The organism is Capnocytophaga catalasegens (genome assembly GCF_026005215.1).
Taxonomy (GTDB): Bacteria; Bacteroidota; Bacteroidia; order Flavobacteriales; family Flavobacteriaceae; genus Capnocytophaga; species Capnocytophaga catalasegens.
Map to the genome: position 1 here is coordinate 1 of NZ_BPMA01000041.1, position 57,671 is coordinate 57,671.

The 57,671-nt window shown below is 34.0% G+C and carries 52 protein-coding genes, 1 tRNA gene and 1 pseudogene (1 of these 54 running past the window's edge); 35 read left to right on the forward strand and 19 right to left on the reverse strand.

The features are described from left to right. The 7 genes and pseudogenes from OO775_RS10635 to OO775_RS10665 form a co-directional block, all read right to left on the reverse strand. Positions 1 to 1,747, reverse strand: a pseudogene (locus tag OO775_RS10635) (hypothetical protein); the annotation flags it as partial. Next, positions 1,744 to 2,400, reverse strand: coding sequence for a DUF4280 domain-containing protein (locus OO775_RS10640; RefSeq protein WP_264847100.1), 657 nt, complete (start codon positions 2,398 to 2,400; stop codon positions 1,744 to 1,746). The pseudogene OO775_RS10635 and the gene OO775_RS10640, both read right to left, overlap by 4 nt. A gap of 19 nt (positions 2,401 to 2,419) precedes the next feature. Further along, positions 2,420 to 3,706, reverse strand: a complete 1,287-nt coding sequence (locus OO775_RS10645; protein ID WP_264847101.1) for a glycosyltransferase family 4 protein — start codon at positions 3,704 to 3,706, stop codon at positions 2,420 to 2,422. A 4-nt stretch (positions 3,707 to 3,710) separates the two neighbouring features. Beyond that, the gene (locus OO775_RS10650; protein WP_264847102.1) at positions 3,711 to 5,663 is read right to left on the reverse strand and encodes an amylo-alpha-1,6-glucosidase; all 1,953 of its coding nucleotides are present in this window, start codon (positions 5,661 to 5,663) and stop codon (positions 3,711 to 3,713) included. Positions 5,664 to 5,814: 151 nt separating this feature from the next. Further along, a complete protein-coding gene (locus OO775_RS10655) occupies positions 5,815 to 6,354 on the reverse strand; it encodes an HXXEE domain-containing protein (RefSeq protein WP_264847103.1) in 540 nt (179 codons plus the stop codon). A gap of 22 nt (positions 6,355 to 6,376) precedes the next feature. Then, the gene (locus tag OO775_RS10660) at positions 6,377 to 8,365 is read right to left on the reverse strand and encodes an alpha-amylase family glycosyl hydrolase (RefSeq protein ID WP_373874570.1); all 1,989 of its coding nucleotides are present in this window, start codon (positions 8,363 to 8,365) and stop codon (positions 6,377 to 6,379) included. A 44-nt stretch (positions 8,366 to 8,409) separates the two neighbouring features. Then, positions 8,410 to 9,384, reverse strand: coding sequence for a hypothetical protein (locus OO775_RS10665; RefSeq protein WP_264847105.1), 975 nt, complete (start codon positions 9,382 to 9,384; stop codon positions 8,410 to 8,412). A gap of 170 nt (positions 9,385 to 9,554) precedes the next feature. Here OO775_RS10665 and rplU point away from each other — a divergent pair, with 170 nt between their 5' ends. The 11 genes from rplU (at position 9,555) to OO775_RS10720 (ending at position 17,412) form a co-directional block, all read left to right on the forward strand. Continuing rightward, positions 9,555 to 10,178: a 50S ribosomal protein L21 gene (gene rplU / locus OO775_RS10670; protein ID WP_264847106.1), complete on the forward strand. Its 624-nt coding sequence runs from the start codon at positions 9,555 to 9,557 to the stop codon at positions 10,176 to 10,178. A 65-nt stretch (positions 10,179 to 10,243) separates the two neighbouring features. Beyond that, on the forward strand, positions 10,244 to 10,504 hold the full coding sequence (rpmA, locus tag OO775_RS10675) for a 50S ribosomal protein L27 (protein ID WP_264847107.1): 261 nt from the start codon (positions 10,244 to 10,246) through the stop codon (positions 10,502 to 10,504). A 166-nt stretch (positions 10,505 to 10,670) separates the two neighbouring features. Next, positions 10,671 to 10,940: a hypothetical protein gene (locus tag OO775_RS10680; protein WP_264847108.1), complete on the forward strand. Its 270-nt coding sequence runs from the start codon at positions 10,671 to 10,673 to the stop codon at positions 10,938 to 10,940. A gap of 57 nt (positions 10,941 to 10,997) precedes the next feature. Then, a tRNA-Thr gene (locus OO775_RS10685) sits at positions 10,998 to 11,071 on the forward strand. A 69-nt stretch (positions 11,072 to 11,140) separates the two neighbouring features. Continuing rightward, a complete protein-coding gene (locus tag OO775_RS10690) occupies positions 11,141 to 13,192 on the forward strand; it encodes a transporter-like protein (RefSeq protein WP_264847109.1) in 2,052 nt (683 codons plus the stop codon). A 71-nt stretch (positions 13,193 to 13,263) separates the two neighbouring features. After that, positions 13,264 to 14,070, forward strand: a complete 807-nt coding sequence (gene map, locus OO775_RS10695) for a type I methionyl aminopeptidase (protein ID WP_264847110.1) — start codon at positions 13,264 to 13,266, stop codon at positions 14,068 to 14,070. Positions 14,071 to 14,073: 3 nt separating this feature from the next. After that, positions 14,074 to 14,841, forward strand: coding sequence for a class I SAM-dependent methyltransferase (locus OO775_RS10700; protein WP_264847111.1), 768 nt, complete (start codon positions 14,074 to 14,076; stop codon positions 14,839 to 14,841). A gap of 12 nt (positions 14,842 to 14,853) precedes the next feature. Further along, positions 14,854 to 15,450 carry a thioredoxin family protein gene (locus OO775_RS10705; RefSeq protein WP_264847112.1) on the forward strand — a complete coding sequence of 199 codons (597 nt, stop codon included), beginning with the start codon at positions 14,854 to 14,856 and terminating at the stop codon, positions 15,448 to 15,450. Between the two features lies 1 nt (position 15,451). After that, on the forward strand, positions 15,452 to 16,210 hold the full coding sequence (yaaA, locus tag OO775_RS10710) for a peroxide stress protein YaaA (protein WP_264847113.1): 759 nt from the start codon (positions 15,452 to 15,454) through the stop codon (positions 16,208 to 16,210). A gap of 60 nt (positions 16,211 to 16,270) precedes the next feature. Further along, positions 16,271 to 16,972, forward strand: coding sequence for a 4-hydroxy-tetrahydrodipicolinate reductase (gene dapB, locus OO775_RS10715; RefSeq protein ID WP_264847114.1), 702 nt, complete (start codon positions 16,271 to 16,273; stop codon positions 16,970 to 16,972). Between the two features lie 11 nt (positions 16,973 to 16,983). Then, a complete protein-coding gene (locus tag OO775_RS10720; RefSeq protein ID WP_264847115.1) occupies positions 16,984 to 17,412 on the forward strand; it encodes a deoxycytidylate deaminase in 429 nt (142 codons plus the stop codon). Here OO775_RS10720 and hemW read toward each other — a convergent pair. Next, positions 17,409 to 18,554, reverse strand: a complete 1,146-nt coding sequence (gene hemW / locus OO775_RS10725; RefSeq protein ID WP_264847116.1) for a radical SAM family heme chaperone HemW — start codon at positions 18,552 to 18,554, stop codon at positions 17,409 to 17,411. The two genes, OO775_RS10720 and hemW, sit on opposite strands and share 4 nt — an antisense overlap. A 101-nt stretch (positions 18,555 to 18,655) precedes the next feature. On the opposite strand from hemW, the gene OO775_RS10730 reads away from it, so the two are divergent. Further along, positions 18,656 to 19,375: an ABC transporter permease subunit gene (locus tag OO775_RS10730; protein ID WP_264847117.1), complete on the forward strand. Its 720-nt coding sequence runs from the start codon at positions 18,656 to 18,658 to the stop codon at positions 19,373 to 19,375. Positions 19,376 to 19,449: 74 nt separating this feature from the next. Beyond that, positions 19,450 to 19,947, forward strand: coding sequence for a thiol peroxidase (gene tpx, locus OO775_RS10735; RefSeq protein WP_264847118.1), 498 nt, complete (start codon positions 19,450 to 19,452; stop codon positions 19,945 to 19,947). 58 nt (positions 19,948 to 20,005) lie between these two features. Here tpx and pepT read toward each other — a convergent pair whose 3' ends face one another. The 3 genes from pepT to gluP all read right to left on the reverse strand — a co-directional run bounded on the left by pepT (position 20,006) and on the right by gluP (position 24,385). After that, positions 20,006 to 21,229 (reverse strand): peptidase T, encoded by a 1,224-nt coding sequence (pepT, locus tag OO775_RS10740; RefSeq protein ID WP_264847119.1) that lies wholly within the window; start codon positions 21,227 to 21,229, stop codon positions 20,006 to 20,008. Positions 21,230 to 21,267: 38 nt separating this feature from the next. Continuing rightward, positions 21,268 to 23,043, reverse strand: coding sequence for an AMP-dependent synthetase/ligase (locus OO775_RS10745; RefSeq protein WP_264847121.1), 1,776 nt, complete (start codon positions 23,041 to 23,043; stop codon positions 21,268 to 21,270). A gap of 97 nt (positions 23,044 to 23,140) precedes the next feature. Continuing rightward, positions 23,141 to 24,385, reverse strand: a complete 1,245-nt coding sequence (gene gluP / locus OO775_RS10750) for a glucose/galactose MFS transporter (protein WP_264847123.1) — start codon at positions 24,383 to 24,385, stop codon at positions 23,141 to 23,143. Positions 24,386 to 24,615: 230 nt separating this feature from the next. On the opposite strand from gluP, the gene pfkA reads away from it, so the two are divergent. The 4 genes from pfkA to OO775_RS10770 all read left to right on the forward strand — a co-directional run bounded on the left by pfkA (position 24,616) and on the right by OO775_RS10770 (position 28,144). Next, complete coding sequence (gene pfkA / locus OO775_RS10755; protein WP_264847124.1) at positions 24,616 to 25,608, forward strand: 6-phosphofructokinase; 993 nt, start codon at positions 24,616 to 24,618, stop codon at positions 25,606 to 25,608. Between the two features lie 9 nt (positions 25,609 to 25,617). Then, positions 25,618 to 26,091, forward strand: a complete 474-nt coding sequence (locus OO775_RS10760; protein WP_264847125.1) for a DinB family protein — start codon at positions 25,618 to 25,620, stop codon at positions 26,089 to 26,091. Between the two features lie 122 nt (positions 26,092 to 26,213). Then, positions 26,214 to 27,215, forward strand: coding sequence for a type I glyceraldehyde-3-phosphate dehydrogenase (gene gap / locus OO775_RS10765; RefSeq protein WP_264847126.1), 1,002 nt, complete (start codon positions 26,214 to 26,216; stop codon positions 27,213 to 27,215). Between the two features lie 74 nt (positions 27,216 to 27,289). Further along, the gene (locus OO775_RS10770) at positions 27,290 to 28,144 is read left to right on the forward strand and encodes an N-acetylglucosamine kinase (RefSeq protein ID WP_264847128.1); all 855 of its coding nucleotides are present in this window, start codon (positions 27,290 to 27,292) and stop codon (positions 28,142 to 28,144) included. A gap of 77 nt (positions 28,145 to 28,221) precedes the next feature. Here the strand turns inward: OO775_RS10770 and OO775_RS10775 are convergent, their stop codons facing one another. Then, positions 28,222 to 28,515, reverse strand: a complete 294-nt coding sequence (locus OO775_RS10775; protein WP_264847129.1) for a GNAT family N-acetyltransferase — start codon at positions 28,513 to 28,515, stop codon at positions 28,222 to 28,224. 189 nt (positions 28,516 to 28,704) lie between these two features. Between OO775_RS10775 and OO775_RS10780 the strand changes: the two genes are divergently transcribed. Together OO775_RS10780 and OO775_RS10785 are read left to right on the forward strand one after the other, a co-directional pair. Further along, the gene (locus tag OO775_RS10780; RefSeq protein ID WP_264847130.1) at positions 28,705 to 29,343 is read left to right on the forward strand and encodes an alpha/beta hydrolase; all 639 of its coding nucleotides are present in this window, start codon (positions 28,705 to 28,707) and stop codon (positions 29,341 to 29,343) included. Between the two features lie 5 nt (positions 29,344 to 29,348). Further along, entirely contained in the window at positions 29,349 to 30,290 is a 942-nt protein-coding gene (locus OO775_RS10785; RefSeq protein ID WP_264847131.1) for a lytic transglycosylase domain-containing protein, read from the forward strand. Positions 30,291 to 30,329: 39 nt separating this feature from the next. Here OO775_RS10785 and OO775_RS10790 read toward each other — a convergent pair whose 3' ends face one another. From OO775_RS10790 to OO775_RS10810, 5 genes are read right to left on the reverse strand one after another with little or no spacing between them, the layout of a single operon-like run. Next, a complete protein-coding gene (locus OO775_RS10790; protein WP_264847132.1) occupies positions 30,330 to 30,761 on the reverse strand; it encodes a DUF4268 domain-containing protein in 432 nt (143 codons plus the stop codon). Positions 30,762 to 30,782: 21 nt separating this feature from the next. Continuing rightward, the gene (gene folD, locus OO775_RS10795; RefSeq protein ID WP_264847134.1) at positions 30,783 to 31,652 is read right to left on the reverse strand and encodes a bifunctional methylenetetrahydrofolate dehydrogenase/methenyltetrahydrofolate cyclohydrolase FolD; all 870 of its coding nucleotides are present in this window, start codon (positions 31,650 to 31,652) and stop codon (positions 30,783 to 30,785) included. A gap of 36 nt (positions 31,653 to 31,688) precedes the next feature. Beyond that, positions 31,689 to 32,081: a pyrophosphohydrolase domain-containing protein gene (locus OO775_RS10800; RefSeq protein WP_264847135.1), complete on the reverse strand. Its 393-nt coding sequence runs from the start codon at positions 32,079 to 32,081 to the stop codon at positions 31,689 to 31,691. Next, positions 32,078 to 33,112 (reverse strand): WD40/YVTN/BNR-like repeat-containing protein, encoded by a 1,035-nt coding sequence (locus OO775_RS10805; protein ID WP_264847136.1) that lies wholly within the window; start codon positions 33,110 to 33,112, stop codon positions 32,078 to 32,080. Before OO775_RS10805 ends, OO775_RS10800 begins: the two co-directional genes overlap by 4 nt. A 12-nt stretch (positions 33,113 to 33,124) precedes the next feature. Continuing rightward, complete coding sequence (locus OO775_RS10810; RefSeq protein ID WP_264847137.1) at positions 33,125 to 34,072, reverse strand: LysR substrate-binding domain-containing protein; 948 nt, start codon at positions 34,070 to 34,072, stop codon at positions 33,125 to 33,127. 124 nt (positions 34,073 to 34,196) lie between these two features. Here OO775_RS10810 and OO775_RS10815 point away from each other — a divergent pair, with 124 nt between their 5' ends. The 16 genes from OO775_RS10815 to OO775_RS10890 all read left to right on the forward strand — a co-directional run bounded on the left by OO775_RS10815 (position 34,197) and on the right by OO775_RS10890 (position 54,684). Beyond that, positions 34,197 to 34,676, forward strand: a complete 480-nt coding sequence (locus OO775_RS10815; protein WP_264847139.1) for a Dps family protein — start codon at positions 34,197 to 34,199, stop codon at positions 34,674 to 34,676. A gap of 170 nt (positions 34,677 to 34,846) precedes the next feature. Continuing rightward, complete coding sequence (locus OO775_RS10820) at positions 34,847 to 35,722, forward strand: nucleoside phosphorylase (protein ID WP_264847140.1); 876 nt, start codon at positions 34,847 to 34,849, stop codon at positions 35,720 to 35,722. Positions 35,723 to 35,737: 15 nt separating this feature from the next. Then, entirely contained in the window at positions 35,738 to 36,163 is a 426-nt protein-coding gene (locus OO775_RS10825; RefSeq protein ID WP_309297252.1) for a PaaI family thioesterase, read from the forward strand. Between the two features lie 57 nt (positions 36,164 to 36,220). Beyond that, positions 36,221 to 37,276 (forward strand): isochorismate synthase, encoded by a 1,056-nt coding sequence (locus OO775_RS10830; protein WP_264847142.1) that lies wholly within the window; start codon positions 36,221 to 36,223, stop codon positions 37,274 to 37,276. A gap of 433 nt (positions 37,277 to 37,709) precedes the next feature. Then, entirely contained in the window at positions 37,710 to 39,356 is a 1,647-nt protein-coding gene (locus tag OO775_RS10835; protein WP_264847143.1) for an OstA-like protein, read from the forward strand. Next, positions 39,353 to 39,880: a hypothetical protein gene (locus OO775_RS10840; RefSeq protein ID WP_264847144.1), complete on the forward strand. Its 528-nt coding sequence runs from the start codon at positions 39,353 to 39,355 to the stop codon at positions 39,878 to 39,880. Before OO775_RS10835 ends, OO775_RS10840 begins: the two co-directional genes overlap by 4 nt. Before the next feature lie 67 nt (positions 39,881 to 39,947). After that, positions 39,948 to 40,400 (forward strand): 6-pyruvoyl trahydropterin synthase family protein, encoded by a 453-nt coding sequence (locus tag OO775_RS10845; RefSeq protein ID WP_264847145.1) that lies wholly within the window; start codon positions 39,948 to 39,950, stop codon positions 40,398 to 40,400. Positions 40,401 to 40,438: 38 nt separating this feature from the next. Beyond that, positions 40,439 to 41,209 (forward strand): UDP-2,3-diacylglucosamine diphosphatase, encoded by a 771-nt coding sequence (locus OO775_RS10850; RefSeq protein WP_264847146.1) that lies wholly within the window; start codon positions 40,439 to 40,441, stop codon positions 41,207 to 41,209. Positions 41,210 to 41,437: 228 nt separating this feature from the next. Beyond that, positions 41,438 to 42,196: a DUF6261 family protein gene (locus OO775_RS10855; RefSeq protein ID WP_264847148.1), complete on the forward strand. Its 759-nt coding sequence runs from the start codon at positions 41,438 to 41,440 to the stop codon at positions 42,194 to 42,196. 132 nt (positions 42,197 to 42,328) lie between these two features. Further along, positions 42,329 to 44,581, forward strand: coding sequence for a GH92 family glycosyl hydrolase (locus OO775_RS10860; RefSeq protein WP_264847149.1), 2,253 nt, complete (start codon positions 42,329 to 42,331; stop codon positions 44,579 to 44,581). 47 nt (positions 44,582 to 44,628) lie between these two features. After that, complete coding sequence (locus OO775_RS10865; protein WP_340696716.1) at positions 44,629 to 47,070, forward strand: glycoside hydrolase family 95 protein; 2,442 nt, start codon at positions 44,629 to 44,631, stop codon at positions 47,068 to 47,070. A gap of 130 nt (positions 47,071 to 47,200) precedes the next feature. Continuing rightward, the gene (locus tag OO775_RS10870; protein ID WP_264847150.1) at positions 47,201 to 49,294 is read left to right on the forward strand and encodes an alpha-L-fucosidase; all 2,094 of its coding nucleotides are present in this window, start codon (positions 47,201 to 47,203) and stop codon (positions 49,292 to 49,294) included. Between the two features lie 101 nt (positions 49,295 to 49,395). Beyond that, entirely contained in the window at positions 49,396 to 50,238 is an 843-nt protein-coding gene (locus OO775_RS10875; protein ID WP_264847153.1) for a rhomboid family protein, read from the forward strand. Positions 50,239 to 50,349: 111 nt separating this feature from the next. After that, positions 50,350 to 53,268: a serine hydrolase domain-containing protein gene (locus OO775_RS10880; RefSeq protein ID WP_264847154.1), complete on the forward strand. Its 2,919-nt coding sequence runs from the start codon at positions 50,350 to 50,352 to the stop codon at positions 53,266 to 53,268. Positions 53,269 to 53,327: 59 nt separating this feature from the next. Beyond that, positions 53,328 to 53,753, forward strand: a complete 426-nt coding sequence (locus OO775_RS10885; RefSeq protein WP_264847155.1) for a Rieske (2Fe-2S) protein — start codon at positions 53,328 to 53,330, stop codon at positions 53,751 to 53,753. Position 53,754: 1 nt separating this feature from the next. After that, positions 53,755 to 54,684, forward strand: coding sequence for a DUF6427 family protein (locus OO775_RS10890; RefSeq protein ID WP_264847156.1), 930 nt, complete (start codon positions 53,755 to 53,757; stop codon positions 54,682 to 54,684). 303 nt (positions 54,685 to 54,987) lie between these two features. Here the strand turns inward: OO775_RS10890 and OO775_RS10895 are convergent, their stop codons facing one another. Together OO775_RS10895 and OO775_RS10900 are read right to left on the reverse strand one after the other, a co-directional pair. Beyond that, positions 54,988 to 55,482: a hypothetical protein gene (locus OO775_RS10895; RefSeq protein WP_264847157.1), complete on the reverse strand. Its 495-nt coding sequence runs from the start codon at positions 55,480 to 55,482 to the stop codon at positions 54,988 to 54,990. Between the two features lie 206 nt (positions 55,483 to 55,688). Next, positions 55,689 to 57,671, reverse strand: partial view of an NADP-dependent isocitrate dehydrogenase gene (locus tag OO775_RS10900; protein WP_264847158.1) — the 3' portion only. 240 nt of this gene lie beyond the right edge of the window; 1,983 of the gene's 2,223 nt are visible here — the last part of the coding sequence; its start codon lies off the right edge, out of view — the gene reads right to left on this strand; its stop codon occupies positions 55,689 to 55,691.

Here is a 57,671-nt window from a genome sequence, read left to right on the forward strand (position 1 = left end):
ATTTTTTAGCAATAGCCATTATTTGAAAAGCACATAATTCGCCTTCTTTATCATTGTTTGTTATTTTAATAATGTTGCCATTTTCGTCGTATCTAAAAGAACGACCAATAGTAACGTTATCTAATTTAGAATAATTATATAATATTTTACCTAAAGTATCATAAACAATGTATCTCGAAGTTTTATCAATCATATTATCAACGTATTTTATATATCCTTCAGATATTTCAGATAAGACAATTATATTGTTACCATCATATATTTCTTCGTCTAATGTATATTTTCTAATATCTATTTTCTTTTCTTCTTGTGTAATACTATCGTTAAATACACATGAAACGTTTTGAATATCGCGAGTAATACCTCCTTTGTAACAACTACTTACAAAAATACTTAGAATAATAAGAAGTGTTTTAACTAAAAGAGGAGAAGCTCGCATGATATCCCATTGCCATTTTTGAGTAAAAAGCGGTTTATTTTTATCTAATTCTTCTTTGGTAAAATAATCCATATAATTGTCAGTTGCACTTTTACTAAAAAGATGTTCTTTTTTTTCGTCTTTTTCTTCATTCTCTCTAAAAGGGTGTTTTAGCCCCAGAGCGTGCATTAGCTCATGAGGTATCTCTGTAATAGGATAGATATTATCATTTGCTAAAAACATAACAGAGCCTATGTTATAATTTTCTGAGGGGCGAGGAACTTCTTGCCATTGTTTATATTTTTCGATAAGAGTTTCATAGTTTGCAAGCTGTTTTTTTTCCTCTTCGGTCAAAGTCTCTTTCCTTTTAAGTTTCTCTGCCTCTTCTGTGTAATGCTCTTTTGCACTCTGGTTAAGATGTAACTCCGTTCGGTAATTTCGAGATACTTCTGTAAGGTTGCTCAGTGTAACCCCGTTATTAAAATCCGTTTGCTCGCCATCATAATCAATTTTTCCGCTTTTTAAATAGGTAGTAAAGAGAACAATTTGTAAGCATTGCTTTTCTTGTCCGCGTAGTAACTCCGATATTAGTTTTTCTTTATTAACCACCATACCATCTCTAACAACATCTCTACTGGTGTAATAGGCAAAAGGTTGAAAGTAGGGAATAATATCTATATCAATTAGTGCAGGAGTAAAAGCTGTTTTACAATAAGTTTTTATTTTTTGTAAATTGATAATTTTTTTTATTTGCTTATCATCATTTTCGTCTTTTCCTCTATTCATTTCAACAATAACCCAAAGTACGGGGTGTTTTAGTTTTTTTATGTCGTTGGTTACAAAACACAGAGCACCTACGCATTGCTCTGTACCATCTGTATAACGAGCGTGTAGCTCTATTATATAATCGGTTGTTATTTCTTTATTACAGAAAACAGAAAAAGAAACGTTTTTGGTATTGGCAGGCAAAGTTGGTTGCGAAAAGTTAAATACTTTGTCAGGGTCAATAAACACAAAGTCTTTTATCAGTTTTCGAGCTTTATCTTTACCTTTAAGAGTAAGTTTAAATGTAGCAGAACGCCCTTTTGCTAAACTTACCCAAGGAATTAGATATTTTTCGTCAAAAACATCTATGTGTTTGTACTGGCTTTTTAGTTTTTCTTTGTCTAAACATCCTTTTTTAGAATGTTCAAAATCATCAAAACCAAATTTTGGAAATGTTTTGTCTCGGTCTTCAATATCAAATATAGCTATACATTTTTTATCTACAAGTTCCAAGTAAGTACTCATTTGTTGCCTTGTTTCGTGCAAAGTAATAGTTATTTTCATATCTCGGTATCATTTTTAGGTGCAATAATTTTTAGAAGAAGTTGGTCTTTGTTTCCGTAGAAAGTATATCCTTTTAAGATATCATCGGTCAAGTATTCACCGTTGTATTCAAAGTCCAAATCTTTGTCGCTCAAATCAATATCGGTTGTTTTACCTTTTATATTTTCTCCTTCTATAACTAAATATATCCATTGTCCTATTTCTCCTTTTTCAATTTCATTACCTTGCAAGTCCGTAAGAAAAAATCTGTTAAGTATTGGTTTAGTCAATATCGTTTGTTCTTCTTGTTCCTTTTGGATAGAATCTTCCCCTGTACCTATATAATAGAAATTTTGTGGAATAATTTCAGGAGTAATCATACCTCCCAAAGCGCAAGGTATTTTTGACTTTTCAGTAAGGGAAGCCATATTATTTACAAGATGAAAATTGAAAGTATGTTGCCATTGTAGTAAATTTAAAACACAAGGTTTCTGTGTTATGGAACAAATTCCAAAAGGAGTAATATTTTCGTTAGGGTTACAATCTTTTTCAGTAGCTTGTAAAAATTCATTAACTTTCACAAAATTTTGTGAGGTAACTTTTAATATTCCCAAAAGAGACCCTTTATCACATTTTAATAAAGAGTTTTCTATTAAAACTAATTCTTTGTCCATAAAAAAACACTAAAAATTATTATATTCGAATAAATTCATAAATATTTTTTACTTTCATAGCAGCGTGTTCCCATTTGAGTTGATTTACTTCAAATAGTCCTTCTTTTTGTACTTTTTTAGCAAGAGTAGGATAGGATATGAGTCCATATATAGCATCGGCAAGTGCATCAATGTCCCAATAATCAACCTTAATAGCATGTTTGAGTACTTCGGCTACTCCGGACTGATTCGATATAATCGTTGGGACTCCACAGCGCATTGCTTCGAGAGGTGAAATGCCAAAAGGTTCTGACACAGAAGGCATTACATATACATCGCTATGTAAAAACATTTTTTGTACATCATCTCCTCGTAAGAATCCTGTAAAATGAAATCGTGAACCTATTTTCAGTTGTGCCACACGGCGTACAGAAGGATTCATTTTATCTCCGCTACCTGCCATTACAAAGCGAACATTCGGACAACGTTTGAGTACTTTTGCAGCAGCTTCAATAAAGTATTCAGGTCCTTTCTGTAAGGTTATTCGTCCTAAGAAAGTAACAATTTTGTCTTTTACGCCTCGTTCCACTTGTTGTATTTCTTCTGAACCGAAATCTACGGCGTTATGCACGGTGGTTACTTTCTCTGGATTTATACCATATTTATCTATAACAATCGCTTTTGTCCAATCACTAACAGTAATTACTTGGTCAGCTTCGAGCATTCCTTGTCGTTCGATATCATATACAATGGTATTTCGATTATATTCGCCTCCTCGGTCATATTCGGTGGCATGTACATGAACAACAAGCGGTTTCCCAGAGATTTTTTTGGCTACAATTCCCGCATGATAGGTAAGCCAATCGTGTGCGTGGATAACATCGAAGTCATATTTGGAAGCAATTGTACCTGCTACTAATGCATATCGATATACTTCTTCAAGCAAATTTGCTCCGTATTTTCCTGAAAATTGATATTTGTTTTGAAAAGAAATAGCATGCTCTTTCGTATGAATTGTTGAAGCTTGCCAGTGTTGAGAAAAGGTTTCTGGGTCAAGATATGGGATAAGATTAGCACCAATTTCCATAAAATCTACATTTTCCCAATACGATTCTAAACCGCTGTAATGTCCCATCATTTCAACATCACTTGCATTGATTATTTTGGCGGCTGTTGGGTCTTCATCTCCCGATGCTTTGGGCATAACAAAGAGTACTTGCACGTCATTTTTGGCCAATCCTTTGGTAAGTCCAAGACATGCGGTTCCTAATCCACCGCTTATATGTGGAGGAAACTCCCACCCAAACATTAACACTTTTGTTTTCATATTATTATTGTTTGTTTTGAAATGATTTTAACAGATATAAGCTACGTAGTATTTCGGCTGTATTTCTTGCTTGCGATATACATCCATGTCCTTTGTAAGGAGGATTTCCGTCATAAAATTCAGAGATTGATGACAGCCCAAAGTTTTTCATATCTTCTTCTACGTGCGTAAGTATTTCCGCTGCTTGCGAAATGAAATTCTTTCCGTAGAGTTTGAAACACGCTTCTATATAAAATCCTAAAAGCCACGTGTGAACACCTCCCTGATAGATTGCATTCTCTTGCTCGCCCATTGTTCCCTCACACGTACCATTATATAATTCATTATCAGGGGATAAAGTGCGTAATCCTTTATCAGTTAGTAGATTATCGGCTACAATATCAACAATTTTTTTCTTCTGATATTCTTCCAATGGGCTATAATTAAGCGCACAAGCGATAATTTGGTTCGGACGAATATCCATATTTTGATACGTATCAACAGAATCTGCCAAATAGCCCCATTCTTCGTTCCAAAATACATCTTGAAAGCTTTGTTTAACCTGTGCTGAGCGTTCCTTCCAATCTAAACAAAATTGCTTGTCATTCGCTTCGTTTGCCAAAGCAAGTGCGTACTGAATAGCATTGTACCATAAAGCATTGATTTCAACAATATAACCATTGCGTTGTAGTACGGGCACTCCACCGACACGTCCGTTCATCCACGTAAGAGGTTTATAATAAGGTTGGTTATAAATGAGTCCATTCTCAGCCATTTTTACTTGTTCAAAAGTAGTTCCATCTCGATACGATTCAAGTATTTGTATAAAATTTTGTTTATATTTCTTCCAAATATTTTTAGCTGGAACTTGCGCAAAGTGTTCGTATTGTTGTATAGTCCAAAAAAACCATAACGAAGTGTCAGCGTTGTATTGCGGTTGAACGTGTGAACTTATAATACGAGTAAATCGCCCTCCGATAAAGTATTTTTGCATTGAAGCGATAATTTTTTCAAAAAGCGATGTGTCATTCAATCCGATTGCTATTCCTGCAAGCGAAACAAATGTATCGCGCCCATAACTGATGTGCCACGGATAGCCTGCCTTGATACGCGTTTCGTTCTTTTTCTCAATAATGAATTGTTTTGCTGCATATTTAAGGCAATCTTCAAACGAATTGCGTTGCTCTTTTTTCTCGGCTGCCGTAGCAAATTTATTTACTAATCGTTGTGGATTTACTTTCTCTGTTGAAGCAGAAAAAACAATGGTTTCACCTTTCTTTAAGACAAGTTCAAAGTACCCAGGTACTAACAAATCTTCTATAAAGTCTCCCCCGCGTTGTTCGTCTTTCAGATAGGTAATATTTTTGTACCAATAAGGAGTATGTAGGTATTCATTCTTTCTACTTATCTGCATATAAAGCATCGGAAAGTCTTCATATAAACGCATTCCGATTCCATTATCAACAGCTTCAAAATCCGTATTAGCTACGGAGTTTTCCTCACTAAGTTTGTGAGCATCACGAAAAGCTAAAAAGGGTTTCAATCGTAGTTTTACCTCTTTGTGAGAGCCCAATAAGGTATATCGGATAAGTACTTGGGGTTCATTGTGTAACATCATCACATCTTTACGAAGAATAACGCCTCCCACTTGATAAGTTATTGAAAAATATTTGTCAAATTCTGCTTCGGTAATGTATTTATGTCCTTTCGGTTCATATGCATTGGGATACTTATGTATTCCAAAGTTAAAATCTTTGCCATTTACTACAATAGATTCATCAAGAGCAGAAAGAAGTACATGATTTAACCCTTTGAATTGGTCAATAGGAAGTACTAATAATCCGTGATAACGTCTTGTATTACAAAAATTTAATGTAGTAGAACAATAGCCTCCTCCATGGTTTGTCCCCAAAAATTCTCGTTCCAAAGCATATTCTAAATTGACGAGATTTCGCTGATTGAATGATAAATAACTCATAATAGTTAAAAGGTTAATATTGATAGTTAATAATTTGAATAAGAAAACTAATAAAAGTGAGTTTTTCACGCCATAAAGTTACAAAAAATATTATAAACAGAGAAATATTTATAGAAAAAAATAGTGTATTTTCTACTAAAACATAAAAAAATTATGTTTTTAATGATGAAGTAATTCTTTTTTGAAACTTTTTTGCCCAAAAAAAGGCTAACGGGAAATTTAAAATGGCAATACTACAACCTATTATTGCCCACAGAAACATTTGTGAAAGCGAAAGTATTTCTGCTTGTACAAAAACATATAAAGCGTAAAAACAATAAGGTAATGATAGCAAAGAAGTTATTATTACAGGTACGTATTTTCTGTAAATTATCCATTGCCCAATGTGCATAAACAAGTGAATGAAATACGCCATAAATGCTCCAAACCACCATTGGTAATTTTGAGTATAGATTGCCCAATAACTTACTGCTGAAATTAGCAAAAACATATGTAAAACACCTATTGCAAACTCAGAAGTTGATAGTGTAAATAAATTATTTTTTTTCAAAAATGTAAAAAACATAGGAAAACGTTCTTTTAGCTCTGTTTTGTTTTTAGAAAGCCAAGGCTGAAACATAATAATTTCTTCAAAATCATGTATCATAAACACAATAGGAAGTAAAATCATAAGCAAAAGTAATGTTGTCATTTGTATAAAATATTAGTTAATATTATTTTCTTGAATAAACAGTTGCGCTTCGTGAAGGAATGTATAAGCTGAGTAAATTTTTTTTATATTTGTATTGAGAAAAATGTTCCACAGTGGCATCAATTCGGTTAAGTCCATCATATTCAGGAGATTCGGTAGAAAGAACTGCTGTATATTTGCCCGCTTCAACCTCAAAATGATAATCACTAAACGACCTATCTGGGCTGAAATTGAAAACGAATAAATATGCTCCTCGACCAAAAACAAGTATCTGTTTTTCAATATCTTGAACTAAAACTTGAGGAGAGAAATGAAGTAAATTATTATTATGATCATCAGAAGATGTTTTTATTTCTTGTTTGAAAAGATGAATCATCGCTTTATCAAATTCGTTCAAGAACCGAAAACGTAAATTTTTATCATCAAGTAAACTCCACATACGTTGAGCATGTTGATAGCTCCAATTATTTCCTTCTCGAGGAAAATCAATCCATTCGGGGTGTCCCCATTCGTTGCCCATAAAGGTCAAATATCCATCGCCAGCTGTACCCAGTGTGATAAGTCGTATCATTTTATGAAGAGCCATTGCGCGTTCTACAATCAGACTTTGGTCAAAAACGCTCATTGCCGTATAGATTTCTTTATCAGTCATTCGAAAAAATAGCGTTTTGTCTCCTACAAGCGCTTGGTCATGGCTTTCGGCATAGCTGATAGTTTTTTCTTCGGGACGCTTATTGGTCAATTCATAATATAAATCACCGACGTGCCAAGCATGGTCGTCTTTTTCTTTGAGGAGTTTTATCCAATAATCAGGAACTCCCATTTGCATTCGAAAATCAAATCCCATTCCATAGTTTTCAAAAGATTGTGCAAGTAGAGGCATACCACTTACTTCTTCGGCAATTGTAATGGCATCGGGTCGGAGCTGGTGAATTAGAATATTGGCAAGCGTCAGATAAGCAATCGCATCAATATCTTGATTTCCATCAAAATAAGGTTCATATCCAGAGAAATGAACGCCATTTCCGTGGTCGTAATAGAGCATACTTGTTACCCCATCAAAGCGAAAACCATCGAAGTGAAATTCTTCTAACCAAAATTTACAATTTGATAGTAAAAAATTCAGCACTTGTGGTTTTCTATAATCAAAACAACGCGACCCCCAAAGAGAATGATGTCCTCGTTCTCCTTGATGAAAATATTGATACTCAGTACCGTCTAATAGCCCTAAACCTTCTTGTTCATTGCTTACCGAATGCGAATGTACAATATCTAATATGACTCGAATACCCAATCCGTGGGCTTCATCAATGAGCTGTTTTAATTCCTCAGGTGTTCCGTAGCGTGAACTTACTGCAAAAAAATTAGAAACCTGATACCCAAAAGACCCATAATATGGATGTTCTTGTATGGCCATTAGCTGGATTACGTTATATCCCAAATTGGCAATACGAGGTAGTACAAAAAGGCGAAATTCGGTAAAAGAAGTTACTTTTTTCTGCTCGGTTGACATTCCGATATGTGCTTCGTAGATAAGTGGATTTTTTACAATTTTCGGAGTTGGATTTTTCCACTTGTAAGGAGCAGGATTCCAAACTTGTGCTGAAAAAATTTTGGTATAATTATCTTGTACAACTCGCTGTACGTGTGCAGGCAATCGTTCGCCTTGTCCGCCTTGCCAAACGACCAAAAGTTTGTACAAATCGCCGTGTTTTAGTTGTTTTGGGGCAAAACGAATTTCCCAATTTTCAGCATCAATTTTGTGAAGCGCAAAATGCGGGTCAGCCCTCCAATTATTCTGATCACAAAGAAAGAAAACTTGTTGAGCATTGGGTAGCCATTCTCTAAAAATCCATTCATTTTCAGTGAAATGCAGTCCATAATAAAGATACGAGTTACAATTATCAGCCAAAGAAAGTTTGTCTGCTTGCATCATTTCTAATTTTTCTTTGGTATAAAAATGTCTTTGCTCAATAATGGGAGCATAAGACAAAAGATAAGGGTCTGTGATACGTTGCATTTTTTAGAAATTTTGATATAATTTATAGTTCAAAGTTATTGATAATAGATGATTTTTCGTAAAGAAGTAGTACTTTTCTTTCCGTTTCTATATTCTTGTTTATGTACCCAATTTCCATACGAATCAAAGGTATATTCATATACAATAGTTGTTTTTAGTTGATTTTCAGTTTCTTTATATTCTTTTTGTTCAGTACAAAGCCCTTTGTCATTGTATTTGTAAGTATATTTATGTTGGAAATTACCCTTGGAATCATATGAAACAATCTCTTGTACATATCCTTGTTTGTTATATAGATAAGTATCAATTACATAACCATATTTGTCTAAACATTCGAAATCATCATCGGCACATTCGTAACATTTTTCTTCAATCATATAATTTTGTTTGTTATACGAACGAATGTATTTTCGCAACTCATTGAAATGATTTTTTGAGTTGAACTCTATTTCGTTTCCTTTTTTATCATATTTATAGCTAATTTCTTCGGGATATAGCAAATCATTCTCATTTTTCCCTATCGAATATTCAATTGCTTTTTCCAGCAAATTAAGGTTATTATATGTGTAGAAAATTTTTCCAGATAATTTATTCTCGTGATTGTAAATTTTAGCTTCGTTTAACCTTCCTTTTGTGTTATAAAAATAAAGAAAATGTTTGAAAAAACCGCTACAACAAAGGTCGTTATAAAGGTATTCGGTTTTATAACCCGCTGTATTATAATGAGATATATAATGAGATATTAGTGTATCATTATCAATGCCCGAATTTCCTAAAAAATCTTCTCGAAGATGAATCATTTTCACTTTTCCAAAGAGTTTATCCTTTTGCCAATCGGTGGTATCTTGTTTTTTTTCGGGTAATATAAAATCTTCTTTTGGAGAAATTTTAGATGTATTTTCATATAAAAAATTGTTGTTTTTTACCTCAAAAGCATTTTTTATTGAATTTTGTTGCTTACAACCAATAAAAATAAACCCGAAAATTGATACAAAAAATATTTTTTTCATAATTGAAATTTTTGATGAGTCCCACAAAGTTACGAAAAAAGCTGTAATATATGTATAGTAAATAATGAAAATAATTGAGTTGAAAAAAAAATTACAAATCTATTTGGCTGTTTAAAAAAAATGTAGTAAATTTGCCCCCACGAAAAATAAGAATTAAATTTACATAAATTATGTATGCAATTGTAGAGATGGCAGGGCAGCAATTTAAAGTTGCAAAAGATCAAAAAGTTTTTGTTCATCGTTTAGAAGCAAAAGAAGGGGAAGTTCTTACTTTTGATAATGTACTTCTTATTGATAACGATGGAGAGATTCTTGTTGGCGCCCCAGCTGTAAATGGAGCTTCGGTAGAAGCAAAAGTTTTAAAACACCTAAAAGGTGATAAAGTAATTGTTTTTAAAAAGAAACGTAGAAAAGGTTACAAAGTGAAAAATGGTCATCGTCAGTTTCTTACAGAAATTGTAGTTGAAAACATTATTGCTTCGGGTGCTAAAAAATCAGAGAAAAAAGAAGCAAAAGCAGTAACCAAAAAAACATCGAAAGGAGATGATTTAAAAAAAGTAGAAGGTATCGGACCTAAAGCAGCAGAAGCGCTTGTTAATGCAGGAATAGATACTTTTGAAAAATTGTCTAAAAAATCTGCTGATGAAATTAAAGCTATTTTGGTAGCAGCAAGTTCTACATTGGCTCACCTTGAACCAGGTACTTGGGCTGAGCAAGCAGCTCTTGCAGCAGCAGGAAAATGGGACGAACTTAAAAAATGGCAAGACGAACTAAATGGTGGTATTGCTAAATAATTTTAAGGTATTTTTGGAAAAAAAATGTTAAACATCTGATATTCAGAAATTAAAAACCTAAAAAAATGGCTCATAAGAAAGGTGTCGGTAGTTCTAAGAACGGTAGAGAATCAGAATCGAAACGGCTTGGCGTGAAAATTTATGGAGGTCAAGTAGCTATCGCTGGAAACATACTTGTTCGTCAGCGTGGAACGGTTCATAATGCAGGTGAAAATGTATATATGGGTAAAGACCATACATTGCACGCTGCGATTGACGGAATTGTAAAATTCCAAAAGAAAAGAGGAAATAAATCATTTGTTTCAGTTATTCCTTTTGAGGCTTAATTGTTTTTTGATTTGTTCATATTTTTGAAATTTAAAGGTTATTGCAAAAGCAGAAATTTTAATTTCTGCTTTTTGTGTTTTTCTAAATAAAAATACAGCAAAAAATATAATTTTTTTTAATTAGGTATAATAAAAAGTCTTATATTTGCAAAAAAAAATTGAACGTATGGCAAGTATTAGAAATTTTAAAAAGGAAATCAACTATGTATTGGGAGAGTTGATAGATGCAGTTACCATTTGGGAGCTAACAACAGGTAAAGAAAACTCTCAGCAAGCAAGTCAAATTGTTAATGATATTATAGCAACATACGATTCGTATGTAGAAAAAATCAATAACAAAGAAGAACGCAAAAAAGCTGGATATTTTAAGTCGCTCAAAAAAGCATTCCACACCGATGCGGTTTCTATCGTAGAAAAAATAAATGGATTAAGCTAATTTTTTTGTAAAAAGATTTGTGAATTTACAGAAAAAACGTAACTTTGCGCTCGCAATGCCGATATAGCTCAGTTGGCCAGAGCACGTGATTTGTAATCTCGGGGTCGTGGGTTCGAATCCCTCTATCGGCTCAAAACTCTCTATCTAATAGAGAGTTTTTTTTTATCAAAAAAATTAGTATCTTTGTCAAAATTAAAATTATGAAGATAAATAGATATAAGAAATATAAAAATCTTTCTCAAATTTTTCAAAAATACATTGTAAATGAAGAAATTGTAGATAAAAACAATTTGTCATTTTTATATGATTTGATACGTTATTTTCGTCCTAAAAATGTAAAAAACAAAGTTTCTTTGCAAGAGTTGATAGAGTATTTGGTTATGTATCCGTCTGATTGTCAGGTACTTTCAATATATGTGCAAGGAATACTTGCAGGGAAAAAATTTGGACAAATGGTTTCTGAGGTGGGTATTTCGCAAGATTCAGACTTTTTTTACGAATTGCGAAGAAGAATTTCAGATCAAATCTTGCCTTTCCAACCAGAAAAAAATACGCTTCAATATGTTTTAAATCAAATATTTTACAAACGCTCGGATAGCACTTGGATTGAAAAAATTCCGATGGACGAATTAGAAATTTTGTTCGATTTGTTGGGATTTGAAGATATTTTCAATCAACAATCGGCGTCACACGGCGCAATGTCTGAGCTTTTGTATGCGATTGGTTTGCTAACTCAGCGTATGGGTGGGCGCTCGGTTGAGTCGCATATTATGCAAATGGCTCCCGAATATAGTTATCTGGAAAGCCCATTTTTAGCTTTTGAAAAAGAATTTTCAGCAATACAAAATTCACTAATTTCAGGAGAGCGTGAAGTGATAACTCCGGATAGTTTGAGTTATAAACAGATGTTGGTTTTACATAAACAATGTCAAGATTTTGTTAATCAGGCTTATAAGAATAGTTCCAAATACGGAATAACTTTGCGGGTAACCCAAGGTCTTTTGTGTCTTCAACAACAATTAAGACGCGTTGAAATCTTGTTGAATTTGCTACTGATTTCTCAAAATTCTGACAGAAAGACAAATACAATTCGTCTTGCTTTAAAACTTATAGAATATAACTCATACAAAAATGACCTGAGTGATTATCTTAGAGATAGTATTCAGTCTGTTTCGTATGAAATTACTCAGCATACAGCCAATACAGGAGAACATTATATTACATCTTCGACAGGAGAATATTTTAAAATGTTAAAAACAGCGCTTGGTGGAGGTTTTGTTGTAGGTTTTATGTGTATTTTGAAGGTTTTGCTAGGAAAGGTAGAAACCAGTGCTTTTGGTCATGCCTTTTTGTATAGTTTGAATTATGCTTGGGGATTCATTGCGATTTATTTACTTCATTATACATTGGCAACCAAACAGCCAGCAATGACAGCAACTACTATTATCCGAGCCATTGAAGATGGAATAAAAAAACAAACACAAACCGATGAAAAACATAGTGCTTTTGCTGATTTGTTTGCTCGTCTTTTCCGCTCTCAATTTATTGCCTTTGTCGGAAATATAATAATGGCTTTCCCTGTCGCATTGTTATTGGTATGGGCATTTCATTATTTTACAGGTATTAACATTGTCGAAAGTAAATGGACAACTCTGTTGAAAGATGCAAGTCCTATTCATTCATTACTTATTTTACATGCAGCTATTGCAGGAGTTTTTTTATTTCTTTCGGGAATTATTTCTGGTAATGTTTCTAATAAAAACAAACACAATCAGTTTTATTATCGAATAGCAGAAAATCCTTTTATAAAACAGGCCTTAGGAGAGAAAGGCGCAAAACGATTATCGAATTGGCTATCTAAAAAATGGCCGGGAATTGTATCTAATTTCTGGTTTGGAGTTTTTATGGGAAGCACTGCTTCAGTAGGTTTTTTCTTAGGATTGAATTTGGATATTCGCCATATTACATTTGTTAGTGGAAATATAGCAATGGGAATTTATGGTGCAAATTTTATACTTGATCCAATGATGTGGTTTTGGATATTTTTGGGACTTATATTGGTTGGATTTATCAATTTTAGTGTGAGTTTTGGTTTGTCTTTAAGTGTGGCTTTTCGCTCTCGCAATATTCCTTCCTCAGAAATATTTGAATTAAATAAAGCTGTACTGAAATATTTTATCAAAAATCCGCTTAATTTTTTCTTTCCTCCAAGAAAAACAAAAGAAATTAAGGAAGAAAAACAAGAAATTTAAATATTATTGATAAAAAGGAATTTATTTTTAGTATTAAAATCGTATCTTTGTCTGTTTTTAAGAAAATAAAAATGATAAAAATAAAATCACCAGAACAATTATTATTGATGCGCGAGAGTGCGCTTATTGTCTCTCGAACACTTGGTATGCTTGCCAAAGAGATAAAACCAGGTGTAACAACCTTATATTTGGACAAGTTGGCAGAGGATTATATTCGTTCGCAAGGTGCAATTCCTGGTTTTTTAGGATTGTATAATTTCCCAAATACACTTTGTGTAAGTCCCAATGCACAAGTAGTGCATGGTATTCCGAACAATATTCCGCTTAACGAAGGAGATATCATATCAGTAGATTGTGGAGCAAAAAAAAATGGATTTTACGGAGACCACGCTTATACATTTGAAGTGGGAGAGGTTTCACCAGAGATAAAACAATTGCTCAAAATAACTAAAGAATCATTATATATAGGTATTCGAGAATTTAGAAGCGGAAATAGAGTAGGAGATGTTGGGTATGCAATTCAACAATATTGTGAAAGCCATGGATATGGCGTTGTTCGCGAACTTGTTGGGCATGGATTGGGACAAAAAATGCACGAAGACCCCGAAATGCCTAACTATGGAAAACGAGGAAGTGGAAAACGATTTGCCAATGGAATGGCTGTTGCTATTGAACCGATGATAAATCTTGGAACTCACAAAGTGAAGCATTTACGAGATGGTTGGACAATTCTGACAGCAGATGGAAAACCCTCTGCGCATTTTGAACATGATGTAGCTATGGTTGATGGAAAACCTCGTTTGTTATCCACTTTTAAATATATTTATGAAGTTTTAGGTATTGAAAGTGATGAAGAAAACGAATTTCTTTGGGAATAAATCATGTCTTTATTTAAAACGATATTAAATATACTACCACGTCCATTACTTATTAAAATTAGTTTTTGGATACGTCCGATTTTGACTTTTTGGTATCGAGGGAAAAAATATACTGACCCAATTGATAATCAGAGTTTTCGGACATTTTTACCTTATGGATATCAAAAAGTGCGTACTAATGTTCTCTCTCCATCAACACTTTCTTTGGAAAGACATCGTTTTTTATGGTTGTATCTTGTTCGAAAAACATATTTTTTTGAAAAAAAACTTAAAGTATTACATGTAGCGCCAGAACAGGCGTTTTACAAACGTTTTAAAAAACAAAAAAATTTGCAATACATAACAACTGATTTGTATTCGCCTCTGGCAGATATTAAGGCAGATATTTGCAATTTACCTTTTGAAGATAAATCTTTTGATGTAATATTGTGTAATCACGTTTTGGAGCATATAGTTGATGATACAAAGGCAATGCAAGAACTCTTCAGAGTGCTTAAAGTAGGAGGTTGGGGCATATTTCAAGTTCCACAAGATGTAAATCGAAAGGAAACTTTTTCGGACGATACCATAACAGACCCCAAGGAGCGGACACGTATTTTTGGACAATATGATCACGTGCGTATTTATGGAATGGATTATTTTGAAAAATTACAAAATATCGGATTTGAAGTTAAACAAATACCTTGTAAAGAAATAGCATCAGATGATGAAATAGAGCGATTTCGGCTAAATTCTACCGAAATTTTACCCATTTGTTTTCGAATAAAATAAAAAATGTAAATTATGTTAAAAGAAATTATTGAAAATAGTCTTCAAAAAGCCTTTACTTATACAGAATATATGGCTTTGATGGATAAATTGGTTGCTGAAAAACGAACTACGGGGCAAGACCAATCACAAGAAATGGTTAGCTTTACGCAACTGAATTATCAACGAATGAAACGACTTGATAAAGCATTGAAAATTAGTGAAGAACAAGCTGCGTATTTTCAAAAAATAGATAAAAAACAAACGTGGCTCGTAATTACCGAAGCGTGGTGTGGTGATGCTTCGCAAATTGTACCTATGCTAAACAAAATAGCGCAAACTAATTCAAATATAGAGCTAAAACTTGTATTACGAGATGAAAATGAGGCACTTATGAATCTGTTTTTAACTAATGGAGGTAAGGCTATTCCAATGCTTATTATCTTGAATACGAGTACGTTAGAAGTATTGAACGTTTGGGGACCTCGCCCAACCATAGCAACCAAAATGGTCGAAGATTACAAAACAAAATATGGAAAATTGACTTCTGAATTCAAAGAAGAATTGCAAAAATGGTATAATCAAAATAAAGGGCAAAGCATTGTAAATGACCTAATTAGCTTATTAAAATAATATGAAAATAATAATATCGCCTGCCAAATTATTAGATTTTAAAACAAAAGTTCCAATACAAGAATTTTCTCAACCTATTTTTCAAAAAGAAATGGCATTAGTTAATTCTGTAGTAAAAGAACTTACACCCAGTGAGTTATCAAATTTGATGCATATTTCAAACAAATTGGCAGAACTTAATTGGCAACGTAATCAGGAATTTTCTCTTCCTTTTTCTCTAAACAATGCACGCCAAGCTGTTTATGCTTTCAATGGTGAAGTATACGAAGGTTTAGATATTTATTCGTTTACAAATCAGCAAGTTACAAAACTTCAAAAACATTTACGTATTCTTTCGGGTTTGTATGGAATTTTAAAACCTTTAGATTTAATTCAACCTTATCGTTTGGAAATGGGAACGAAGATAGTAATAGGTAAATCGTCAAATTTATATGAATTTTGGAAAGAAAAAATAACAAATACTTTAAATGAAGAACTATCTGATAATGAGTTGTTTATAAATTTAGCTAGCAATGAATATTTTGGAGCAATTGACACTAAAAAGCTCAAAGTCAATATTGTAACTCCTGTATTTAAAGATTGGAAAGGAGATAATTTAAAAACGATTGTTTTTTATACAAAAAAAGCACGAGGACTTATGGTTCGCTATCTGATTAAAAATGATATTCAAACTTTTGAAGAAATAAAAGGCTTTGATTATGAAGGATATACATTCAGTCAAGAGCTTTCAAAAGGTAATGAATTAGTTTTTGTTAGATAATTTTTCTGTATTTTAATAATGAAAATAAAAAAGATAAACTTTACTAAATTTGAATAAATAATGAAAATAGCTTTATTTGGATACGGAAAAATGGGTAAAACTATTGAAAAAATTGCTCAAGAACGAGGGCACGAAATTGTTTTGAAAATAGATAAGGATTCAGAAAATTATGATATTTCTGTAGCTGATATAGCCATTGAATTTAGTACACCAGATAGTGCTTTTGATAATATAACGCAGGCTTTATCAAAGAAAATTCCCGTAGTGGCAGGCACAACAGGTTGGCTTTCTCGGTATGACCAAGCGGTTCGTATTTGCAACGAAAATCAAACAGGTTTTTTGTATGCATCTAATTTTAGCGTGGGGGTTGCTATTTTTTTTGAATTGAATAAATTTCTTGCCAGAGTGATGTCAAATCTTAATCAATACAAAGTTTCTATTGAAGAGATACATCATACAGAGAAACTCGATGCACCTAGTGGAACAGCCATTACTTTGGCAGAAGGAATTATTGAGCAAACCAATAAAAAAGGTTGGCAACTTGGCGATAAAGTATCAGAAGATGAAATTCCGATTACTGCACTTCGAATTGGCAATACGCCTGGGACGCATACAATTACTTACCAAAGCGAAGTGGATACTCTCGAAATAAAACATATGGCTCATAATCGTCTTGGCTTTGCATTGGGAGCTGTTTTGGCAGCTGAATGGCTTTTAAATAAAAAAGGAGTTTTTTCTATGAAAGATGTTCTTTTTAATTAAAATTTTTTGAAATGAATAAAAAAGAAAGATACGACCGAGCTTATATGCGAATGGCAGAAGAATGGGCAAAATTATCACATTGTCAGCGCAAACAAGTAGGAGCTATTATTGTCAAAAACAGAATGATTATCTCTGATGGCTATAATGGAACTCCAACAGGATTTGAAAATTGTTGTGAAGACGAACAAGGACAAACCAAATGGTATGTTCTTCATGCAGAGGCAAATGCAATACTCAAAGTAGCTTCATCTACACAATCGTGCGAAGGGGCTACTCTTTATATTACGATGTCTCCTTGCAAAGAATGTAGCAAATTGATACATCAAGCAGGAATTAAGCGTGTTGTTTATAAAAATTTTTATAAAGATGATGATGGATTAAAATTCCTTGAAAAAGCAGGTGTTGAATTAGTACATTTGACTGATACTTCAGCTATTTAATCAGGCATAATAAACAAATTACTTGCAATACCGTCAGAGAGGAATATGCCCTTATTTGTTGTTTTAAGATGCTTATTATCAATCAATAATAGTTCTTCTTGTAAATAATTATTTGCTTCTCGAAGGAGATGAGAGTGAAATTCTTTGCCAAATAAAGATTCTATTTGTACAAGAGAAATACCTTTTTGAGTTCGTAACCCTGTGAGAATAAGCTCATTATAAGAATCATAAATAGAAAGTTTTTCTGTTTCGCAAGGACGAATATTAGCAGAAATCGCCTGTATATACTTGATATTGTGTGATATATTCCAACTGCGTTCTTTGCCGTTGTAGCTATGAGCCGAGGGACCTATACCCATATACGGTTTTTGCTCCCAATAAGCGGTATTATTTTTACTAAAATAGCCTTCTTTTCCAAAATTTGATAATTCATAATGAATAAAATTTTTTTCTTCAAGAATATTTTTTAGAAGAAAAAATTGCTCGTAAGTTTGTTCTTCATTTATATGTGGTATTTTTCCTTTGTGTATCAATTTTTCAAGAGCTGTTCTGGGTTCTACTGTTAGTGCATATGCCGAAATATGAGGTACGCCAGCATCTAATGCCTTTTGGATATTTTTTATCCAACGGTCGTTACTCATATTGGGAATTCCGTATATTAAATCAATCGTGATATTGTCAAAAAAAGTAGAGGCTTCTTGAAGAATAGTTTGTGCTTGCCAAGCTGTGTGCGCCCGATTCATCAGTTGCAAATCTTCTTCAAAAAAAGACTGAATACCAATACTTAATCTATTGATTTTAAGTTGTTTAATTTTTTCAAAAGAAAGAGATAAATTACCTTGATTAGAAAAATCATCAGGATTTGCTTCTAATGTAATTTCAGCTTTTTCCGAAACTTTGTAATGCTGGTAAATAGTATCCATTATTTTTTCTAACTCATTGGAAGTTAGCAAAGAAGGCGTTCCCCCACCGAAATAAATAGTTTGTAATTCAGAGTGAACTGCTTCTTGTCTTCGCAAAATCAATTCTTTGCATAAAGCCTCAATTAGTTCAGTTTTTCGTTTGAGTGTTGTAGAAAAATGAAAATCACAATAATGACAAGCTTGTTTACAGAAAGGAATATGAATATAAAGGCTATACATAAATACTGAAAATGGTTCGCAAGGTATGAATTTTTTTGGGAAAATAAAAAATAATATCTTTAAAAAAATTTTTGTATTTTTGACCTCAAAATATTAAATCAATGATAGCATTATTCAAAAAAGAAATTCGATATTTTTTTACTTCCTCAGTAGGATATGTAATTATGGGAATTTTTATGCTTTGTAATAGCTTGTTTTTGTGGTTGTTACGAGGTAATTATAACATTTTTGAAAGCGGATTTTCTGATTTGCATCCGTTTTTTATTCTTTCGGCTTGGATATTTATATTTTTAGTTCCAGCCATTACCATGCGTACTATTTCCGAAGAAAAACGAACCGGAATGCTGACTCTTTTGCTGACAAAACCAATCACTCCCCAACAAATCATTTTAGGAAAATATTTAGGAATTTTAGTTTTGATAATCAGCGTATTATTACCTACGTTATTGTTTGTATATATGGTATGGCAAATGGGAAATCCTGTGGGAAATCTAGATATAGCAACAACTATTGGTTCATATGTAGCATTATTTTTGTTAGCTTCGGGATTTGCTTCTGTTGGCTTGTGGGCTTCATCGGTAAGTCAAAATCAAATAGTTGCATTTGTGTTAGCTACATTTTTGAATTTTTTTCTATTTTACGGATTAGATGAAATAATTTCGCTTGTAGCAGGAGAAACATTTATTTATTTCGGATTTAAAAATCATTTTGAAGACATAAGTCGCGGAGTGATTGATACGCGCAATGTGGTGTATTTCTCGGTTGTTATTGCTTTTTTCCTCTATATGGCTTTGCTTTCTTTGAAGAGTAACAAATTTTAGCAATAAAAAATACGTTTTTGTATTTATTTTCGGAATAAATTTCTATTTTTGCAAAAATAATAAATATAAATTTTATGGCACAGATTACATTCAAAGGGACACCTGCCAATACGCAAGGTTCATTGCCAAAAGAGGGGAGTGTCGCTCCCAATTTTGTAGTAGTAGCAAATGATTTGAGCGAAAAATCACTTGCCGATTATAAAGGAAGTCGTATTGTATTGAATATTTTTCCAAGTATTGATACAGGAACTTGTGCGACTTCGGTTAGAAGATTCAATCAAGAGGCTTCTAATTTGAAGAATACAAAAGTGCTTTGTATTTCGAAAGATTTGCCTTTTGCTCAATCAAGATTTTGTGGAGCGGAAGGAATTGTTAACGTAGAAACGTTGTCAGATTTTCGAGGCGATTTTCAGGCGAAATATGGTCTTGTTTTTATTGATACGCCTTTGAAAGGATTGCTTTCGCGTGCGATAATTGTTCTTGACCCAGATGGCAGAGTTATCTACACAGAGCAAGTTGCAGAAACCACACAAGAACCTGATTATCAGAAAGTAATAGAAGTACTTAGCTAAAATTAGGAAATTTAATAAAAAAATCCCCTAAATCACAATGACTTAGGGGGATTTTTTATTATTTGCGAGCAGTAATCTCAGCTATTTTTATGATGACATCAGTTGCTTTTAGCATACTTTCCACAGGGAGATATTCATATTTCCCATGAAAATTAACTCCTCCTGCAAAAATATTAGGACACGGAAGCCCTTTGAAACTTAGTTGAGAACCATCTGTACCGCCACGTATAGGCTGAATAATAGGCGTGATACCCAATTCTTTCATAGCTTTTTCGGCGATTTCTACAATATGAAATACAGGTTCTATTTTTTCTTTCATATTGTAATATTGGTCAGAAATTTCAACTTTTAAAACTCCTTTGAATAGCAAATTCAAATCGTGAATAATAGTTTCTAAGATTTTCTTTTTACCTTCAAATTTCATTCGATCGTGATCTCTGATGATAAGATGAATAATAGTTTTTTCAACATCTCCACTAACATTCGTTATATGAAAAAAACCTTCTCGACCTTCGGTTTTGTATGGCACTTGGTTTTTTGGTAGCATTCGGATAAATTTGGCAGCAATCATTATCGAATTGACCATTTTGTCTTTGGCTGTTCCAGGGTGAACGTTTTTCCCTTGTATGGTGACTTTGGCGCCAGCAGCATTGAAGTTTTCGTATTCAAGCTCGCCTACATGGCTTCCATCCATAGTATATGCCCAATCTGCTCCAAATTTTTCAACATCAAACTGATGAGCTCCTCGACCAATTTCTTCATCGGGAGTGAAGGCTATTCGTATTTTTCCGTGCTTGATTTCGGGGTGCTTTACCAAATATTCCATAGCAGAAACAATTTCGGTAACTCCTGCTTTATCATCAGCACCTAAGAGCGTTGTTCCGTCGGTAGTAATGAGTGTTTGTCCAATATATTTTTTCAAATCGTCAAATTCGCTCGGCGATAATATGATATTCAAATCTTTGTTCAAAACAATATCGCCTCCGTCATAGTTTTTGATAATTTGAGGTTTTACATTTGCTCCTGAAAAATCGGGAGAGGTATCAAAATGTGCAATAAAACCAATGGTTGGAACAGGATAATCAACATTGCTCGGGAGCGTAGCCATTACGTACGAATTATCATCAATGGTAACATCTTCCAGCCCAATTTGTTTTAAATCTTCGACCAATTTTCGAGCCAAATTCCATTGTTTTTCGGTACTTGGCGTTGTGTTGCTGTCAGGGTCAGATTGCGTATCAATCGCAACATAACTCAAAAAACGATTTACTATATTTTCCATATTTGTTTAGTTTTTAAAATTTTTATTTGTTGTCAAATTTATGCGTGTCCGTAAAAATTATTATACAAATCTTTGTATTTTTCAATAATTACACGACGTTTTAGTTTGAGTGTAGGGGTAAGGTGTCCGCTATCAATACTCCATTCGTCGGGAGTGAAATCGAATACTTTAATTTGTTCCCATTTGCCAAGTTTTTGGTTTATGTATTCAATTTCTTTACTTAATCGCGCTCTGATTTTCTCGTTGGCAATCAATTCTTTATTATCATCAGAGGCAGAAACATCGTGGCGTTTAGCCCAAGCACGGACAAAAGCGAAATTCGGTTGAATAATAGCTCCAGGCATTTTCTCACCATCACCAACAACCATTGCTTGTTCAAAGAATCGAGATTGTTTGAACATATTTTCGATATTTTGCGGAGCAATGTATTTTCCGCCTGAGGTTTTAAACATTTCTTTCTTTCGGTCGGTAATGGTCAAAAATCCATCTATATCTAAAATACCGATATCTCCCGTATGAAAAAATCCGTCAGAGTCAATAACTTCTTTTGTTTTTTCATCGTCTTTGTAATATCCGAGCATAATATTCTCTCCTTTGCACAAAATTTCCCCGTCTTCGGCTATTTTTACTTGTAGATTAGCAATTGGTTTTCCAATAGTTCCAATTTTCCATTCATTATTTCTTTCGCAATTAACAGAAACAACAGGAGATGTTTCGGTAAGTCCATATCCTTCCCAAATAGGAATACCTGCGGCAGAAAAAATACGTACCAAACGTGATTGTAAAGCAGCACTTCCTGAAATCATACGAAGATTTCCTCCGAGTGCTTGTTGCCATTTTGAAAAAATAAGTTTGCGTGCTATTTTCAGTTTGAATTCGTACCACCAACCATTGGCTTGATAAGGTTCGTATTGTTCGCCTAATTTTATTGCCCAAAAAAATAGAACTTTTTTTATTCCAGAAAGTTCTGTGCCTTTACTGTAAATACTATCATACACTTTCTCAACCAATCGGGGTACTACTGTCATCAGTTTGGGTTGAATTTCACGAATATTTTCGGCTATTTTTTCCATTGATTCGGCAAAATACAAGCGGATACCACAGTATTGGTACAAAGTGGTTAGCATTCGTTCAAAAATATGACATACAGGTAAAAAACTAAGGCATTTATCCCCAGTATTTACAGGAACACGATTTTGACAATCAATAATATTGCTAATAATATTATTGTGTGAAAGCATTACACCTTTCGGCTTTCCAGTAGTTCCCGAAGTGTAAATAATAGTAGCCAAATCGTGCGATTGAATATTTTTTTTTCGTACTTCAACTTCAGATTGATTGCTTTGGTCTTGTCCTAACGAAAGAATATATTGCCAATCTTTTGCATCTTTTACTTTATCAAACGAGAAAATTTCTTGTAAAGAAGGAATTTCATTTTTGATAGAAGTTACTTTTTCATACAAAAAAGCGTCTGAAGCAAAGCAAAATTTGCACTCGGCGTGATTTAATATATAAGCGTAATCTTCTTTGGAAATGGTAGGATAAATAGGTATATTTTGCGCCCCAATCTGCGTAATTGCCATATCCAAAATATGCCATTCTGTACGGTTATTAGACGAAACCATTGCTATTTTGTCATTTTTCTGTACCCCCAAGCGTAATAATGCTCGGCTAACACAATTTATTTTATCGACATATTCTGCGGAAGAAATAGCACTCCATTGTCCATTATATTTGGTTACTAACGCATCTTCAATAGGATATTTTTCTAATTGATGATAAGGGATGTCAAATAAACGAGTTACTCGTGTCATATAATAATTTTATTTGCAAAGATAGTAAATATTTTCATTAAATTAACGTTTATCTAATAAAGCTATATTAGATAAAAAGTAAAAATAGTTGAAAAATTTATTTTCTTCCGACTTTATGTCCTGCCATACCATAATATAATATAAATGCAAAACAAGGTAAACATAACCAATATGCGTTTTGCATACCGAAATTATCTTTTAAAGCAGCAAAAACAAGAGGGAGTATTGCTCCACCAGCAATTGCCATTGTTAGAAGGGAAGCTCCTGTTTTGGTAAGTTTCCCTAATCCGTCCATAGCCAAAGGCCAAATAGCAGGCCACATAAGCGAACAACCTAGTGCCATAAATGAAATAAAATAAATAGAATACTCCGAAGAGGCTGTTGCTACGGCAATTGTTCCAAAAATAGCCAGTAAAGAGCAGATTTTCAGTGCAGTAGATTGTGAAATATATTTAGGTATGAAAATAGCTCCGCAAATATATCCAATTATCATTCCGATAGAAGGGATAAAAGAGGCTAATTTACCAATATTCATCTCAAAGCCCAAAAATGAAATAGGTTGATTATCAATACCTAAGGTTTCAGAATAATCAACCATTGTAGTTAGAGAAATTGTTTCAACTCCCACATAAAGGAATAAAGCAAATGTTCCCAAAAGTAAATGTGGAAAATCAAAAATTGATTTTTTGTTAGAATCAATTACCAGTTGAGTATCGTTATTTGTTTCATCTTCGCCTTGTGCTTTTACTTCGGGAAGAGGAGCAATTAGTGAAATTAATCCTAAAAGAAGAAATACACCTACAATAATATAAAAAGGAAGTGTGAGGTCAGAGGTTTGTACCTGGGTTGTTTCTTTTCCAATAACAACTGCCAAAAATAAGGGTGCTATTGGCCAAGCCAATTTATTACAAATTCCCATTATACTGATACGTCGTGCAGCACTTTCGATAGGTCCCAAAATGGTCGTATATGGATTAACCGATGCTTGTAAGAAGGCATTTCCCGCACCACTTACAAATGATGCTAATAAGAATAATAGAAGACTTTCTGTATTAGCTGAAGGAATAAAAAGAGCAAAGGCAATAGCAAAAAGCAAAAATGAAAATGCCATAGTTCGTTTGTATCCGATTTTTTTAATTAAAATTGAGGCAGGATACCCAAAAATTAGAAAAGGAGTAAAAGTTGCTGCTACCAGCAGGTAACTCTTTGTTGAAGAGATGTTCAGTGTGTTTTTGAGTACTGGAATTAGATACGAGTTTATCCCTAGGGCAAATCCGATAGAAAAGAACATGAGTCCAATGAATGCCAATGGAATTACGAAATTTTGTTTTTGTGAAGTCATTTTTTATTTTTTTTAATTATTTTCAATAATAAAATCTTTAATCCTAAAAAGAGGTGCTAAATTACAAATATTTAGTTGATATACCAAAACTTTTTCTATATTTTTTTTATGTAAGACAAAACTAAAACGATAACGGGCTAATTTTAAAATAAAAAAGATATTAAGTATTTATATATGTTCAAAATGACATAATTTTACAAGCGAAAAATAATAAAATTTAGAGAAAGAAAATGTCAGGAAAGATTAAAAAAATAGCTGTCTTAACTTCTGGGGGAGATGCACCAGGTATGAATGCAGCTATACGAGCTGTAGTACGTACATGTGCTTATTACAAAGTAGAAATTTTGGGTGTATATAGAGGTTATCAAGGAATGATAGAAGAAGATTTCGTTGAACTCAATGCTCGTAGCGTACGTGATACCATAAATAAAGGAGGTACTTTTCTAAAATCAGCTCGTTCAAAAGATTTCAAAACCAAAGAAGGTCGAAAAAAAGCCTACGAAAATCTAAAAAAACACAATGTAGATGCCTTGGTTGTTATCGGTGGAGATGGGTCTTTTACAGGAGCTTTGCTTTTTAACCAAGAACATAATTTCCCAGTGATGGGTATTCCCGGAACGATTGACAATGATATTTACGGAACTACATACACCTTGGGTTATGATACGGCTCTAAATACGGCTGTTGAAGCTATTGACAAAATTCGTGATACGGCAAGTTCGCACAACCGAATGTTTTTTATCGAAGTGATGGGACGTGATGCCGGATTTATAGCCCTTAATACAGGTATCGGAGGAGGGGCAGAGCGTATTTTAATTCCCGAAGAAAATACACCTGTTGAAGAACTTTTACAAGATTTGGAAGAAGGACACGCCAAAGGAAAAACCTCTAATATTATAGTGGTTGCCGAAGGAGATAAATCGGGCAAAAATGTATTTCAATTGAAAGAATATGTTGAGCAAAAACACCCAGAATACGATATTCGTGTATCTGTTTTAGGTCATATGCAACGTGGTGGAGCTCCTTCGTGCTATGATCGAGTTTTGGCAACACGTATGGGAGTGAAAGCAGTTGAATCGCTTTTGGATGGAAAATCAAATTATATGGTAGGAATTAACAACGATAGAATGGATTTAGTACCACTTGAAAAAGCAATTAAAGGAGGAGAAGGAGATAAAATAGACAAAGACCTTATCCGTATTGCCGAAATAATGAGTGTTTAAAATTAAAAAATGAAAGACATCATCACACCTCAAGAATGGATTGAAAATTGGCAATCGAATCGCCGATTAACCCGCAAGGTTATCGAAACTTTCCCCGAGAAAGAATTGTTTGAATTTTCGGTCGGAGGAATGCGTCCATTTGCGAATCTTGCCGATGAATTACTTTATATAGCTGATTTGGCAATGAAGCAATTCATTGAAAATCAAATCATTGAATTTTCAAATTACATAGGTTATGCAGGAAAAACCAAAGCAGAGATTTTAGCCAATTGGGACAATACCACTGCTTTGATTGAAGCTTTTGGTAAAGAAACACCACAAGAGCGTTATCGTGAGGTGTTCAACTTGTTTGGTATGTTCAATTATTCTGTGATTGATAATTTGACCTATCTTGTTGAAAATGAGATACATCACCGAGGGCAAGGCTATGTGTATTTGCGAGCTTTGAATATTGAACCACCTGCTTTTTATAGTGAATTTTAAGGAAAAATAATACTAAAAAGTTTTTTTATTTTTCAAAAAATTTGTACCTTTGTAGAGTTTAGAAATTGATACTAAGAAAATATTTATAAACAAAATTTTTAAAATAATTAAAAAATAAATTTATGTCAACATTAAAAATTGGAATCAACGGATTCGGACGTATTGGACGTCTTGTGTTTAGAGCGGTTTATGAAAGACCAAATGTAGAAATCGTAGGGATTAACGACCTTCAAGATGTAGATTACATCGCTTACCTTTTGAAATATGATTCAGTTCACGGAACTTTCAAAGGAAACGTAGAAGTGAAAGACGGAAACTTAGTAGTTGATGGAAAAGTAGTTCGTATCACTGCTGAAAAAGACCCAGCTAATTTGAAATGGAACGAAGTAGGAGCTACCGTAGTTGCTGAATGTACAGGTATTTTTACTACATTGGAAAAAGCACAAGCTCACATTGATGCAGGAGCTAAAAAAGTGGTTATTTCTGCTCCTTCTGCTGATGCTCCAATGTTCGTTATGGGAGTAAATCACAAATCTGTAAAACCAACAGATACAATCGTTTCTAACGCTTCTTGTACTACAAACTGTTTGGCTCCTATCGCAAAAGTAATCAATGATAACTTCGGAATCGAAGAAGCGTTGATGACTACGGTTCACGCTACAACAGCTACACAACTTACTGTTGATGGACCTTCTAAAAAAGATTGGAGAGGCGGACGTTCAGCTCTTATCAACATTATTCCTTCATCAACAGGAGCTGCAAAAGCGGTAGGAAAAGTAATTCCTGAACTAAACGGAAAATTAACAGGTATGGCGTTCCGTGTGCCTACTGCGGACGTTTCAGTAGTGGATTTGACAGTTCGTACTAAAAAATCAACTACACTTGCTGATATCAACGCAGCTATGAAAAAAACAGCAGAAGGAGAACTTAAAGGAATTCTTGGATATACTGACCAATTGGTAGTTTCACAAGATTTCGTAGGCGATAAAAGAACTTCTATCTACGATGAGAAAGCAGGTATCGCATTGAGCGACAACTTCTTCAAAGTAGTTTCTTGGTATGATAACGAGGCTGGATATTCTAACAAATTGGTAGATTTGGCAGAACATATATCTAAAATTTAAATTTAAAAGTTTAGTATATAACACAAGGAAAATGCCTGAAATTTCAGGCATTTTCTTTAAAATCGTAATAATTTATGATACTGATAGTAGATAGTGGAGCTACCAAAGCCGATTGGACAGCTTTGAACAGTTCAGCAGAAAAACTTTTTGAAACTCAAACACTTGGATTGAATCCTGAGGTTCTTACTGAAGAGGTTATTACTGAGCGAATTACGAGTAATTTTGAACTTTTTGAAAATCGTAAAAATATAAAAAGTATTTACTTCTATGGAGCAGGTTGTGGAACTGAACGAATGATTTCATTTTTGAAAAAAGTATTGGAAAAATTCTTTACCAATGCAGATATTCAAGTATGTGAAGATACTTTTGCGGCAGTATATGCAACTACTCGTCCTGAGGAAAAAGCCATAGTATGTATCTTGGGAACAGGTTCAAATTGTAGTCTTTGGAATGGAGAAAAATTAGTGCAAGCAGTCGATTCTTTAGGATATATAGTAATGGATGAATGTAGTGGTAATTACTTTGGAAAACGACTTATCACAGATTATTTCTTCAAAAAAATGCCAGATTATTTACATAAAAAATTTGAAGAACAATTTGATTTAGACTCTGATGTCATCAAAAATCATTTGTACAAATTGCCTAATCCGAATAGTTATTTAGCTACATTTGCTCGTTTTTTAGTAGAGAACAAAACGGAAGATTATTGTCGTGATATGGTAAGAAAAGGTGTGCAACTTTTTGTAGATCACTGGATTGTACAATATGAAGGTTGCCATGAACTTCCAATAAATTTTGTAGGAAGTATTGCATTTTACTTGCAGGACATTCTCAGAGAAGTACTCGCTGAAAACAATATGAAAGCAGGGGTTATTTTACGAAAACCTATTGATGGATTGGTTGCTTATCATATACAAAAACAAAAATAGAGTTGAATTTTTCATTAGAGATAAACCTCTAAGTGATTGTTTCTTAGAGGTTTATTGTTTTTGTGAGTAAGGAATATTTACATACGAATTCCAGCTGGAAGCAAATCGTAATACTCTTTATGGGCTTTAAAAAATTTCTTCAAAGCCGAGCAAGTAGGCATTGCTTTTAGTTTGCGATTACGAATTTCATTCAACACAGAAGCAATGAAAAGTTGCGTCTCTTCGCTTTCTTCATTTTCTTCGCTTGGTAGAATGAGTTTGGTTAAAAATATTTTTCTTTCTTGTAAAGAGTATTCAATACCCCACGTTTTGCCTTCTATTTTTGCTCTGAACTGGCGCAAAAATTCATCATCAGAAATTTTCATAACCATAAAAATTAGTTTTAGTTCTGTTTTTGTTTAAAAAAAATAAAAAATTACAAAAAAACGAATTTTTTTTATAGATTTGCCTGTGATTATTTGGGGTTAATCTTTTACACTGCAAAGGTACAAAAATAAGTTAAAATAATCGACAAAAAAAATAAGAAAATGTTTTCTTTGGCAAAAAAAGATATATATTGTATGCCAGGAATGGCTGCAAGCCCTGCTATATTTGAAAGAATTTGTTTGCCGGAGCCTTTTGAATTACATTTATTAGACTGGGAAATGCCTCTGAAAGATGAATCTTTACACGATTATGCAAAGAGAATTATTAAAAAAATAAAAACGCCAAAACCTATTTTGTTGGGAGTTTCTTTTGGAGCAATTATTGTTCAAGAAATAGCTAAAATTATTGATTACGAGTGTATTATAATTGTTTCAAGTATTAAAAGTCATAAAGAGCTTCCTCCTCGATTGCGATTAGCAAGGCAAACGAATTTGCACAGAATATTACCAACGCAATGGATTATCAACAAGAAGTTTTGGAAATTTTTTTCGTTTGTTCGAACAATAAAATTTCGGCAGAAATTATATGAAAAATATATGACAACAATGTGTAATGCTCAATATTTAGATTGGGCTATTGATAAGTTGATTCATTGGCAACAACCCAAGCCTTTGCCTAAAACTTTTCATATACACGGAGATAATGATTGGGTTTTTCCTATACAATATATTGAAAACCCGATAGTTATACATAAAGGAACACATATTATGATTATCAATCGGTATCGATGGTTTAATGAAAATTTACCCAAATTGTTAATTGAAAAAACATAAATGATATGAAAATAATTACATTTTTTAGACAAATTTTTGGTGCAGTAGCTGTAATAGGGCTTGCTTTGTTATTGATCAACGCAAATACTTCTGAACAAAGCCGTCCTTTTATGAATACACCTGTACAAACTCCTGAAAGTCGTCCTGTGCATGATTATAATATTTATGCAATTGATTTGCCAGAAACGATAGACTTTGCAGGTGAACGTGTCCCGTTGGAGATACGTGATGTTAGAGAGCGTTTTGATAGAGAACTTTTGGTAAATACCTATTGGCAATCCAACGGATTGTTACTTATCAAGCGAGCTCATAAGTTTTTTCCAATTATAGAACCTATTCTCAAAAAAAATAATATACCTGATGATTTCAAGTATTTGGCTCTTATAGAAAGTGGTTTGCAAGATGTTGTTTCTCCTTCTGGCGCAGTTGGTTTTTGGCAATTTATGAAAAATACAGGCAAAGAATATGGGCTAGAAGTCGCCGATGAAGTAGATGAACGCTATCATTTGGAAAAGGCTACGCAAGCTGCTTGTGAGTATTTAAAAAATGCTAAGCAAGATATGGGAAATTGGACTCTGGCAGCTGCTGCGTACAATGCTGGAAAAACAGGAATACGTAACCAAATCAATAAGCAAAAAGTTTCAAATTATTATGATTTACACTTTAATAGTGAAACCAGCCGGTATGTATTTCGGATACTTGCTTTAAAAGAAATAATGAAAAATCCACAGCGCTACGGATTTAATTACACAAAAGAACAACTTTACGATAGCGATGCTGTAAAATATCTGCAAATAAGTAACTCAATTCCCGATTTAGCAACTTTTGCATTGGAACAAGGAATAAATTATAAAATTTTACGTATTTATAATCCGTGGCTTCGAGATATGTCTCTTGAAAATAAGGAAAGAAAAACATATCTTATTAAGATACCAATTACAAAATAGTTATAATTGTAAAAACTGCCTCTTTTGAAGGCAGTTTTTTTATTCTTGGGTAGCTTTTATAAAATCTTCGTATTCTTGCCAAAAATCTTCAAATAATAGCATCGAAGTATGTAAAAATTCCATTGTTTCAGCCCAAGTATTCTTGTTATGAATACAAACATTTTGCTTTTCAACATAGATTCGAGAAATTTCTTTACCATTTTCTAATAAAAAACTATCTTCGTAGATAATCTCGGGCAGATATTCCTCCAAAATAGAGTGAAGCGCTTGCATTTTTTCGTAATATTGGATACGTTTTTGCAAATTTCCTTCAATATCCATTGTAACTAATGCTTTTTTCGTATCAAAATGGAATTTAAAACTAAGTTCTTTTATCTTGGTATGATATAATATCCATTTTCGAGGAAATGATTTTCCGAATGAAGTCCAAAAATCTTGTCGTATTCTTGCTGATTCTTCTTTACTAAACACGTTTTTTGAAAAAATTAAAATTTAACGTTTACGTTTTCTGGCAAGCAATGTATTTTTCATTAGCATAGCAATAGTCATAGGTCCCACACCTCCTGGCACTGGAGTTATATATGATGCTTTGTCTTTTACGTCTTCAAAATCAACATCTCCTGCAATACGATATCCTTTGGATGATTTCGCATCTTCAACACGTGTAATACCAACATCAATAATTACAACATCGTTTTTAACCATATCTGCTTTCAAAAAAAGAGGTTTTCCTAATGCAACTATTACAATATCAGCTTTTTGTGTATATTCAGATAGATTTTTAGTACGGCTGTGAGTAAGCGTTACAGTAGCATTCCAATTTTTTTGCGAAAGCAAAATACTCATAGGTCTTCCAGCAATATCGGAACGCCCAATGACAACGACATTTTTGCCTTCGGTAGAAATGTTGTGTCGTTTGAGCAGTTCCAAAATACCAAAAGGCGTAGCAGGAATAAAGGCTTCAAGTTCCAAAGCCATTCTTCCAAAATTGGTTGGGTGAAAGCCATCAACATCTTTGTCTGGGTCGATTGCCAGAAGAACTTTTTGTTCGTTGATATGCTTGGGAAGCGGAAGTTGTACAATAAATCCGTCAATATCAGGATTTTGATTAAGTTTTTGTATTTCAGTCAAAAGTTCTTCCTGCGAAGTATCTTCGGGAAGAGTAACCAATGTAGAGTTGAAACCAACTCGCTCACATGCAGTAACTTTGTTGTTGACATAGGTCATACTTGCTCCATTATTTCCTACCAGAATAGCGGCCAAATGAGGTACTTTTCCTCCATTGTTTTTGATTTGTTCTACTTCAAGAGCTATTTCTTTTTGTATCTCTTGTGAAGTTTTTTTTCCGTCAAGAATTTTCATATTTTCTATATTTTTTTGGTTAGATATAAATTGAAATTAAATAGTTTCTTCGATAATTTTTTTGATATTAGGTTTGAAATAATCAGGACCTTTGAGCACTTTACCATCTTCGCGATAAATAGGTTTTCCGTCTTTTCCCAGTTTACTCATATTACTTTTTTGTATTTCATCGAAAACTTCTTCTATTTTGTACTGCATGCCGTGTTCGAGTATTGTTCCGCAAAGGATATACAGCATATCTCCCAAAGCATCGGCTACTTCTACAAGGTCATTGTTAAGAGCAGCTTGCAAGTATTCTTCATTTTCTTCTTTCATTAAGTTATATCGTAAATATTTTTTCTCTTCACTAAGAGAAGTAGTTGGTTTCTCTTGAATACCTAATCCAAAAGATTTGTGAAATTGTTTTACAGCATCTAATTGTTTTTTCATGGTTTATTATTTATTAAATCGAAAAGCTTTATTTGTTTATTTCGTGAAGCCATAATAGAATGTTTATCGATACAAGCAATGGCATAAAAACCTTCTTTGCTTATTTGTTTCCAAGTATTGCCTTTGTCAGCAGAAAACCAAATGCCACTATCTCCTGTAACGATAATTTCATTGCCCGATGTGTTGGGAATGTATTTAACACAGCTTAAATATCCCATAGTATTTTCTACGGTTTTCCACGTTTTGCCTCCATCAGAAGTAAGTGCGATATTACCGATACTTTCAGAGAGATTTTTATAATCACCTCCTACAACAATTCCCTGATTTTCATTATAAAAATCGACAGAGAAAGCTCCTTTGGAGCTACTTCCTTTTTGCAGAGGTAAGGGATATTTTGTATAATTTTGTTCTGATAGTATGTAAAGATGACTCTTTGAACCACCTGTAACAAATCGAATATCGTTTTCTAATACGCAAAGACTACTATTACTTGCTGCAAAAATAAATTCATTTGTAGCAAGCTTTGGTAAATGAGTTGTAACTTTTTCCCAAGATATTCCGCCATTTATTGTTTTTATAAGGCAAAGATTTCCATCAATTGGATCTGCGATTGCAAAGCCTGTTTTTTCATCTCGAAAAATCATTGCATTGTAAAAAATATTTTCGTTTTCATCTTTATAAACTAAATTCATTTGATTCATTTCTGTTTTGTAAAGAAGAGCAGGTGAGGCAACGGAAAGCATCAGAAAATCGGTAGGAGTAGCACTTACCATTCTAAAATCAGGATATTGATTATTGTATGAGATTGTCGAATAGTTCATAGTGAGTTTACCTAAATCAATCAATCCGAAGACTCCTTCGGAGCCAGCAAATCCCACTACATTATCAAAATGAACCATTGCCCGAACTGAAGTTGGTATTTCGAAATTTTTCCGTTCTTTCAATTCAATATTTCGAGTGATATATTTGTCAGAAGAACAATTTCCTAAAAGGAATGTACCTATTATTATATATAAAATAGTTTGTTTCATTAGCTATAAAATTTATTTTTTTTGTAAAGGGCTGATAATTTTCACATTTTCAAAAGCAATAGCCCCACGTACAATTTCCAAAATAAGTTTATGTAACGCATTGATTATGTTACTTTTTAATTCATTATTGTGGTAGATAAGGCTTATTTCACGTGCTGGTGAAGGTTCAGAAAAATAGCTTAGATTTTTTTTATTTTCATCACTTAAATCAAGCGTGTGTAGATAGGGAAGAAGTGTCATGCCCAAACCTTCGTTAGCAAGTTTTATAAGAGTTTCAAAACTTCCACTTCGTATTTCAAATGTTTCATTCGGGAGTGCTTTTTTCTGTGGTTGGCAGAGGTTAAGCACACTATTACGGAAGCAATGTCCATCTTCAAGCATTAAGATGTCTTCAACTTTCAAATCAGATATTTTTATACTTCTATTATTATTTCTAAGTCGGTGATTATTAGGGATATAAGCAACAAAAGGTTCGTGAAAAAGAGGTTTTTCAACGATAAAATCTTCTTTAAGAGGAGTTGCAACGATGGCAGCATCTAATTCGCCCTGTAAAATATAATTGATAGTATCTTGAGTATTGAGTTCTTCGATTTTAAGGTCTATTTTGGGGTATTTTTTAATAAAATTGTTTAGAAACATAGGCAGAAGAGTAGGAGTAATAGTAGGTATAATCCCCAAGCGAAACTCTCCTCCAATAAAACCTTTATGAATAGAAATAATATCTTTTATTCGTTGTGATTCATTCACAATATTTTTGGCTTGTTCAATGATTTTCGCACCAATGTCAGTAGCTTCTATGGGTTTTTTAGTACGATCGAATATTAGTATGTCTAACTCTTCTTCAAGTTTTAAAATCTGCATACTTAGCGTGGGTTGTGTTACGAAACATTTTTTAGCAGCGGTTGAAAAATTTTTGCATTGTGCCACTGCCAATACATATTGAAGTTGAATAATTGTCATTAGTGAAAATGAATTAAATTGAAATTTTCGATAAAGTTATAAAAAAAATTGATTATAAAAATAATTTTGACTTACATTTTTTTCGTATCTTTGCTTCATAAATTATAATAAATAATATAAATATATGAGTTACAATGCATTAGGGCTTGAAAAAGCCAAAGTAGAAAAAGTTGCCAAAGAGTTGAATATTTTGTTGGCTAATTTTCAAACATATTACCAAAATTTACGTGGAGTACATTGGAATATCAAAGGAAAGCGTTTTTTTGAATTGCATGTAAAGTTTGAGGAATTATACAATTTAGCAGCCGAACACGTTGATGTTATAGCTGAACGTATATTAACCTTAGGTTTTACTCCTTTACATACGTTAGAAGAATATGCTAAAAATTCTTCTGTACCCGTAGGGAAAAATATTTGTGCTGATGAGCAAACGGTTCGTTTGGTTATTGAAAATCTTACAGAATTACTCAAAATTGAGCGTAAGTTACTTGAACTTTCTGATCAAGCAGGCGACGAAGGTACTAACTCAATGCTTAGTGACCTTGTTACTGAACAAGAAAAAAATATTTGGATGTTGAAGTCGTACCTTAATGAAGCGATTTAACATTGGAGTAAATTATCTCGGTTAAATGAAATCAATACTTCCTATAGATTTAATTCGGTAGGAAGTATTTTTTTGTTAAAAAGCAAAAATAATACATTTTGTTAAAATAAAATTTGGCTCTAAGAAAAAAACATCGTACCTTTGAGAAAATTTTATAAAAAAGAAAAATAATGAAAATACAAGCATCTGAATTAATTTTAAATGCTGATGGAAGCATTTATCACATTAATTTGAGACAAGAAAATGTAGCAGAAACAATTATTCTTGTAGGAGACCCTGAGAGAGTGCCTCGTGTGAGCAAATATTTTGATACAATAGAATTTTCGACCCAAAAACGAGAATTCTGCACACATACGGGTATTTACAAAGGAAAACGTATTTCGGTAATTTCCACAGGGATAGGTCCTGACAATATTGATATTGTCATCAATGAATTAGATGCACTTTTTAATATTGATATGCAAACACGACAGCCAAAAACCCAACATACACGATTAAATTTTATTCGATTAGGAACATCGGGGTCATTGCAGGCTGATATTCCGGTTGATAGTATTGTACTCTCTTCTCACGGGTTGGGTATGGATAATATGATTCACGCATATCGTGATGCTTTTCATATTCGTGAAATAGCTATGGAAGATGCTTTTATTGAGCATACTTCGTGGTTTGAGCCTAAAGGACGACCTTATATTGTTACTTGTGGAGAAATATTGAGAGAACACTTAATAAGTCCTCAGATATTTCAAGGAATTACAGGAACAGCACCTGGGTTTTATGGTCCGCAAGGGCGAGTACTTCGACTACCAGTACAAGATGCTTTTTTGAATGAAAAATTACATACATTCGTATATGGTGATACTCGAATGACCAATTTGGAAATGGAAACATCAGCTATTTATGGTTTGTCAAAACTTTTAGGACACCAAGCGGTATCACTCAATGCTATTATTGCCAATAGAGCTACAGGAACTTTCACCAAAGACACTAAGAAAGCTGTGGAGAATTTGATTCAGTATGCATTAGATAAAATAGCAAAAATATAATTTTAAACCAAGGATATGATAGATAAAAATAAAATTTTAGAAAAATGCAACAAGTATTGCCAAGGTACGCTTATGGAAACGTTGGGAATCGAATATATTGATGTAAACGAAAGTGAGCTTGTAGCACGAATGCCTATAACTCAGAAGGTATGCCAGCCTAATGGTGTACTACACGGAGGGGCTTCGGCGGCAGTTGCAGAGAGTGTAGGAAGTATGGCAGCTATGGTTCTAGCAGCGCAACCCAATGAACAAGTTTTAGGAATAGACATAATGATGAATCACGTTCGCGGAGTAAAAGAAGGATATGTATATGCAACAGCTACCTCTTTGCATAAAGGACGCACGTTGCAACATTGGGATATTAAGATAACCGACGAACAAAATCGGTTGATAGCTTATGGAAAACATACAACTATTATAATTAAAAAAAATGATAACTAAGTAGAAAGATTTATTCGTTGTATTTTCCGATTGATAGAGTAAAAATAGAATTAGCTAATGGTCATAAATTATTCAGACTTTTTGCATAAGATACAAGCTATTGAAAACGAACAACTTCCTTTTGTGGTATATAAGTTACCTTATCAAAAGGAAGTTCATTTGTTATATCAGCAAACTGATGAGCTTTTAGAAACGGATTTTTCTAAGAGCGGATTTGTATTATACCCTTTCTATGGTGATAGTTCGGTATGGTTACATGCTGATAATCATTACGTTTCGGTAAATAATGTAGTTGAAAATGGCATACACTTAGGTCATTGTTCAGAAGTTCTAAGTGGAAAACAGGCGCATCTTGATAGAATAAACAAAGCGATAAAGCAAATGCAGAGTGAAGTTCTTCAAAAAGTAGTACTCTCACATCGGGAAGCGATTTTGACCGATGAAAAACCAGCAGTTACGTATTTTGAAAGACTAATTACTTGCTATCCGTTGGCATTTTGTTATGTTTTTCATCATCCTAAAATGGGAAAATGGATTGCAGCAACCCCTGAAATACTATTCCAAACCGAAGGAACACAGCTCAAAACAATGTCTCTGGCAGGTACTAAACCTTATATTGAAGGCGAATTGCCAAGTTGGAGTAGTAAAGAGTACGAAGAACAACAAATAGTTACTGATACAATACTTTCTAACCTAGCTCCTTTGACCAAAAATATAACGATTAGCTCGGTGAAAACTATTCGAGCGGGAAATTTGTGGCATTTATGTACAGATATATATGCGGAAATTATTGAAAAAAATGCACTTAAAGATATATTATTCTCATTGCACCCAACACCTGCCGTATGTGGATACCCTACTGAAATAGCGCGAAAATTCATTTTGGAAAATGAGAACTACGATAGAGCTTTTTATACGGGTTTTTGTGGAGTTATCAATATGTATAAACCTGAAAAAATGACAATATATGTGAATTTGCGTTGTGCTCAAATTCTTAAAAATAAAACATTTGTATATGTGGGAGGTGGTATTACTCAGCAATCTAATCCAGAACAAGAATGGGAAGAGCTTTTGAATAAGGCGCAAACTATGTTTCGTATAGTATGCCAATAGTTTGTTTATAGGAATGATTTTGTTTTGTAGTTATAAACTATTGACACCTATTAGAAATAATTATTTTTATGAATAGAAATAGTTCTTAGTTTGAATAATGTTTTATTTTATAAATTGGAAAGTGTTTTCATTATAAATAAATGTAGTTGTTTTTGGTTTGGAAAGTATTTTTATTATAAATAAATGTAGTTGTTTTTGGTTTGGAAAGTATTTCTATTGTCTGTAATGTTTTTATTTGTAGATTAGAAATAGTTTTTATTATAGTAAAAAAATGTTTTTTATCTGATTGTTGTGTGTTTGTTGTGTGTAAAAAGTAATATAAAGTGTTTTTGTATTAAGTTTAATTGGTGTTATAAAAAAATATTTTGAATAAATATTTTTTTTAATTGAAAAAAATAATATAGTTTTGTGTTTTGAAATAAAATAAAAATATATGTATAGATTATTTTATGTTTTACTACTTGTTTTTAGTTTTTGTCATTCTGTTTTTTCGCAGACTAATACGAAATCTAAACAAATAGAAATTGTTTATGGAGGTACTTTGACACTTGATGAGGTTAAATATCCGGGTGCTACTATATTTAATAGCGATGGAGAACGTCAGGTGCAATTTCGTCACGAGGGACTTGATGTATGGTGCGATATAGCTATTTTGTATCAGCAAACGAATATGGTTAAGGCGTATGGGCAAGTTTTCTTGCAACAAGGCGACTCACTCAAAATGGACAGTGGGTACATAGAGTATAACGGAGATACAAAAATAGCGCTTGCTAAGGAAAAAGTAAAACTTCGGAATGATAAGATGACTCTCGAAACTGAAGAATTATTCTTTGATAGGAACTTGCAAGAGGCGTACTATACCAATCACGGAAAGATTACCGATGAAGAAAATGTGCTTACTAGTAAGGAAGGAAGATATTTTGTAGTTCCGAAGAAGAATAAGTTTGTTACCAATGTCAAAATTACTAACCCAGACTTTGTTTTAGTCTCAGAAATGCTCGATTATTACCACCCAACAGGACACGTATATATGTTTGGAGCTACAACTATAACTGGGAAAGACTATCAAATATACTCCGAAAAAGGTTTTTACGATACGCATACAGAGCAAGGTTATTTTATGAAAAATTCTCGGATTGATTACGACCATAAAATCATATTCGGAGATAGTTTGTACTTTGATAAAGTACGTAGCTTTGCCTCTTCAACAAATAATATCAAGATAATAGACACGATAAATAATACAATTGTCAAAGGACACTATGGCGAAGTATATCGCGCTTTGGATTCGATGTTTATTACTAAAAAGGCACTTATTATCAGCTTGGTAGAACAAGATTCGATGTATATGCACGGCAAGCGTATTGTTGTTACCGGAAAGGCAGGCGAGCGATTAGTCAGGGCATACCCTAATGCGCGTATGTACAAATCGGATATGCAAGGTAAGTGCGACTCTATTCATGCAAGCGAATTGACAGGTATTACACAGCTTATAGGCAAGCCTGTGCTATGGAGTGGCGAGAATCAACTAACGGGAGATACTATACACGTTTTGTCTAATACAAAAACGGAGCAGTTAGACTCATTAAAAGTTTTTGACAATGCTTTTATCATAGAGAAAGATACCCTAAGCGACGGATTTAACCAAGTAAAAGGTAAGGTGCTTTATGGAAAATTTTATAATAATAAACTAAAACGTATTGACCTACTGCAAAATACAGAAGTTATCTATTATGTATATACAGATAATAAGGAGCAAGTAGGAATTAACAAAACCAAATGTAGTCGCATACGGGTTTGGCTCAATGAAAAACCTGAGATAGAGAACATTATATTCTATACCGAAGTAGAGGGGGCTATTTATCCTGATGATAAATTGGCTGAAAACGAACGAAAATTCCCTAACTTTGTATGGCGAGGTGATGAAAAAATAAATGCTAAGGAAGAGATATTCCCCGAAGAGGAACAAAAGATTGAACCTAAGAAGTTGCAAGAGATGAAAACCTCTGAAGAGATTGATGCCTATGAGTTGGAACTAAGTGGAAGTACTGAAAAAAATAAAGAAACTAATACGCAATGAGTTTTAGTTCCTATATTCGGTTTTGGTGGCATTCAACCAATCAGCATGGAGTGCATTCTCCCTTTGTTTTTGACTTGGTAACTAAGTGTTTTTATGACAAAACAAAGTATAAAGCATATGAAGAATTTTCAAAACTACCTATAAAAGGATTTTCTAAAAGAGATAAAGCCTTTTTGTATCGAATTTTCCAATATTTTTCATATCAAAACATAGTTATATACGAAAAAAATGATGACATTTTGTCTTTTTATACAGCGTTATTCACCATACATCATCAAAAAAGGGAAGTAGATATGTTACTTATTGACCAAAATCAACCGATTTCAATCGCTGATAATATCCATAAAATGCACAATGATAGTTTGTTATTACTTTGTAAGCCCTATCAAAGCAAAGAAAAAGAAAATTTTTGGAAAGAAATAATAAGTGATACTACCTTTTCGGTTACGATTGATACCTATCACTTTGGGTTGGCTTTTGTGCGGAGAGAACAACGCAAACAGCACTTTGTGATACGTTTGTAAATTTGTTATGGGATACAATTTTTACAATATAATACAGATTATAAAACTAATTTTTTAATAGAAAACAATGGCAAAAATACGAATTACTAAAAAATTTGAATTTGAAGCAGGGCACGCTCTTTACGGATACGATGGAAAATGTAAGAACCTGCACGGACATAGTTATAAATTGTACGTTACGGTAATTGGCAAACCTATCAAACAAGACGGACACGTTAAAAATGGTATGGTAATTGACTTTGGAGACCTCAAACGTATCGTAAAACAAGAGATTGTCGATGTATTTGACCATGCAATGGTTTTCAATCGGCAATCAGAACATAAAGCTACTGCCGAGAAATTGCAAAGTGAAGGACACGCTATTATTCTGGTTGATTATCAACCTACCAGTGAGAACTTGGTAATAGATTTTGCTCATCGAATACAAAAGCATCTGCCAAGTGGGGTGAGTTTGCACTCCCTTCGTTTGCAAGAAACGGAGAGTTCTTATGCCGAATGGTTCGCTTCGGATAATATGTAAAAGAGATAAATCAGTTACCACTTACAAAATCTATATATATGATATATATCGAATTATCGCAAGGTAAAAAAATTTATTTTGCATCAGATAATCACTTAGGCGCCCCCACATATGAGCAAAGCCGAGTGCGAGAACAACACTTTGTACATTGGCTCAATAGTATAAAAACAGATGCACAAGCTATTTTCCTTCTGGGAGATTTGTTCGATTTTTGGTTTGAATACGATAGGGTAGTTCCCAAAGGATTTGTGCGCACACTTGGAAAGCTTTCCGAGCTTACCGACTCGGGTATTCCTGTTTATTTCTTTGTAGGAAACCATGACTTATGGATGCGTGATTACTTTTCAAAAGAGTTGAACATTCCTGTATTTCATTCGCCCCAAGTAGTGGAATGTAATGAAAAACGCTTTCTGATAGGACACGGCGATGGTCTCGGACCAGGCGATATCGGATACAAACGTATGAAACGGGTTTTTACATGTGGCGTAAGTAAGTGGATTTTCAAATGGTTACACCCCGATATAGGTGTACGTCTTGCACAATATTTATCGACCAAGAATAAACTAATTTCAGGTAAAGAAGATGTTTTTTTTCTGGGAGAAGACAACGAATGGCTTGTACAATATTGTAAAGAACAGCTACAAGAAACTCATTATGATTACTTTCTTTTCGGGCATCGGCACTTACCGCTTTCTATTGACTTAGAAGGTCAATCCAAGTACATCAATACGGGAGACTGGATAACCTATTACACCTATGCTTACTTTGATGGGAAAGACGTTACACTTGTCGAATATGAAGATAAGTAAAAAGAGTTATATATAGTAGTTTATATAATAGATTTTTTTAGAAAGAAAAGTAGGTTTAGATTTCAAATTTTTTTTAAATTTTCAATAGCTAATAGCGAATAATACAAAAAAATGATTCGATTTATAAGTGAAAAATTGTAAATAAATAGAAAAAAAATAAAAATTTGTTTGTAAAATAAAAAATAAATTGTAATTTTGTAGCAGAATTAAATTAAAATAAGAATTATTATGGCAAAAATAGTTCGTCCTGTGAAGGTTAAATCAATGAGTATGCATATGTTGAACAACAACGAGTATGCACAATTTATGAAAGGTGTAGAAAGCCTTGTTGAAATAGCAACTACCGAGAAATTGGTTATTAAAGACGATTTGTTTTTGGCGTTTAAGGAAGATATCCAGTTGCTTATTGATGCTACGAATCAAAGTACGCAACGCCACGAAACACAAAAACTTAAAGAATTGGATAAGAAGCGCGATGAGTTATCTACTTACTTGCTATCTGTTTTCAGAACCGAATCGAAGTCGTCTTTGGCAAATAAGAAAGAAGCAGGAACGGTATTATATGCGCAAACCAAATCGTATTTGGGTATCTCAAAGCAACCTGATAGACAAAAGACCAATGTGATTGATGCTATGATTTTTGACCTACTCAAAGATGAAAATACCAAATATTTGAAGGCATTGGGGCTGCAAGAAGTGGTTAGCGAATTGCGTACTACTAATCAAAAGTATAGTAAACTGACCGAAGAGCGTGCCGAAAATCAACTCAAAACCAAGTTGCCTAATGTCAAATCAATACGTAAGGAGTTAGACGAAGTATATGGTTTTATAATCGACTTAGCGTATGCTACGATGCTTACTACTCCCTCTGATGAAGTGATCAATTTCATTAACTTGATGAACAAACTCATTGATGATACAACCACGCTTAGAAAACAACGTGTAGGGCTTATTCGTAAAACAAAACCCGAAACAACTCAACAATGATAAACAAAACCATATCTGTGTTATAAAAAATAGGTTACAGATATGGTTTTCTTTGTATTTAATAGAATAAAAAAAATGTCAGTAGGTGTTACTTTATGTATCGCCTATTACTATTATATATAATTGTATTTTATGAAAAAAATAGTATATGTAGCTGTTTTGGTACTATGTATAGGAGCTTGCAAAGACAAAGAATTGCAAACAGAGGTATTCAAAGACCACTTGCAATACGTAGATACGCGTATGGGAACAGATTCCTCTTTTGAGTTTTCTAACGGAAATACATATCCGGCGATAGCACTTCCGTGGGGTATGAATTTTTGGACACCACAAACAGGTAAAATGGGCGATGGTTGGGCATATCAGTATAGGGCGCATACCTTGCGAGGGATAAAACAAACGCATCAGCCAAGTCCGTGGATTAACGACTATGGTGCTTTTTCGCTGATGGCAGTTACCGATACCTTACGCTATAAAGAAGAGGAGCGCGCTTCGTGGTTCTCACACAAGGCAGAAGTAGCAAAACCCCATTATTACAAAGTATATTTGGCGGATTATGATACGCAAGTAGAAGTTACTCCAACTGAGCGAGCTGCGCAGTTCCGTTTTACGTTCCCTCAAACCAATCAGGCATACATTCTATTAGATGCTTTTTTCAAAGGCTCTAAGGTACAAATACTGCCTACTCAGCGGAAAATAATAGGATATTGTTCAAATAATAGTGGTGGTGTACCTGATAATTTTAAAAACTTCTTTGTTGCAGAGTTTGATACCGATTTTAAAATCTATCATACCTGGGGAGATAATTGGCAATTGGCAGAAAATAGCACTGAAAGCGAGGGTGCACATACGGGGGCTATTGTTGGATTTGAAACCAAGAGAGGGCAACAGGTGGGAGTCCGTGTAGCATCTTCATTTATCAGTTTAGAACAAGCTCAACGTAATCTTCAACAAGAAATCGGTACGGATACCTTTGAGGAAACTTTGCAGAAAGCAACGAATCGATGGAATGAAGAGTTAGGCAAAATTGAAGTTTTGGACACCAATACGGACTATGTACGCACGTTCTACTCTTGCTTGTATCGCGTTTTGCTATTTCCACGTAAGTTTTATGAGCATACAGCATCGGGCGAGATAGTACATTATAGTCCGTATAATGGGAAAATAGAAAAAGGATATATGTACACCGACAACGGGTTCTGGGATACGTTCCGTTCGGTATTTCCGCTCTTTAATTTAGTTTATCCTTCGGAGAATAAAAAGATAATGAAAGGTCTTGTCAATACCTACAAAGAATCGGGCTGGCTACCCGAATGGGCAAGTCCTGGGCATCGTGATTGTATGATAGGGTCTAACTCGGCTTCTATCATTGCCGATGCGTTTTTGAAAGGAAATATCAATACCGAAGATGCCGAAATTCTTCTTGAAGCGATGATTAAGAATGCAACGACAAACGACGGACGTCCTGTCAAATCGGTAGGGCGTGAAGGAGTTGATTACTATAATGAGCTTGGATACGTACCCTATGATGTGGGTATTAATGAAAATGCAGCGCGCACCTTAGAATACGCCTATGCGGATTATTGTATTGCACAAATAGCGCAAAAGTTAGATAGGTCTGACCTTGTCGAATTATATACGAAACGAAGTATGAACTATCGCAACCTATTCGACAAAGAAACCGGTTGGATGCGCGGACGCAATCAAGATGGCAGTTTTCAATCACCTTTCAATCCGCTCAAATGGGGAGATGCCTTCACCGAAGGCAATAGCCTACACTACACTTGGTCGGTCTTCCACGACATAGACGGTTTGGCAGAGCTAATGGGAGGGAAGGCTGCTTTCGAAAGCAAATTAGACCAAGTATTCACAATGCCACCTCACTTTGATAATTCGTACTACGGATTTACCATACATGAAATTCGCGAAATGCAAGTGGTCAATATGGGTAACTATGCGCATGGTAACCAGCCCATACAGCATATGATATATTTGTATAACTATGCAAATGCCCCATACAAAACTCAGAAGTATGTGCGACAGGTACTAACCGGTCTTTATGCACCAACCCCGGATGGTTACTGCGGTGATGAAGACAATGGACAAACTTCCTCGTGGTATGTATTTAGTTCTATGGGCTTTTATCCGGTAACTCCAGCAAGTGAAAACTATCAGATAGGCTCGCCTTTGTTCCAAAAAGTGAATATCTACTTGGAGAATGGTAAGCGATTTACTATTGAATCGAAAGGAAACACACCTGAAAACTATAATATTCGATCAATGACTCTTAATGGAAAACCTTTCAAATCGTACGAAATACCTTATTCGACAATTATAAAGGGAGGAAGACTCTTTTTCCAAATGGGAAAATATAGCCAGAAATAGTTGTAACCTTATAGTATATAAAAAATAACAAACCAAAACTACTTATTATGCGCAAAATTTTTATAATATGTATAGGTATCATGGGATATACTACATGGGCGCAAAAAGCTGATAAGTGTATTGTATTTGACAAACCTGCTCAGCATTTCACTCAGAGTTTGCCCGTAGGGAATGGTCGTTTGGGTGCAATGATGTTTGGAGGTACGCATACCGAAACCATCATTCTGAACGAAATTTCGCTATGGTCAGGCGGTCGCAATCAGCCCGACAACCCCCAAGCGTATAAGTATCTTAAACCAATACAAGAGCTTTTGCAACAAGGGAAGAATGTAGAGGCACAGGAGCTTTTGCAAAAACACTTTGTAACTGAACCACGCCAAGGAACATGTTTTGGAAATGGTAAAGATTGCCATTATGGATCGTATCAGATGTTAGGAATTTTAAATATTACTTGGCAGGATACGCTATCCACCAACAACTACAAACGTATTTTAGATTTAGATACAGCACTTGCTACGACTACTTATATACGGGGACAAAGTCAAATTACCGAGCAACTATTTGCTGATTTTCAGCATGATATTATCTGGGTTTCCCTGCAAAGCACTTCGCCCGATTTAGATATCCGGATAGATTTACAACGTAGCGAAAATGCCTCTTTTTCCGTAGTAGGCAATGAGCTTATTATGCAAGGGCAACTGACCAATGCCAGCGAAAAGGGGATGAAGTTTGCCACCATTGCACAAGTGATAAGCCCCAAAGGGAAGCTATCTGTCCAAAATAATACGCTACATATAGCTGGCACAGACCGAATTACGATTAAAATAAGTGCCGCTACTTCTTACGACCACGCCACTGGCACGCTTTCTGATAGCAACCCCGTTGATACAGCGCGTAGTTACCTTACTCAAAGTGCTTCTATAAGTTACGATACAGCGTACTTACAGAGTTTGAATCGATATACAGAGCTATTTGCACGCAATACTTGGACAATGCCCATTTCAAACCAAGAAGCAAGTACGCTTACTACCCAAGAGCGACTGCATCGGTACTTTGCAGGGGGGAGCGATAACCAATTACCGATATTGTATTATAACTTCGGGCGGTATTTACTTATCAGTTCTTCACGAGAAGGCTTGTTGCCTGCCAATCTGCAAGGGTTATGGGCTGATAGTTTCCAATGTCCGTGGAATGGAGATTATCATCTGAATATCAACGTGCAGATGAACTATTGGTTAGCTGAGCCGACCAACCTTTCTTCGCTAAGTGAGCCTTTGTTCCGCTTTACCAAAAATTTAGTTCCCAATGGTAGAATCACTGCCAAATCCTATTACGCTGCCGAAGGTTGGGTAGCACACGTGGTTTCCAATCCGTGGTTTTTTACTTCCCCAGGGGAAGGAGCACAGTGGGGTTCTACACTTACAGGTGGTGCGTGGCTTTGTCAGCATATCTGGCAGCATTATTTATTCAATGGTGATAAGGAGTTCCTACGCGAATATTATCCCGTACTTCGTGATGCGGCTTTGTTCTTACAGACGATTCTTATAAAAGATAATTCTACTGGATATTGGGTAACGGCACCTTCCAATTCTCCTGAAAATGCCTATTTGTTTCCACTTCCCAACGGAGAAAAACAACCGCTTACTACCTGTATGGCTCCTACGATGGATATGCAAATCGTAAGGGAGCTATTTGCCAATGTATTACAATCCTCAGAAATATTGGGTGTAGATGGTAAATATCGTAGCAAGTGGTGCGACATTATCAAGAATACCAGTCCGAATACGATTGGAAAAGGTGGCGACCTGAACGAATGGTTAGTTGATTGGGATGATGCTGAGCCGCAACATCGACACGTATCACATCTCTATGGGTTACATCCCTTTGATGAAATTACCCCATGGGATACACCTAAGTTAGCTCAAGCAGCAAAAAAGACACTCGAACTGCGCGGTGATGCAGGTACAGGGTGGGCGCGTGCTTGGAAGATTAACTTCTGGGCGCGCTTGTCAGATGGAGATAAGGCATTGAAGTTATTCCACAAGCTACTCAAACCCGTTACTCATAATCCGAAAGCATCAACTATAAGCAGTGGGGGAACGTACGAGAATTTGTTTTGTGCGCACCCTCCTTTTCAGATAGACGGAAATTTTGGAGGAACTGTGGGGCTTGCCGAAATGCTTTTGCAAAGTCATGGGACAAATAACACTATTCGATTCTTACCAGCACTGCCCTCACACTCCGACTGGCAAAAGGGACAAGTTTCGGGAATGAAAGCACGCAAAGGTTTTACACTTAGTTTTTATTGGGAGAATGGAAAAATAAAGCAAGTAACAATTACCTCAAATCAAGGGAATACATGTTATGTACTACTTCCTGCTCATATGTCTATATACAATGAAGCTAATAAACGAATTGTAAAAGGACAATCTATGGATAAAGTAGTTCATTTTCAAACAAAAAAAGGAGCTATATATACCATTAAATAATAAAATAATCAAGTTTATCTACTATTAAACTTTCCAAAAAATACAAGAAGGAAGTTCATCAGAAAGTAACTTCTTTTTATAGAAAAAAAGAATAACTAATAAATATTTATAACTATAAAAGTAAAAAAAAATGCGAGTATCAAGTATTGTAATACTAAGTATAAGTTTATTTTGTGGAGCTTGCAAGTCTTCCAAAATAGAAGCACCAGAACCTTATGGAGCTGTACCTACTACACAACAGCTTAATTGGCATAAGTTGGAATATTATGCCTTTATTCACTTCAATATGAATACATTTACCGATATGGAGTGGGGTATGGGTAGTGAGCAACCACAGTGGTTTAACCCAACTAATCTTGATGTAGAACAATGGGTCAAAGTAATTAAAGAGGCTGGAATGAAGGGAATTATCCTTACTGCAAAACACCACGATGGGTTCTGCCTATGGCAATCTGCTTACACAGAACATTCTGTAAAGAACTCTCCTTGGCGAAATGGTAAAGGCGACCTAGTGAAAGAATTGTCACAGGCTTGCCAACGGCACGGAATAAAGTTAGGAATATACTTGTCTCCATGGGATAGGAATCATCCAGACTACGGAAAGCAAGCATACGTAACGTATTTTCATAATCAACTACGTGAATTGCTAACTAACTATGGGGAGATATTCGAAGTTTGGTTCGATGGAGCAAATGGGGGAACAGGTTACTATGGTGGCGCAAACGAACTCCGCACAATTGACGCTAAGACATATTATCAGTGGGACAAAGTGAAAGAGATTGTCAGGGAGTTACAACCCCAAGCTGTGATATTCGGAGATAAGATGGATATCCGTTGGGTTGGTAATGAACGTGGAGTAGGGGGACTAATCAGTTGGTCACCTATCAATTATTGGAAAACTCCGCAAGGTATGACCCACGAAGAGCACCTTTCTCGAGGCGATGCTGATGGAGTAGAATGGATTCCATCAGAGGTAGATGTATCTATCAGACCAGGTTGGTATTATCATACTCGTGAAAATCATCAAGTTAAAACATTGAAACAGCTAGTCGATATCTATTATCATTCCGTAGGAAGGAACTCATCTCTATTGCTAAACTTCCCCGTTGATACGCGCGGGCAGATACACGATATAGATGCTAAGCAAGCAATACGACTTAAAGAAACTATCAATAGTGATTTTCAGGAAGAATTAGCCCATAAAGCCAAAGTTGAAGTAAGTAGCATTTGGAAAAATTCAAAAAAATTTGCAGGGTCAAATGTTATCAACTCAGATGAAACTTATTGGGCACCATCAGAAACAGATTCTACTCCCTTTCTTACCATTACTTTTGACACTCCAACACAATTCAATCGAGTAGTTTTACAAGAATTTATTGAGTTAGGGCAACGTATATCTCAATATACCATTCAAGTACGCAAAGCAGGAGGTTGGCATACTATTGCAAATGGGGCAACTATCGGATATAAAACTATTTTACGAACCGAATCTATCGAAACAACAGCAATTCGAATACTGATACAAAAGGCACAAGCAGTTCCGTTACTTCGGTTTGTAGGTGTGTATAATGCCCCTCCTTTACTTGTTCCACCAACTATATCACGTGATAAAGAAGGAAACGTAACCTTATCATCAGCTGAAACAGATATGCAAATTTATTATACACTAAATGGAGATAAACCCACAAAAGAATCTACTCTATATACAAAACCTTTTGAGGTAGTTACTCCTGTTGATATTCAGGTAATTGCATACGATAAGAAGACAAATCAGTATAGCGACATACAAAAACAGCATTTAGATATACCTAAAAAACATTGGAAGGTTATCGAAATCAGTTCAGGAGACCTACTAAAATCTGAATCAACTATTGATAATAATCCCATAACGGAGTTTTATACAGCCGCTACGGGTAAGAATCAATTCATTACTATAGATTTAGGTAAAGAATATTCCCTGAACGGATTTACATATTTGCCTGCGCAGTCTCGTTGGGCTTATGGAACAATTTCACACTATGAGTTTCATGTAAGTGCCGATGGGAAAAATTGGAAAAAAGTCTCTTATGGAGAGTTTTCAAATATAAAAAATAACCCAATTTTACAAGAGAAATACTTTGATACTACCACAGCTCGATATATAAAACTTATATCACTCAATCAAGTAGATAATAGTAATGCTGCTGGCTTTGGAGAAATAGGTGTACTTACCCAAACAAATTAAAAAATAGGAGTATCTAAATAGGATATACAAAGAATAAAAATTTTAGATTATTTTATTTTTTGCTAACTTTGCCAACGAAACAATTTTGTATATGGTAAATTATGAATAAAAATATTTTTACTTTTAGAGTACATTCGCTCTTAGTGGTTTATTGGCTGATAGTGCTCAATGTAGTTTTGTATATATTAGTCAGTCCGCTTTCTTTTTTGTTTCAGATTGATTCAAGTGTAATATATGATAAAATACAGCTTTCGCAGCAATTTGCTACTTTGATTGAAAAACCTTGGACACTGATAAGTTATGCTTTTTTCCATGCGAATTTTTGGCATTTGTTTTTCAATATGTTATTGCTTTACTTTGGAGGTATATTATTTCTAAATCTTTTCTCAGCAAAACGTTTTTTGTTTGTATATTTTATAGGAATAATCATTGGAGGAATGGCATTTGTTATGGCATATCAGGTATTTCCAAGGTTGAATAATATGATTTCTTATTTGGTTGGAGCCTCAACTGGGATAATGGCAATACTGATTTTTATCAGTACATATACGCCTTCGTATCGGATATATTTGTTTGGTGTTTTTGCCATACCCCTATGGGTGTTGGGAATCGGGTTAGTTCTTCTTGACCTTGTGAGTATTCCTATTTCGAATTCGGGAGGTCGAATAGCTCATTTGGGAGGTGCACTATATGGTTTTTTGAGTGCGTATTTTTTAAAAAATAATATATTGGTACAGCGTAAAAAATTGGTTAAGAGGTCGTTTGTGCAGAAGAGAAAGACAAATACGTTGTCAGAGGAAGAAAAACGCAAACAAGAACAGGTGAATATTATTTTGGATAAAATAAGTAAAAGTGGTTACGAGAGTTTGACCAATGAAGAAAAAACATTTCTCTTTAAAGTAAGCAAATCGGTGGGTAAAAAAACAGACAATACTACTATTTAGTCATATACAATACATTATTTAACTGCAAAAAAGAAATTTTATAAATAATTTGTATGTATATTTGAAAACAATATTTTATTTTTGCACGCATCTAATTTATTTATTTTCAGAATGAAAAAATTATTATTTGGATTGGTTGCCTTTACTAATATTATAAATATAGTTAAAGCACAGCAACCAGACCCTCTTCGTACGCAAGATGCGGATAAGCAACAGCGTTGGGTAGATAGTATTTATCAGAAAATGTCTCTTGAAGAAAAGATAGGACAACTATTTATGGTACAAGTTTTCAGTACGCAAGAGAATAAAAACACTGAATTTGCCAAACAATTGGTTCAGAAACACTATATAGGGGGGATTATTTTCTCCAAAGGAGGACCAGGCAGACAGGCTAAACTGACAAATCAATACCAAGCACTTGCCAAAGTACCTCTTTTTATAGCAATGGATGCTGAGTGGGGGCTTGCTATGCGCTTAGACTCTACGTATGCTTATCCATGGAATATGACTCTTGGAGCTATTAAAAATAATGATTTGATAGAAAAAACGGGGTATCGTATAGCAAAACATTGTCAGCGCTTGGGGGTACATATTGATTTTGCTCCCGATATAGACATCAATACAAACCCTGAAAATCCTATTATAGGCAATCGTTCGTTTGGAGAAGATAAACAGAATGTAGCCAATAAAGGTATTTCATTTGCCAAAGGAATGCAAAGTGTTGGTGTGCTTGCTAATGCAAAACACTTCCCTGGACATGGAGATACTTCGCAAGATTCGCATTTGACACTTCCAAAACTTAATTTTACCAGAGAACGTATTGAACAAATAGAGTTGTATCCGTTCCGTGAGCTAATTGCGGGAGGTATTGCAAGTATTATGGTAGGGCATTTGAACATTCCTGCATTGGAAAAAAAGGATAAACCTTCGTCTTTATCATATCATATTGTAACGGAAATACTTAAAGAGCAATTAGGTTTTAATGGTCTGATATTCACTGATGCGCTTGGTATGAAGGGTGTAGCTAATTATGCAAAGGAAGGAGATGTTGATTTAATGGCTTTTCTGGCAGGAAATGATGTTTTGCTAATGCCTTCTGATGCAATAAAGGGGATACAGAAGATAAAAGAAGCCTATCAGAAAGGAATTGTAACGGAGTCTCGATTGGCTCATTCGGTTAAGAAAATACTTAAAGCAAAATATTGGGCAGGATTAAATACCTATTTGCCTATTGAAAAAGAAGGTTTACATGCCGATTTGCACACTCGTGAAGATGATTTACTTACTGAAAAATTGTATGAAAATGCTATTACATTGGTAAAAAATACCGAAAATATGCTTCCAATTAAGCAATTGGATACCCAAAATACTGCTTATTTGAAGCTTGGAGATGATTCGGGAAGTATTTTTTACCAAAATTTACGACTTTATGAAGATGTTAAAGAGATAAAAGGTAAAACATGGGCGCAAATATCCAAAGAGATAGCCCCTTACGATCGTATTATTATAGGATATCATCGCCCAGATAACAGCCCGTGGGCAGCTTATAAATTCTCTAAACAAGAGCAAGAAATTATAACAAACCTTTCTCAAAGCAAAAAAATTGTATTAACGATATTTGCCAGACCTTATGCATTACTAGATATTCCCAAATTGAAACCTATTACATCAATACTTGTAGCGTATCAAAATAGTTCTACTTCACAACGAAAAGCAGCACAAATTATCTATGGGGCAATCGACGCTAAGGGTTCGCTACCTGTTTCAGCACATACATCACTTCCAGTACAAACTTCTTTATATATCAAAAATATAAAACGATTGCAGTATGGAATGCCCGAGAGCGTAGGAATGAACCCTTTTTTGTTAGAAAAAATAGATTCAATAGCTAAGTTAAGTATATCGCAACGTATGACACCTTCGGTACAAGTATTGGTGGCACGCTTTGGGAAGGTAATTTACAACAAAAGTTTCGGATATTACACCTATGAATCACGTCAAAGAGCCTCTGATACCACACTTTATGACCTTGCATCGCTTACCAAAATACTAGCTACTTTACCTGAATTGATGCTTCTTTACGATAAAAAACAATTTACACTCACTACGCCACTCTCTACACTCTTACCCGAACTGAAAGGTTCTAATAAATCAACTATAACGGTGGGGGAATCACTAGCACATTATGCCAAATTTCAGTCGTGGCTACCTTTTTATACACAGACCATAGATCCAGTAACAAAGAATGCATTGGTAGGATATTATAGCTCTAAGCAATCTAGTGAGTACCCGACAGAGGTTGCTAAGGGTATTTATTTGCGTAAAGGATATGACCAAGTTATTCTTTCACAGATTATTCAGAGTAATTTAATCAAAAAAAAACGCTATCTGTATAGTGATTTGCCGTATTATTTCTTCCAAAAATATATTGAAAACGAAAAAAAAACGTCATTGGATAAGTTAGTTCAGGCTGATTTTTATAAAAATATGGGTGCTTACAGACTTACGTACCTTCCGTTACAGCATTTTCCTAAGAACCAGATTATTCCAACGGAGAAAGATACATCATTTCGCCATCAAGAAATACAAGGTTATGTACATGACCAAGGGGCAGCAATGCTTGGTGGAGTAGGCGGACACGCAGGACTATTCGGTACAGCCAATGATGTAGCTAAAATGATGCAATTATTTCTACAAAAGGGGTATTATGGAGGAAAGCAATTTTTTTCAGAAGATACATTCAATACCTTTAATTCGGCACATTTTGCTAATAAAAATAACCGAAGAGGAGTCGGATTTGACAAACCACAACCCAGAGGAGAAGATGGACCTACTTGTGATTGTGTTTCACTCGAAAGTTTTGGGCATACAGGCTTTACAGGTACGTATGCGTGGGCTGATCCTAAGAGTGAAATTGTTTATGTTTTCTTATCAAATAGAACCTATCCTTCGTCGGAGAATAAAAAACTCATAGAAGAAAACATTCGTACAAAGATTCAACGCGTAATTCAAGAGGCTATAATACAATAGTGTAGTAACGTTGCCTACTTCAATAGTGTAAAAAATAATGTTTGAAAACAAATAAACTTATGAAAAAAATTATTTTATTACTGATACTTAGTATATTATTGGCATGTAAAAAAGATACAATACGGCGTAATCCATACCTTCCAGAGGCTCGGTTTAGTATTACAATCAATACCAATTTAGCATTGTACAATAAGCTAAAAACCCCACTAACTCCTGTTGTTGTACCTACCGAAGGTGTAGGACTACGAGGAGTTATTATTATAAACACCGGAAGTGGTTTCTTAGCTTGGGAAAGAGCTTGCCCACACGTACCGATTACTGATTGTAGCACGCTCAAATCAGATGGAGGAATTATTGTAACCTGTCCGTGTGATAATGTAACGTATAATTTGGTCAATGGAAATCCTACTTCGGGTAGCTCAAACTATCAGTTACTCAATTATAACGTCTCTGTAAATGGTAATATACTAACTATTTCTAACTGAAATGCTTACGAATATATTTAATAATACAAGACCCAGTAACTTAATTGCTATATACGGCTTGTCGCTTGGGTATATACTACTCTATAATGGTATTATTTTTCCTAAACAAAACAATCTTCAATTCCTTTTAACAAGTGTTATTATTGCATTACTTACGTGGATAAATCTATTTATTATCGAACAAATATGCAAACGAAACAATTTGTGTGATAATAATCGATATATTATATTATATTCGATACTTCTGATGGCTTGTTTTCCGAATATTTTTACTGATATTTATTCGCTTTTGTCAAGTGTTTTAATACTTATAGCGCTTTATAAATTGGTTATGCTACGCAATAATTCGGACGAAAAAAGGCAATTATTTGATATTTCATTGCTCGTTGGGGTAGCTTCGATATGCTATGATTGGAGTATTTTGTTCATTATCCCTATATGGGTAACTTGTCTATCGCATACAACACAAAGGTACAGAAACCTTTTTATACCTATAATAGCACTTTTTCTGATTGCTATGTTGATATTTGGTGTCGTTTATCCGCTTACTGATTGGAATACGATAATGAATTTATTTGTATTTCAGATAAAATTTTCAATAGAAAAATACTATGATTTACGATATTTAATACCTGTTATTATTATATTTACCTTTAGCATTTGCTTAGTATTCTTTTTTATGTTTGAAAAAACAAAAAGAAGAATTATATATCCTACTACATTGGTTATATCTTTATTTATACAACTATTTATTTTATTTATTTCGGAAGAGATAGGAACTTCTGAAATGATGTTTTTAAATGCTCCTATGGCACTACTAATGGCTATTTATACTGAAAAAATTAGTAAATTTTGGATACGAGAAACTATTCTATGGGTGTTTTTTACATTACCTATATTAGTTTTCTATCTATATTACACTATAAAATAAAGTTTTTTAGTTGTTTTTTGTATTGTTTTAATAAAAAAATATAGTAATAAGTTCGTAAAATAAATAGATAAAGTAATAAAATAGATATATATACTCATAAAAATACCCTTTGTTAGCTATTTAATATAGTAACAAAGGGTATTTTATATAGTATTGTTATGTATTTAATGTATTTATAAAATATATTTAATACATTATAATTGTATATTTAATATATTTTAATAATATATCTTATACTATATTTTAATATATTTAATACATAAATGAAGTATATTTTATATATAGTTTATATGTATTATAAAACTATAAAGTACGTTCTGATGATAAATCATCAGTTTTTTTACGTCTTCCTCCTTTAAAGAATTGTTTTAAACTATCAAAAATAGTCTTAATACCTGGTATATTTTGACCATATAAGAATTTTATATTCTGATAAAAAGTAATTGAACCTGAATAATTATCGTGGTCAAGGAGTATTTTAGTATCAGAAAGTTGTTCAGCAATACTTTGTATGCGTATTAGCCTATTTTCAATCTGTATGCGAGCTTCATAATCTTGGTCAAACTCATTTTTGTTTAAGAACGATGGTATATATTGAGGATATTGTTCCATTAGTTCTTTACTTTTGTTAACAAAAAGTTTATTTTGCTCTGCAATACGACCAAATTGTCTGCGCTGTTCGGCAGATAGTTTGTACGTTTTTCCTTTCAATACTTCTTCTAATATTTGTAAAGCATTGTCCATTTTCTCTAATTCTTCAGTAGTGAAGGTTACTTGTGCTAAATTTTTAAGCGCCATATACTATATATTTATAATTTGATGCAAATGTATAAAAATATTTTTAGATAGTAAAAATAATATATATTTTTTTATAAAAAAATTATAGAAATATATTTTTTTAGTTTATTTTTGTATTAAAAGTACAAATGAATAGATTCTAAATAAAAAAATCCAATAAAATATAAGATATTTTACTGGATTTTTGAAGTATAACAAATGAAAGATTAACTTAATATACTATTTAGTGTAGCACTTGGACGCATTATTTTATCTAATTTTTCAGTAGAAGGTGCATAATATCCTTCTATATTTACCGATTTTCCTTGAGTAGATTTTAATTCACTCTCTATAAGTGTTCGTTTTTCTACAAGTTGATTTACTATTGAAGTAAATTCATTAGCCAGTTCATCATCTTCTTTTTGCTTAGATAGAGCTTCAGCCCAGAAGAAAGCTAAATAAAAATGAGTATCTCGGTTATCAGTTTCACCTACATGTCGAGAAGGAGCTATATTGTTATTCAATAAATTCTCAATGGCAGTATCTAACGTTCTAGCCAAAATACTTGCTTTACGATTGTTAAATGTATTGGCTAAGTGTTCCAATGATGCAGACAATGCTAAGAACTCTCCCAAAGAGTCCCAACGCAAGTGATTTTCATTAAGAAACTGTTCTACAAGCTTAGGAGCAGAGCCTCCGGCACCCGTTTCAAAGAGTCCTCCACCATTGATAAGTGGTACGATAGATAGCATTTTAGCACTTGTTCCCAATTCTAATATAGGAAAAAGGTCTGTCAAATAGTCTCGAAGTACATTGCCTGTTACCGAAATGGTATCTTTACCATCTTTTAAGCGTTCTAAAGTAAATCGCATTGCTTGTTCTGGAGATAAAATATGTATTTCTACTCCATTTTTGTTAAATTCAGATAGATAATGGGTTACTTTTTTGATAATATTAGCATCATGGCTACGAGTCAAATCTAACCAAAATACCGCTGGAGTGTTAGTAAGCTCAGCTCTTTTGATAGCTAACTTGACCCAATCTTGTATCGGAGCATCTTTAGTCTGACACATTCTCCAAATATCTCCTTTATCTACTCGATGAGTTATTAACTCATTCCCTTGATTATCAATAACTTTTACAATTCCATCAAACGGAATTTCAAAAGTTTTATTATGAGAACCATATTCCTCTGCTTGTTGTGCCATTAAACCTACATTGGGAACACTTCCCATCGTAGTAGGGTCCAATGCACCATGTTTCTTACAAAATTCGATGATAGTCTTATATATGCCAGCGTAGCTACTATCTGGGATAACCACTTTCGCATCTTGCAATTGCCCCTTTGCATTGTACATTTTTCCAGAAGTACGTATCATAGCAGGGATAGAAGCATCAATAATAACATCACTTGGTACGTGTAAATTCGTAATTCCTTTGTCCGAATTGACCATTGCAATAGGTTGTTCTTCAATACATTGTTGTATTTGTGCAAGTATTTCGTCTTTTTTAGTATTTTCCCAATTAGTTAATTTATCTATAATAGTGCCTAAACCATCATTCGGATTGATTTGTAACTCATCTAACAATGTATTATATTTATCAAAAACAGGTGCAAAATACGCTTTTATAGCCTCTCCAAAAATAATTGGATCAGAAACTTTCATCATTGTAGCTTTCAAATGGATAGAAAATAATACCCCTTTGCGTTTTGCATCAGCTATTTGTGCTTTGAGAAATTCATATAATACCTTTCTGCTCATCACCGAGGCATCTATAATTTCGCCTCTTTGCAGACTAAAATTATCTTTTAAACATACAATTTGTCCGTTTTTGCTATGCAATTCAATACGAATTGTTGTTTCAGAAGGTATTATAACAGATATTTCGCTATGCTTGAAGTCATTGGCAAACATTGTACTCACTTCCGTTTTAGATGAAGACTCCCAAGTACCCATCGAATGCGGATTTTTACGAGCATAATTCTTTACAGAAATTGGCGCTCTACGATCAGAATTCCCTTCACGTAATACCGGATTAACTGCACTTCCTTTTACACTATCATAAATAGCTTTTATCTGTTGTTCTTTTTCATTTTTAGGTGATTGTGGATAATCAGGAACTGCAAAACCTTTGTTTTGAAGCTCTTTAATAGCATTCAAAAGCTGAGGCATTGAAGCACTAATGTTGGGTAATTTGATTATATTAGC

Bases quoted from the DNA above. Each gene is read 5' to 3' on its own strand.
- OO775_RS10825 (WP_309297252.1), top strand. From the start codon at position 35,738: ATGATAGATAAAAATAAAATTTTAGAAAAATGCAACAAGTATTGCCAA.
- OO775_RS10800 (WP_264847135.1), bottom strand. From the start codon at position 32,081: ATGAAAAAACAATTAGATGCTGTAAAACAATTTCACAAATCTTTTGGA.
- OO775_RS10850 (WP_264847146.1), top strand. From the start codon at position 40,439: ATGATATATATCGAATTATCGCAAGGTAAAAAAATTTATTTTGCATCA.
- OO775_RS10820 (WP_264847140.1), top strand. From the start codon at position 34,847: ATGAAAATACAAGCATCTGAATTAATTTTAAATGCTGATGGAAGCATT.
- pepT (WP_264847119.1), bottom strand. From the start codon at position 21,229: ATGGAAAATATAGTAAATCGTTTTTTGAGTTATGTTGCGATTGATACG.
- OO775_RS10745 (WP_264847121.1), bottom strand. From the start codon at position 23,043: ATGACACGAGTAACTCGTTTATTTGACATCCCTTATCATCAATTAGAA.
- OO775_RS10875 (WP_264847153.1), top strand. From the start codon at position 49,396: ATGAATAAAAATATTTTTACTTTTAGAGTACATTCGCTCTTAGTGGTT.
- OO775_RS10860 (WP_264847149.1), top strand. From the start codon at position 42,329: ATGAAAAAAATAGTATATGTAGCTGTTTTGGTACTATGTATAGGAGCT.
- gap (WP_264847126.1), top strand. From the start codon at position 26,214: ATGTCAACATTAAAAATTGGAATCAACGGATTCGGACGTATTGGACGT.
- OO775_RS10665 (WP_264847105.1), bottom strand. From the start codon at position 9,384: ATGAAAAAAATATTTTTTGTATCAATTTTCGGGTTTATTTTTATTGGT.
- OO775_RS10680 (WP_264847108.1), top strand. From the start codon at position 10,671: ATGGCAAGTATTAGAAATTTTAAAAAGGAAATCAACTATGTATTGGGA.
- OO775_RS10650 (WP_264847102.1), bottom strand. From the start codon at position 5,663: ATGAGTTATTTATCATTCAATCAGCGAAATCTCGTCAATTTAGAATAT.
- OO775_RS10730 (WP_264847117.1), top strand. From the start codon at position 18,656: ATGATAGCATTATTCAAAAAAGAAATTCGATATTTTTTTACTTCCTCA.
- OO775_RS10775 (WP_264847129.1), bottom strand. From the start codon at position 28,515: ATGGTTATGAAAATTTCTGATGATGAATTTTTGCGCCAGTTCAGAGCA.
- folD (WP_264847134.1), bottom strand. From the start codon at position 31,652: ATGAAAATTCTTGACGGAAAAAAAACTTCACAAGAGATACAAAAAGAA.
- tpx (WP_264847118.1), top strand. From the start codon at position 19,450: ATGGCACAGATTACATTCAAAGGGACACCTGCCAATACGCAAGGTTCA.
- OO775_RS10785 (WP_264847131.1), top strand. From the start codon at position 29,349: ATGAAAATAATTACATTTTTTAGACAAATTTTTGGTGCAGTAGCTGTA.
- OO775_RS10770 (WP_264847128.1), top strand. From the start codon at position 27,290: ATGATACTGATAGTAGATAGTGGAGCTACCAAAGCCGATTGGACAGCT.
- OO775_RS10655 (WP_264847103.1), bottom strand. From the start codon at position 6,354: ATGACAACATTACTTTTGCTTATGATTTTACTTCCTATTGTGTTTATG.
- OO775_RS10810 (WP_264847137.1), bottom strand. From the start codon at position 34,072: ATGACAATTATTCAACTTCAATATGTATTGGCAGTGGCACAATGCAAA.
- OO775_RS10690 (WP_264847109.1), top strand. From the start codon at position 11,141: ATGAAGATAAATAGATATAAGAAATATAAAAATCTTTCTCAAATTTTT.
- OO775_RS10885 (WP_264847155.1), top strand. From the start codon at position 53,328: ATGAAAAAAATTATTTTATTACTGATACTTAGTATATTATTGGCATGT.
- OO775_RS10880 (WP_264847154.1), top strand. From the start codon at position 50,350: ATGAAAAAATTATTATTTGGATTGGTTGCCTTTACTAATATTATAAAT.
- OO775_RS10815 (WP_264847139.1), top strand. From the start codon at position 34,197: ATGAGTTACAATGCATTAGGGCTTGAAAAAGCCAAAGTAGAAAAAGTT.
- OO775_RS10855 (WP_264847148.1), top strand. From the start codon at position 41,438: ATGGCAAAAATAGTTCGTCCTGTGAAGGTTAAATCAATGAGTATGCAT.
- OO775_RS10865 (WP_340696716.1), top strand. From the start codon at position 44,629: ATGCGCAAAATTTTTATAATATGTATAGGTATCATGGGATATACTACA.
- rpmA (WP_264847107.1), top strand. From the start codon at position 10,244: ATGGCTCATAAGAAAGGTGTCGGTAGTTCTAAGAACGGTAGAGAATCA.
- OO775_RS10870 (WP_264847150.1), top strand. From the start codon at position 47,201: ATGCGAGTATCAAGTATTGTAATACTAAGTATAAGTTTATTTTGTGGA.
- gluP (WP_264847123.1), bottom strand. From the start codon at position 24,385: ATGACTTCACAAAAACAAAATTTCGTAATTCCATTGGCATTCATTGGA.
- hemW (WP_264847116.1), bottom strand. From the start codon at position 18,554: ATGTATAGCCTTTATATTCATATTCCTTTCTGTAAACAAGCTTGTCAT.
- OO775_RS10895 (WP_264847157.1), bottom strand. From the start codon at position 55,482: ATGGCGCTTAAAAATTTAGCACAAGTAACCTTCACTACTGAAGAATTA.
- OO775_RS10830 (WP_264847142.1), top strand. From the start codon at position 36,221: ATGGTCATAAATTATTCAGACTTTTTGCATAAGATACAAGCTATTGAA.
- pfkA (WP_264847124.1), top strand. From the start codon at position 24,616: ATGTCAGGAAAGATTAAAAAAATAGCTGTCTTAACTTCTGGGGGAGAT.
- OO775_RS10890 (WP_264847156.1), top strand. From the start codon at position 53,755: ATGCTTACGAATATATTTAATAATACAAGACCCAGTAACTTAATTGCT.
- OO775_RS10835 (WP_264847143.1), top strand. From the start codon at position 37,710: ATGTATAGATTATTTTATGTTTTACTACTTGTTTTTAGTTTTTGTCAT.
- OO775_RS10840 (WP_264847144.1), top strand. From the start codon at position 39,353: ATGAGTTTTAGTTCCTATATTCGGTTTTGGTGGCATTCAACCAATCAG.
- OO775_RS10645 (WP_264847101.1), bottom strand. From the start codon at position 3,706: ATGAAAACAAAAGTGTTAATGTTTGGGTGGGAGTTTCCTCCACATATA.
- OO775_RS10700 (WP_264847111.1), top strand. From the start codon at position 14,074: ATGTCTTTATTTAAAACGATATTAAATATACTACCACGTCCATTACTT.
- dapB (WP_264847114.1), top strand. From the start codon at position 16,271: ATGAAAATAGCTTTATTTGGATACGGAAAAATGGGTAAAACTATTGAA.
- OO775_RS10720 (WP_264847115.1), top strand. From the start codon at position 16,984: ATGAATAAAAAAGAAAGATACGACCGAGCTTATATGCGAATGGCAGAA.
- OO775_RS10805 (WP_264847136.1), bottom strand. From the start codon at position 33,112: ATGAAACAAACTATTTTATATATAATAATAGGTACATTCCTTTTAGGA.
- yaaA (WP_264847113.1), top strand. From the start codon at position 15,452: ATGAAAATAATAATATCGCCTGCCAAATTATTAGATTTTAAAACAAAA.
- OO775_RS10760 (WP_264847125.1), top strand. From the start codon at position 25,618: ATGAAAGACATCATCACACCTCAAGAATGGATTGAAAATTGGCAATCG.
- OO775_RS10705 (WP_264847112.1), top strand. From the start codon at position 14,854: ATGTTAAAAGAAATTATTGAAAATAGTCTTCAAAAAGCCTTTACTTAT.
- OO775_RS10640 (WP_264847100.1), bottom strand. From the start codon at position 2,400: ATGGACAAAGAATTAGTTTTAATAGAAAACTCTTTATTAAAATGTGAT.
- OO775_RS10780 (WP_264847130.1), top strand. From the start codon at position 28,705: ATGCCAGGAATGGCTGCAAGCCCTGCTATATTTGAAAGAATTTGTTTG.
- rplU (WP_264847106.1), top strand. From the start codon at position 9,555: ATGTATGCAATTGTAGAGATGGCAGGGCAGCAATTTAAAGTTGCAAAA.
- OO775_RS10845 (WP_264847145.1), top strand. From the start codon at position 39,948: ATGGCAAAAATACGAATTACTAAAAAATTTGAATTTGAAGCAGGGCAC.
- map (WP_264847110.1), top strand. From the start codon at position 13,264: ATGATAAAAATAAAATCACCAGAACAATTATTATTGATGCGCGAGAGT.